Raw genomic sequence first — 56,847 nt, 5'->3', positions numbered from 1 at the left:
TTTCGGCGACCTTCATTTCCAGCGTGGTCTGGGCCAGCCTGTCCTCGATGCGGCGGGCACGCCCCGAAAGCATCAGCGCCAGCGGCAGCCCAAGCATGGCCAGCGTGCGGTAGGTCTCGATATCGATCAGCCGCTGCGACAGCGCCCCGGTGCGCGCCGGTGTCAGCCCGCGATCGAGCACCAGCATGCGGGTCAAGCCGTCGCCATCCTGGCGGAAATCGGTGACGATGGCCGCGTTGCCGCGCTCGACCAGCGAATAGCACAGGCTGGTCGGGTCGAAGCCGGCGATCAGCCGCTCGTTCGCCGGTGTCCATTTGCGGATTTCGAGCCTGATGCCGGAAATCACCGTGCCCGGCGGCGAAAACCCGTTGCCGAAGGGGGTATCTTCTTGCCCCCTGCCGTTTTCGGCGAGCGGCCCTTCCCAGAGATAGGTCGAGAACTCCGTGTGCCGTTCCCAGCGCAGCGAGCCCTTGCCCCACTTCATCGCGTGATGGCGGGCATGGCGGTCGGGCGCGGCAATACCAAGGCGCTGCGACAGTTCCGAAAGCACTGCCAGATCGACGCTCGAGCCGCCTTCGGTCATGAAGGAAAGCTGCACCAGCACGCGCGGCTTTTCGACCAGCGGATGCGGTCGGGCGTGGACCTCGCCGAGCGCGCCGGGCCGACCTTCATGCGCCGGAAAGCCCATGACGCTGCCGCCCATGGCTTTGGCGCGCAGCTGGAATTCGAGATTGGACGGGTCGGCGTCTGGCACGGCTGGTCCCCCGGGCTTCTCTGAGCCCTTTGGCAATGATGTCCCTCTAGAGCGGTTTTATCGTTTTACGGAAACGCCGAACCGCTCTATCCCTTTGATTCTGCGCAATTCCGGACGGAAAACCGTTTCACACTTTTCCTGGAATTGCTCTAGAGGCAATCGCCAGGGGACGCAAACAGCCAGTTTAGCAGAAGGTGATATGAAGCCGCGGCTGTGAAACCGACCCGGCCGGGCGAATTGGATAAATAATTTGACCAGTTGGCGACGCTGGCTTTATCTTGCGCGACATCGGTTCAACCCCCAGGCACCCCGTTTGAGCGACATTTTCTCCCGGATCGAGCATTCGCGCACCGCCGACGAGGTGGTGCAGCAGATCGAGAACCTGATCCTCGAAGGCGTGCTGCGCACCGGCGACCGGCTGCCGGGCGAGCGCGAGCTGGCGCGCCAGTTCGAGGTGTCGCGGCCGATCCTGCGCGATGCCTTGAAAGCCTTGGAAGGGCGCGGGCTATTGACGACACGGCCAGGCGGCGGCACCCATGTCGCCGACGTCATCGGCCAGCTGTTCACGAAGCCGGTGGCCGACCTGATCTCGATGCATCGCAAGGCGGTGACCGACTATCTGGAGTACCGCCGCGAGATCGAGGCGGTGGCGGCGGAATATGCGGCGCGGCGCGCCACATCGGACGATCTGGCGCTGCTCGACCGCATCATGGCACGGATGGACGAGGCGCACCGGACCGGCAATTTCGACGACGAGGCGGAAATCGACGTTGAGTTCCATCACGCGATCTGCGAATGCGCGCACAACATCATCCTGCTGCACACGCTGCGCGCCTGTTACCGGCTGCTGTCGGAAGGCGTGTTCCAGAACCGGCGGCTGGTGTTCAGCGTGCCGGGTGCGCGCGAGGCGCTGCTTTCGCAGCACCGGGCAATCTACACCGCGGTCAAGGCCGGCGATCCGGCCGCGGCGCGGCAGGCGGCGATGGACCACATCTCCTATGTCGAACGGTCGATGGCCGAGGCCGAGCGCAGCGGCGACTGGCAGCGCGTGTCGCGGCTGAGGCTCAGGCAGCGCTCCGAGCCCGGTGATGGCGAGCCGGCAAGAAAACAGCCGTAGGCCGCGGCCAGAAAATTCAACGACGAACCAGCGAAGAACCAGCGGAAAAAGATCCATGAGCAGCATCCTCACCATCGCCGACCTCAAGGACCTGGCGCGCCGCCGTGTGCCGAAGATGTTCTTCGACTACGCCGATTCCGGCGCCTGGACCGAAAGCACCTACCGAGCCAACGAAGAGGATTTCCAAAAGCTCAAGTTCCGCCAGCGCGTGCTGGTCGACATGGACAACCGCTCGCTGGAATCGACCATGATCGGCGAGAAGGTGGCGATGCCGGTGGCGCTGGCGCCGACCGGCATGACCGGCATGCAGCATCCGGACGGCGAGATGCTGGCGGCGCAGGCGGCGGAAGAATTCGGCGTGCCGTTCACGCTGTCTACGATGAGCATCTGCTCGATCGAGGATGTCGCGTCGGTGACCAGGAAGCCGTTCTGGTTCCAGCTCTATGTGCTGCGCGACAAGGATTTCGTCTTCGATTTGATCGACCGGGCAAAGGCGGCGAAATGTTCGGCGCTGGTGCTGACGCTCGACCTGCAGATCCTGGGCCAGCGCCACAAGGATATCCGCAACGGGCTTTCGGCGCCGCCGCGGATGACGCCGAAGCACCTCTGGCAGATGGCGACAAGGCCGCGCTGGTGCGTCGGCATGGCCGGGACCAAACGCCGGAGCTTCCGCAACATCGTCGGCCATGCCAAGGGCGTCGGCGACCTCGCCTCGCTTTCGTCGTGGACGAAGGAGCAGTTCGATCCGCATCTGTCGTGGAAGGACGTCGCCTGGATCAGGGAGCGCTGGGGCGGCAAGCTGATCCTGAAAGGCATTCTCGACAAGGAAGATGCGATGATGGCGGCCAGGTCGGGTGCCGATGCGATCATCGTTTCCAACCATGGCGGCCGCCAGCTCGACGGCGCCTCGTCATCGATCATGGCGCTCGAAGAGATCGCCGATGCCGTCGGCGACACGATCGAGGTGCATATGGACGGCGGCATCCGTTCCGGCCAGGACGTGCTCAAAGCACTGTGCCTCGGCGCCAAAGGCACCTATATCGGCCGGCCTTTCCTGTACGGCCTCGGCGCACTCGGCAAGGAAGGGGTTACCAAGGCGCTGGAAATCATCCGCAAGGAGATGGACATAACGCTGGCACTGTGCGGAAAGCGTCTGGTCACCGACATGGGCAAGGATCAGCTTCGGCGCTAAAGTCCCGTGACAGCATGATCACGGAGGCGACGCAGGCATTGACGGAGCCCGGCATCAATTTTTACGAGGCGCGCGGACCGCAAGGCATGCGCCTTTATGCGATCGGCGATGTGCACGGCCGGCTCGACCTGCTGGCCGCCATGCACCGGCGGATCGAGGCGGAGCTCGGTCAAAGGCCGTCGGCCGATTGGCGCGTGATCCATCTCGGCGACTATGTCGACCGCGGCCCGGACTCCAAAGGCGTCATCGATTTCCTGATCGACGCGCAAAAACGCGATCCGCGTCACCTGATGCTGGCCGGGAATCATGATCTCGGCTTTCTCGATTTTCTCGATGTCCCCGATCAGGACGGGCTGTTCATGCGCTATGGCGGCATCCAGACGGCGCTGTCGTATGGTGTGTCACTTGGTGGGAGCAGCGCCTGGTTTGGCCGCGCCGATGCGGCATTGCGGCAAGGGCACGCCGCACTGGTCGAGGCGGTGCCGCAGAACCATGTCGAATTCCTGCGCTCGCTGCCCTTTTCAGTGACGTTCGGCGATTTCTTCTTCTGCCATGCCGGCATCCGGCCCGGCATTGCGCTGGAAAGCCAGAGCCCGCAGGACCTGATCTGGATCCGCGAGGTCTTCCACGATCACACCGGTCTTCATCCCAAGATCGTGGTGCACGGCCATACGCCGGTGCCCAAGCCCGAGATCACAGGCAACCGCGTCAATGTCGACACCCTCGCCTGGCAGTCGGGAAACCTCACCGCGCTCGTCGTGGACGGCGCGGACAAGCATATCCTGACAGTCACGGGTGAGCGGGCTTAGGGAAGGCGTGGGGTTATGAGCAGAGGGTCTAGCGAAGCGCGGCGGTGACGCCGTAGCCGTCGACGGCATTGTGGTTGTTGGCTGCGTCGGCGGAATAAATGCCGAGGCCGCACAAGACAATGGCCGACAACATGGCAAAGGACAAAAAGGCTGCTTTCACGGACGTCATCTCTTGTTGAGCTTCCTGCATCTATGCACGAGCGGGTTACCAATGCGTTGAAACGCAAAATTCGTCGCAAATGTCTGACGGTTTCGCGCTTCTAGGCATGTTCTGTATCGGCGGTGTGTCGCGCGGGTCACAGGATAGGTTCACCGCGGTTGCACGGAAGATGCAGAGCGGCGCCTTTTAGGCTAGCGGATTGACACAGGCCAAGGATGAAACGCGTTATCCCCGGCGGATTTGGCGCCGCGTGCCAAATATGCAACGTCGCCAAATAGGCAACGTTGGCTGTATGAGTCGTCAGATCGTCGCCACCCAGGCGCGGGCGATGGCCAGGCCGGCGGCATCGGCTTGCGGTCCGTTGCGGGCCATTTCATCGTCGAGCCGACCTGCCCATTCAGGATGCCGCTCGGCAATCAGCGGTGCGAAGGAGGTGCTCCAGTCGCGAACCATCGGCCGGTCGGCCTCGAAATGGAACTGGAAGCCATAGACGGCGCGGCCGATGCGGAACGCCTGGTTCTCGGCGACGGCGTTGCCGGCCAGCCGCACGGCCCTCTCAGGCAAGACAAAGGTGTCGTCGTGCCATTCGAAGATCGGGAATTTTTCGGGCAAGGCGGCGAGCACCGGATCGGCGTTCGCGGCCGCGGTGAGCGCGACCTCGTGCCAGCCGAACTCCGAAGCACCGCCGATCTGGTTCTCGCCGCCAAAGGCGCGCGCGACCAACTGGCCGCCAAGGCAGATGCCGAGCACCGCGCGATCCCTCTCGGCAAAATCGCGCGTCAGGTCGAGCAGGCCCGGAAAATAAGGACAGAGCTCGTCGTCCAGTGCATTCTGGGCGCCGCCGAGCACCACCATGGCGTCATGCCCGCCGCTATCTTGCGGCAGCGCGTCGCCGCGATAGGGCCGGCGCAGGTCGATATCGGCGCCGGCCTCGACAAGCGCCGCGCCGATCTGGCCAAGGCCCTCATTGTCGAAGTTCTGGACGACCAAGACCCGCATCGAAACCTGCTGACATGAAATAGATGCAGCGAGCGATATCATGGCGCCAGCATCGCAGCCAACAAGGAACGCCTATGCCACTGCAAAACCGGGTCGATCCGTTCGGCGCCATCCATGCCGTGCCGGAGCGCGGCCTGTTCATGGGCAATCGCGGCATCATTCACGACGCCGAGACGAGAACGCTGTTGAAGAAGCGCTGGGCGCTGCAAGCCTGGATCATCTGCGTCTGCGAATTCCGCAATGTGCGGCGCGAGCCGATGGGGCGCAACCGGCAAAGCGACGACCAATTGGGCGGCAAGGCCGGCTGGACCGAACTGTTTTTCCTCGACGAGGTGACGGCGCTGGCGGCCGGGCACCGGCCGTGCTTTTTCTGCCGGCGCGAGCGAGCCAGGGATTTTGTCCAGCGCTTCGGCGACGCCTTCGGGATTGCCGAGCCGCGCGCGCCGCAACTCGACAAGCGCCTGCACAAGGAGCGCCTGGCATCGGGCGGACCGGCGCCGAGACTGGAACCGGAGGCGCTTGCGGACTTGCCGGACGGCACGATGATCTCGTCAGGAAACAGGGCGTACGCCCTGTTTGACGGCGCCGCGCTGTCCTGGAGTTTCGGCGGCTATCGCGAACCGGTGGGGTTCGGCGGTTTTACCGACGGTCCAATCCACATGCTCACGCCGGCGACAACTGTTTCGGTGCTGCAGCAAGGCTACGAGCCTGTCTGGCATCCTTCGGCCGAGGCTTGACGCCGAGGGTGACGTTGCCGCATTCCTCCGCGATGCGCGCCAATTACAAGATGCAGCGGCTGTTCGTACCGGACGAGCTTGGACCGGATACCGAGTTCGACGTCGGCCCGCAGCAGAGCCATTATCTCTCGCATGTGCTGCGGCTCGGCGAAGGCGCCGAAATTCTGGTGTTCAACGGCCGCGACGGCGAATGGTCGGCGGCGATCGCCGCGAAATCGAAGAAGGCGTTGCGCCTGAAGGTGCTGGAATTGCAGCGGCCGCAGCCGCCGCTGCCCGATCTCGTCTATTGCTTCGCGCCGCTGAAGCAAGGACGCCTCGACTACCTCGTGCAGAAGGTGGTGGAGATGGGCGCCGGCATCCTGCAGCCGGTCATCACCCAGCACACGCAAGTGGCAAGACCCGGCATCGAGCGCCTGCGCGCCAATGTCGTCGAGGCGGCCGAACAATGCGGCATACTGGCGGTGCCGGAGGTGCGCGAAGCGGAAAGGTTCGAGCGTCTGCTGGCAGGCTGGGACAAGGGGCGGCGGTTGATCTTCTGCGACGAGGATGCCGCCACCAACAATCCGCTGCCGGCATTGCAGGCGGTGCGGGAGAACAAGCTCGCGCTGCTGGTCGGGCCGGAGGGCGGCTTTTCCGACGAGGAACGCAGGATGCTGAGAGCGCTGCCCTTCGTTACCGCCATTCCGCTCGGGCCGCGCATCCTGCGAGCGGATACGGCGGCGGTGGCGGCACTGGCGCTGATCCAGGCGACAATCGGCGATTGGTGATCAATTCCCGTTACCCTCTGGCTCAGGATTTTTCGCTTGATCGGCTACTGACATTTCGTCCATCTAGCGCCGGCGGTCGTGCGACTGCTCTGCAGCGCAGCGCGTCCTTTCGGGCGCGCAAAGGACGCTGTAGCATATTGATTGGGCACATGATCCTTTCCGAAAATCGAAGCCGATTTTCGGGGTCGTGTGCGGAGGGCTATTATGGCGCGCGATACTACCGATTTCCGGCCGATAGAAAGCGTCGACGAACTCGTCGAGCATCTGGCCGAAGGCAACAAGCCGCGCGACAAATGGCGGATCGGCACCGAGCACGAGAAATTCCCGTTCTATATCGACGGCAATGCGCCGGTGCCCTATGGCGGCGAGCGCGGCATCCGCGCCATCCTCGAAGGCATGCAGGACAAACTCGGCTGGGACCCGATCATGGATGCCGGCCGCATCATCGGCCTGGTCGAGCCGACCGGCCAGGGCGCGATCTCGCTGGAGCCCGGCGGCCAGTTCGAACTGTCCGGCGCCCCACTGGAGACGATCCACCAGACCTGCCGCGAAGGCAATGCGCATCTGGCGCAGGTACGCGAGATCGCCGAACCCATGGGCATTCGCTTCCTCGGCCTTGGCGGCAGCCCGAAATGGTCGCTGGCCGAGACGCCGAAAATGCCGAAATCGCGCTACGAGATCATGACCCGCTACATGCCCAAGGTCGGCACCAAGGGTCTCGACATGATGTACCGGACCTGCACCATCCAGGTGAATCTCGACTTCGAGAGCGAAGCCGATATGCGCCGCAAGATGCAGGTGTCACTGAAGCTGCAGCCACTGTCGACGGCGCTGTTTGCCAACTCGCCCTTCACCGAAAGCCGGCCGAACGGCCTGCAGAGCTGGCGCGGCGAGATCTGGCGCGACACCGACAACCAGCGCTCCGGGCTGCTCGAATTCTGCTTCTCGCCCGATTTTGGCTTTGCCGATTATGTCGAATGGGCGCTCGACGTGCCGATGTATTTCGTCATCCGCGACGGCCAGTACCACGACATGACGCACGTCACCTTCCGCCAGTTCATGGCGGGTGCTGCCGGTAACGAACTGCCGGACGGGCTGCCGACGATGGGCGACTGGGCGAACCATCTGTCGACGCTGTTCCCTGACGTGCGGCTGAAGCGCTTTCTCGAAATGCGCGGCGCCGATGGCGGGCCGTGGCGGCGCATCTGCGCGCTGCCGGCCTTCTGGGTCGGGCTGCTCTACGATGCGGCGGCGCTCGACGCGGCCGAGGCGCTGACCTCGAGCTGGAGCTATGACGAAGTGCTGGCAATGCGCAACGCAGTGCCAGAACAGGGCATTTCGGCGCCCTTCCGCAACACGACGTTGCGCGAGATCGCACGCGACGTGCTCGTCATCTCGCGCATGGGACTGAAGAACCGGGGCCGCAAGAACCGCGACGGCTATGACGAGACCTCGTTTCTCAACACGCTGGACGAGGTCGTCGCGCGCGGCACGACCAGCGCCGAAGAGATGCTGTCGGCCTACCACACACGCTGGGGCGGCTCGATCGAGCCGGTGTTCATGGAATACGCGTATTAACGCTTCGCTATCCGCATGAGCCACGGTCCGGCAAATTCGCTTCAATCAATGATGGAAACGAACTAGGCTTCTCCAACGAGGATTTTCCCGGAGGAGAAAACAATGCCTTCCTTGTTCGATATTCTGGCACAGGCCCAGAACGGCAACGGCATGCAGGCGCTGGCCCAGCAGTTCGGGCTGTCGCAGCAGCAGACGCAGGCGGCGGTCGCGGCGCTGCTGCCGGCCTTTTCGCAGGGGCTGAAGCGCAACACAGCGGACCCTTATGGACTCGGCTCCTTCATGACGGCGATGGCCAGCGGCCAGCACCCCAAATATTTCGAGGATGCAAGCCGGGCCTTCTCGCCGCAGGGCCTCGATGAAGGCAACGGAATTCTGGGGCATTTGTTCGGCTCGAAGGATCTGTCACGCGCCGTCGCCAGCCAGGCCGCGCAGGCGAGCGGTGTCAGCCAGCAGGTGTTGCAGCAGATGCTGCCGGCAATTGCCTCGATGATGATGGGCGGGCTGTTCAAGCAGACCACCAACCAGTTAGGCGGGCAGATGCATGCGGCAGGGGGTGGGCCCGGCGGCGGCAATCCGCTCGGCGAGCTCATCGAGCAGATGATGCGGCAGGCGGGCGGCGGCAGCCAGGCGCCGGCCCCTCAGCCTGCAGGCCCGGCGGACAATCCGCTCGGCAAGGTCCTGCAGGATATGTTCGGCGGCGCACAGCAGCCGCAACAGACGCAGAGCCCTTACGGCGACAACCCGCTCGGCAAGCTGTTGCAGGACATGTTCGGCGGCGGGCAGCAGCCGCAAACCCAGCCGCAGCAGACACAGAACCCTTATGGTGACAATCCGCTCGGCAAAGTACTGCAGGACATGTTCGGCGGTGGTGCGCAACAACCGCAGCCGCAGGCGCGTCAGGCGCCCCAGCAGCCCCAGGCGCCGCAGCCGCAGGCCAATCCGAGCGGCAGGCCGAGAAATCCGTTCGACGACCTGTTCGGCAAGATGTTCGAGACGGGTGCCCAGCAGCGCGACGACTACCAGAAAGGCATGGAGTCGATCTTCGACCAGTTCAAGCAGGGTATGGGCCGGCGGTAGACTAGACACCGGCATCCAATCATCAGTGCCGCCCAAAAAAGAAAGCCCGGTCCTGGGAGGACCGGGCAGCGCGCAGGCTGGCCGGGGGGATCCGGCAGGGAGTGGGGAGCCTGCGTAACTTGGTGGCGTCGTGCCTCAAAAGGTTCAATGCAACCAAAATCGCGACTTTGTGCGATCAGGCCACCTTGCGGGCAATATCCTCGATCGTTTCGGCGCGCTCGACCGCGATAACGCGAAGCCTCTCGGTCGGATCGCGGCCAAAGGGCACACCGACAGCGACGTGCAGGTCGGCTCGGGTCAGGCCGATGTCGGCGAGTTCGGCATCCGACATCTCGCCGAGGCGATAAAAGGCGCGGCGGTTTTTCCAGGCGCGGTAAACATTGGCAGCGGCATTGGCCACGCGCGTCGCAACGGCCGGACGCGAGGTGATGCGCGAGGTCTCGGTAGCGAAATCAAACGTAGCCATGTCGGTCTCCTTCACATTCGAACGAGCGAAACCAGTCGATCGGGCGCTGGCGACAGCGGCCGTTCCGGCTTCGATTCACATGCCTTCATGTGGACAGTCGGAATTTGCCACGGCGCGATTGATTAATCCAACGAATGTTTCTAATCTTTAGCATCAACATCAATGATGGATTAGACCGATGAAAGCGCCGCTCGATCTCGATCAGTTGCAGACCTTCATCTCGATTGTCGACACCGGCAGCTTTACCCGCGCGGCGGAAGCCGTGCATCGCACCCAGTCTGCGGTGTCGATGCAGATGCGGCGGCTCGAAGAGCGGATCGGCAAGCCGCTGTTCGAAAAAGACGGCCGCACCAACCGGCTGACCGAGGAGGGCGACAGACTGCTCTCCTACGCAAGGCGGCTGCTCTATCTCAACAAGGAAACACTGGCCGCCTTCGACGACCGCCGGCTCGAAGGCACCATCCGCATCGGCACGCCGGACGACTATGCCGATCGCTTCCTGCCCGAGATCATGGCGCGGTTTGCCCGTTCCAACCCGCATGTCGAACTGACCGTTATCTGCGAACCGACGCCGGGACTGGTCGAACACATCAAGCGCGGCAATCTCGACCTGGCGCTGGTGACGCACAATGACGCGCGCGGCCAATCGGAAGTGGTGCGGCGCGAACCGCTGCTGTGGGTTACTTCGGCCAATCATGCGACGCATGAGCAGCCGATCCTGCCGATGGCCTTCGGCCGGCCGAACTGCATCTGGCGGCGGGCCGCCGCCGACGTGCTCGACCAGCAGAACCGCGACTACCGCATCCTGTTCACCAGCTTCTCGGCCACCGTTATCGCCGCGGCGGTGCTTTCCGGCCTGGCGATCTCGGTGCTGCCGGAATGCGCGCTGCGGCCCGGCATGCGGGTGCTGGGCGAGGCCGACGGTTTCGGCGCCCTGCCCGATTGCCGCATCGGCATCATGCGCGGCCAGACCTCGCGGCCGGAGATCGTCGACGCGCTCGCCCGCCATATTTCGGAAAGCCTCGACAATATTTCCGTGCCGCTCGGCGAGGAGACCGGCACGTTCGATTTCGCCGCCCTCGCCTTCGCGCAGATGAAGCGGACCAAGCCGAACCAGATCCTGCCGGGCTGGTAGGGCTTCGTGTCTCATAGCGCCATGGGGCCTGCCACCGCGGAGCCGATGCAAGTTAGGGCTCAATGACGACGGAAATTCAGTGCGACGAGGATCATCGCCGCGGTACCGGCAGCGGCGAGATAGACGGCCATCCGCACACCCTCAGCGGTAGCGACGCGCAGCGCTTCTCCTGTCAAACCGCCGGTGCCGGCGTTTGCAACGGCTACCAGGACAGCCAGCCCCACTGCGCTACCGACCTGCTGACCCGTGGATGCAATGCCTGAGGCGATGCCTTGCTCATGCGCGGCAACGCCCTTGGCTGCGGCTGCGAACATTGTTGGAAAGGTGATGCCGCCGCCGAGGCTGAAGACAATCAGTCCGGGGACCAGGTCGGCATAAGTGCTGTCCGCCGACATGGCCATGCCCAGGCCCGCCGTACCAATCGCGCCGATCGCAAGGCTGACGACGAGTGTGTTTCGTGTACCCAGACGGGTCGCCATCCGACCGCTCAGCGCATTGCCCGACAAGACGGCCAACATCGGGACCATGAAGGCGAAACCAGTCTGCAGAACGCCGAAGCCCTGCACTGTCTGGAAGTAGAAAGACAGGAAATAGAGCAAAGAACCGAACGTGGCGGTGAACAGGAATGTGGTGACGACGCCGGTGCTGAGGTTGCGGTTGGCCAGCAGCCGCAGCGGCAGCAACGGGTCGCGGCTATGCGCCTCTATGGCCACGAAGAGCGCCAGCAACAGGATCCCAACGGCAGCGCTGACCAGAATACCCTGTGAGGCCCAGCCGTACTCTGGACCCTGGACGAGCGTGAAAACGAGCAGGGTGGTACCGACCGTCGCCGTCAATGCGCCCGGCAGATCGAACTTGCCGCCTGACTGGTACCCGCTGTCTCCTAGAATCACCGGAAAGGCCGCCACGATCGCGATGCCGGCCAAAGGCACGTTGACGAAGAACACCGCCTCCCAGCCGAATGCCTGGGTCAGCACGCCGCCAAGCAACGAGCCCAGAACCATGCCCCCGGCACCAGAGCCGGCCCATACGGACAAAGCGATATTGCGTTCGCGACCTTCGCTGAAGGTGGTGTTGACCAGCGACAGGGTGGCCGGGAAAAGAAAAGCGCCGCCCAAGCCCTGCACGGCGCGCGCGGCAATCAGGATCTGAGGCGTCGTGGCGAAACCGCCGACCAGCGAAGACACTGCGTAGAGGACAAGCCCGAAAACGAACATTCGCCGACGCCCAAGCAGGTCGGATGCCCTGCCTCCAAGCAAGAGGAAGCCGCCAAACGCAACCGCATACGCACTCACGACCCATTGCAGGGTCTGCGCCGAGAAGCCGAGGCCCAGGCCGATCTCGGGCAAAGCGACAAAAACGATATTGTAGTCGATCGAAATAATAAGCTGGGCAAAAGCCAGCAATGTCAAAACCAGACCAAACCGTGGTCGGGCCGATACGTCAGCCACGCTCGAGTGGTGGCTCATATTCAACTGGTCGGTCATGCCGATTCCTTTTTCCAAATGGAGCCCAGCACCCGCTGATCAGCGCGGCAATTGGCAAGGTAATATCTGGACGAAACAGCCAAAATGGCATAGAATTGGAAGCATCGTCCTCTATTGGCAACGATGTGCGACTGTGCTGGATCTGAACGATCTTTATTATTTTGCGAAGGTGGTCGAGAAACAGAGCTTCACTGCCGCAAGCCACGCGCTTGGACGATCAAAGTCCAACATCAGCCGGCGCATCATCGAGCTCGAGAAGCAGCTGGGCGTCTGTCTTATCCAGCGAACCTCCCGCAGCTTCGCCGTCACTGATATCGGCCAGGAGGTCTATCAGTTTGCTGTGGGAATGCTGGTCGAGGCGGAATCGGCCGAAGGCGCCGCGGCGCGACGACTGGCCGAGCCCAGCGGTACGGTCCGCTTCACCTGCTCGATCGGCATGGCGCAGTCGTTCCTGGCGGAATTGCTACCCCGGTTCCTTTTGAAGTTTCCCAAGGTAAACATCATCCAGCACGCGACCAACAGGTATGTGGATCTTGTCGACGAGGGGTTTGACCTTGCGCTTCGCGGCCATGTCGAGCCGCTGCCCGATTCCAGCCTGATCCAGCGTCGGTTCGCGCCGACGCCCTGGCATCTTTTCGCCGCACCCATCTATCTTGCCGGCGCAGGCACACCGACAAGCCCACAGGACCTTGCCGACCATGGCGGCCTCGCACTGAACGGGCCGACCGGCGGGGCGGTCTGGAATCTGCGCAATATCGGCGGCGAGACTGTCCTGATGCCGCTCACGGCGCGCTTGCGCAGCGACGATCTGGGAACACTGAAACAGGCTGCCATTGCGGGCTTGGGGATCGTGGCGCTGCCGGCCTATTTCTGCCAGGCCGAAACAGGCAATGGCACATTGCAACGCATCCTGCCGCAATGGACGGCGGGAGAAGCTGGGATCACTTTGCTGTCGCCTTCGGGGCGCAGCCTGTTGCCGGCGGTTCGAGCGTTCAGCGATTATCTGGCTGCCGAATTTTTGGCCGTAGCGAGATGATGGGATCGCGTTATGACACCCGGCCGGATACAGGCGCCTTGACGGCGGCCAACAACCGTCCCCCAATCGGCCGATGAGCGACGCAGCATCCGAATCACGCACCAACGCCACCGAATATACGGTGAGCGAGATTTCCGGCGCGCTGAAGCGCACGGTCGAGGACGTCTTCGGCAATGTACGGGTGCGCGGCGAGATTTCCGGCTATCGCGGGCCGCATTCCTCCGGCCATGCCTATTTCTGCCTGAAGGACGATCGCGCGCGGCTCGACGCCGTGGTGTGGAAGACCACGATGAGCCGGCTGAAATTCCGTCCAGAGGAAGGCATGGAGGTGATCGCCACCGGCAGGCTGACCACCTATCCCGGAAAGTCCAACTACCAGATCGTCATCGATAATCTCGAGCCGGCCGGTGCCGGTGCGCTGATGGCGCTGCTTGAAGAGCGCAAGCGCCGGCTGCAGGCCGAAGGCCTGTTCGACGCCGGCCGCAAGCGCCGGCTGCCCTTCATGCCGGGCGTCATCGGCGTCGTCACCTCGCCGACAGGCGCCGTCATCCGCGACATCATCCACCGCATCAAGGACCGCTTTCCGCTGCATGTGCTCGTCTGGCCGGTTCGGGTGCAGGGCGAAACGGCGGGAGCGGAAGTGACCGCTGCCGTCAACGGCTTCAACGCACTGCCATCGGACGGCGCCATCCCGCGGCCCGACCTGTTGATCGTGGCACGCGGCGGCGGCAGCCTGGAGGATCTGTGGGGCTTCAACGACGAAGCGCTCGCCCGGGCCGTCGCCGCTTCGGGCATTCCGTTGATTTCCGCCGTCGGCCACGAGACCGACTGGACGCTGGTCGATCTGGCGGCGGATGTGCGGGCGCCGACGCCGACGGGCGCCGCCGAAATCGCCGTGCCGGTCAAGGTCGACCTCGAAGCGACGCTTGCCGGTCTCAGCGCACGGTTGAAGACCGCGGTGTCGCGCAATTTCGAACGCAAGCGGCAAGCGGCGCGCGCGGCCGCCCGTGCGCTGCCCTCGCCCGACCAGTTGCTGGCGCTGCCGCGGCGGCGCTTCGACGAGGCGACGAGCCGGCTTGGCCGGGCGCTGTCGGTCAGCGTCGAGCGCAAGCGGGCCAGACTTCTGGGGCAGCGGCTGACGCCGGCCACCTTGTCGCGGCGCATGAACGAAGCCCGCACGCTGACCCGCCGCGACCTCGCCCGTGCGCAAGCGGCGTTCCTTGCCATCGTGCGCGAGCGTCGGGCGCGGTTTTCGCGCACGGCGGCCAGACTGTCACCGGCGCCGATCGCGAGGCGGCAGAAACTGCAAGGCGATGCCCTGCTGGCCCTGACGCGACGGCAGGACCACGCGATTTCGAGACGACTGGACCGTCTGCGTGGAAAACTGACGCAGGCCGATCGGTTGCTGGCGACGCTCTCGCACAAGGCCGTGCTGGCGCGGGGCTTCGCACTGGTCAAGGATGTGGACGGCGCGGTGGTCAAGCATGCGGCGGACGTGGTGTCGGGAATGGCGCTTTCGCTGGAGTTCGCCGACGGCACCGCGGATGCAGTCGCCATCAGTGGCACGGCGCGGCCGAAGACGGTTGCCAAGCCCGCGGCCAAGCTCAAGGCGCCGGGCGGCCAAGGTTCGCTTTTCTGAGGAAGAAATGACCGACCCTCATCTTGCGACGCCCTCGGGCAAACCGCGCGCCCGCGCCTTTGCGATCCCATTCGATGGCACGCCGGGCCGCTTCAACGCCATCACCGATGTGCCTGGCGTGACGGTCGGCTATACCACGCTGATCTCAGGGGACGGGCCGCTCGTTGTCGGCAAGGGTCCAGTACGCACCGGCGTGACCGCGATCCTGCCACGGCCCAGGGGCGAACTGGCCGTACCGGCGTTCGCCGGCGTGTTCAGCGCCAATGGCAATGGCGAACTGACCGGCTCGCATCTGATAGAGGAACTCGGAGCGTTCAATCTTCCCATCACCATCACCAACACGCATTCTTGCGGCGTCAGCCGCGACGCAACGCTGCGCTGGATGCAGAAGGTGCTGCCGCAATCGCTCGACAGCGCCTGGGCACTGCCGGTAGCGGGCGAGACTTATGACGGCTTTCTAAACGACATCAACGGCCACCATGTGAGCTTCGAGCATGTATTTTCGGCGCTCGAGACGGCTGAAAGCGGGCCGATCGAAGAGGGCAGCGTCGGCGGCGGCACCGGCATGATCACCTTTGGCTTCAAGGCGGGATCGGGCACATCCTCGCGCAGCGTCGACTGGAACGGAGAGCGTTTCACGATCGGCTGCTTCGTCCAGTCGAATTTCGGTGCGCGGCGGAACCTTGTCGTGCGTGGCGTCAGGGCCGGAGCGGAACTCGCCGAACCGGCGATCCGGGACAACACGCCGCGAGCGGAAAAGAGCTCGATCATCGCGATCGTCGCCACCGATGCGCCATTCATGCCGCATCAGTTGAAAAGACTGGCGAAACGCGTGCCGCTCGGCGTCGCGCTGACCGGCGGCTATGGATACAATTCATCCGGCGATATTTTTCTCGCCGTCAGCACGGCCAATGCCGATGCGGCGCGCGGCGCCGCCGGCAAGCTGGTCAGCGCCGGCTACATACCGGATGCCGACATCAACCCGTTCTTCGACGCCGTCGTTCAGAGCGTGGAGGAAGCCATCCTCAACGCGCTGGTCGCCAATGATGACATGACCGGGCGCGACGGCAATTTCGTACCGGCGTTGCCGAAAGCATGGCTCGAGGAGAGATTTGGCAAGGCTGCGCGGCGATAAGACCGCGCAACTGCATCAGACAGGCAATAATCGCCCGGCAGGTTTTGCCGGGGGCGATCCGTCAGCCGGCAGGCTTGTTGGAATTCTGCTCGTCCTGATCGGCCTCGGCCGCCTCTTCGAGCCTCGAAGCAATGAGCTCCTGAATGTCGCCGACCTCTTCCTGGATATCCTCCAGGGGTATGCCGGCTTCGGCAGCTTTGGCCGCACATTCCCTGGCGAGGGTCTCGGCCTGCTTCTCGATTCTGGCTGGCGAGGGCTGGCAATGGACTTTTTCGCCAATCCACCCGCGCAAGAACTCGATCGCGTGTTCACTCATACTGCTGTTTCCCTAGCGGCTATGCCGATTGGTAATCATAAACGTCGGCATCTTCGAAAAGATGCGTGCTGCCATTCGAGCCGAGTCGGCTTCGCCCGGCAAGCCGAACTTGTCCGAGGTCCACAGAGATGAAGGGAATGGTGGGTTCAAGGAGCACGTTCTGGTTCTTGAGGACTGATTCTCTCGACGAAACTCGTTTGACCCGCGCTATTGTTTCTATTTGCTTTTTTTCGGTTTTCAAGCCGTTTTAGATCACAATAGATAACACAATAGCTAGCACATTTACCGCGCACTCGCCGGCACCACGTAAAAGGCGAGCCGTCAAAGCCGCCGCTATATAGTGACAACCATTTGCAATGTCGACTCTGCCCGCGATCCTGCTTCTATCCGCCGCGCTTGCCGGGAGATATGTGGTGTGGCGGGCCTTGTGGTGCAAACTGCCGAGCGCCTCATGCAAGGCATGCAATAGCGTCTTGTGGAACCCTGAATTGCTTGTCTCAGGGTGGCTCTCTACCGCTGGCGATAAAGGATCATGCCGGCATGATAGAGAACGCCTTCGACGAACTCTCCGTCCGCGGTGAAGCCCGTATCGTCCCAGTATTCTATGTGGTTTCCCTGCACTTCATAGCGTCCCCGATAGGCGCTCTCGCGGTCACCGCGCGCTTCGTCATAACGGCCGTTCGGCAGGAGTTCGTGCCTGATATGGCGATCCTCGGTGACCCACATTCCGACATAGGGGTGATCTTGGCGCGTCATTGATTCCTCCGCAAGGATTGGAGTTGAAGGAAGGGTCAGGCCGGTTGGGGCTACAGCAACGGCAATACCCGTAAGCATTGCGGCCAAAGTGGATCGCATCAATGCGCCGCCTTCGTCGGACGCACGACGATCTCGTTGACGTCGACATCGTCGGGCTGTTCGATTGCGTAGCGCACTGCCCTGGCGATGGCATCGGGTTGCAGGGCAATAGCACGCCAGGTTTTCATGGCGGCGGCAGCGGCTTCGTCGGAGATCGTGTTGGCCAGCTCGCTTTCCACCACGCCAGGATGAATGCAGGTTACGCGGATATCGTCACTCTCCTGGCGGAGCCCATCGGAAATCCCGCGGACAGCGTATTTCGTTGCGCAATAAACGGCAGCCGTGGGCGAGACGGCCAGTGCGCCGATGGAACCGATATTGATGATATGCCCGGAGCCGCGTGCCGTCATCTCCGGCAGGACCGCCGCGATGCCGTACAGAACACCTTTGATGTTGACGTCCACCATCAGCTCCCACTCGTCGACCTTCATGGCTGCCATGGCCGAGAGCGGCATGACGCCCGCATTGTTGACGATGACGTCGACCTGGCCCCATTCGGCCCGCGCAGCATCGGCGAATGCTGCGACATCCGCCCTTTTGGTGACGTCGAGCGCTCGTACGCGAACGATTCCACCAGCTGCCTCGATTTCGGCTGCGAGGACTTCAAGGCGGTCGGTGCGCCGTGCGCCAAGCATCAGCTTTGCACCTGCCGCGCCAAGTTCGCGGGCGATGCCAGCACCGATGCCGCTGGAGGCACCGGTGATCAGAACAACTTTGTTCATGGTCATCGAGATAATCCTTTTGGTTCAGCGGTTATTTTCACGATGTGAAGGATGGCGTGCGGGTGAGCTCCCGCAGTGCGCCAGCCTTATTTGGGGTCACTGGGCGGTGTAGCCGCCATCGACCAGAAGCAGGGACCCGGTGATGAAGCTGGACGCCGGCGAGGCAAGAAAGGCGATGGCCTCGGCAACTTCCTGCGGCTGGCCGATCCGGCCGATCGGATGCGCATCGCCGAAGCTGCGCAGCATCTCCCGGCCATTCTCCACCACGCCTTCCATGATGTCGGTTTCGATCACGCCAGGGGCAACGGCGTTGCAGCGAATGCCCATGCGCCCGTATTCGATCGCTATCACCTTGGTCAGCTGTGCGACTGCCGCCTTGGAGGATGCATAGGCCGCCTGCGTCTCGAAGGCCGCGACGGCCGAGATCGACGAGACATTGACGATCGCGCCACCACCGCCGGCGGCCATCAACTCCACCGCAGCCCGGGCGGTGACAAAACTGCCGCGCGCATTGATCTGCAGGATGCGGTCATAGTCGTCGACCGAGGTCTCCGTCAGACGTTTGTTGAGCGTGCGACCGGCATTGTTCACGACGATGTCCAGTCGTCCGAAGCGCTTCGCCGCGAGTTCGACCGAGCGTCTGGCCAGAGCCTCGTCAGCGACATCACCGACCAGGGTTGCCACATCCTCGGCTTCCAATTCACGTACAGTGTCGCTGAGATCGCTTGCCACGATCCGGGCACCCCTGGCACGCAGCAGCTCCGCCGTGCAGCGGCCGATGCCGCGTGCCGCGCCCGTCACGAGGGCGACTTTTCCATCCAGGTTCCAGGAGGAAGGCAGTGATGTCATGGGTTATCTCCTTGGTCATCCGGCATCGGCTTGATCGGGAGGATCAAGCCTTTCTTGCCATTGCGACAGAGATAGAGCCATGGCATTGTCGCGATAACCCGCCCGCTGGTAACCTCGATGGTAAGTTTAGCTAACCAATGGACATCGATCTCAATGCAATTGCCGTCTTCGTCACAGTGGCCGAGGAACGCAATTTCCGCGCTGCGGCAGACCGGCTGGGCGTGACGCGCTCGGCGGTCAGCCAGAGCGTCCTCAGGCTTGAACAGCGCCTTGGCATCGCATTGCTGCAGCGCACGACACGCAGCGTAAATCTGACCGAGGCGGGCGAGCGCCTGCTGGCGAGCGTCGCACCGGCGATCGCCGACGTGAACGCGGCAATCGAAGCCACCACGGAGTTTCTGGACCGCCCACGCGGCCGGCTGCGGATCGCGGTTTCGTCGATCGCGGAGACGTTTCTGTCAGGGCCGTTGCTGGCGTCCTTTGCAGAAAGATTTCCCGAGGTGCATCTGGATATCGTGGTCACCGACGAGGAATTCGACATCGTTGCCGAAGGTTATGATGCGGGCGTGAGGCTCGGCGAAGTGATCGAGCAGGACATGATTGCCGTGCCGGTATCGGGCGATCAGCGACAGATGGCCGTCTGCGCCCCGCGCTATCTCGAAAAGTTCGGAGCACCCGCCCATCCGCGCGAGCTTGTGGCTCATCGTTGTATCGGCTGGCGGCCGGCGCCGGGAGTTTCGCCCTATCGGTGGGAGTTTGGCGAGGACGGGCGCGAGTTCGACGTGGCGGTTGCGCCCGAGATCACCACTAACGACATGTGGCTGATGATCCGGCTGGCCGTTGCAGGCGCCGGAATCACGTTCGGCATGGCGGACACATTCCGCCCCTGGATCGACCGCGGCGAGCTTGTGCGAATCCTCGACGACTATTTTCCGCCGTTTGCGGGCTTCTATCTTTTTTTTCCCAGCCGACGGAATATCGCGCCGAAGCTGAGAGCCCTTGTGGATCACCTGCGCGGTGCGCGTCAGGCGGGATCGCAGGTGACCGCGCCAGGGTCGTAGAGATCGCTTGGCGCTATTGGTCAGAAACCTGGCTGAAAGCTGAATGGTACCGTTGGCTGGGATCGAACCAGCGACCTCCGGATCCACAATCCGGCGCTCTAACCATCTGAGCTACAACGGCACGCTTGCCCGAGCGATATCCAGACGGAACGTTCATTCTCCGGGACCCGCTCTGTCGTTCGGCGATGCGTCCATACGGGCTATCGGAGTTTAATTCAAGGCTTTTGGCAAAGCAAAAGATCGCTCCGGCATAGCGTCATTTTTCGCCGGACAAAGAAAAGGCCGGCGGGAGGAGGTGCCGGCCTTTTCCTGTTACGAGCCAGCGGGAGGAGGTGCTGGCTGGTTATCCCGGTGAGCAGAGGGAGGAGGTTCCACCCGCCGGGTATTCGCTTAAACCACTATATCGCACATCTATTTGTCTGACGAAATGCGACCTTTTGATGCATCGTCAAACTGTGTGCAAATATTAGGCGATCTTAATTTCTTTCACGGCCTTCTCGAAGGCGGTCTTGATCGGCTTAGATACGTCCTCGGCCGCCTTGGCAGCAACCGCCTGGAAGTCCTTGGCCTGCTCAACGGTCATTTCGACGCGCTTGCGCAGGAACGCAGTCTGCAGCTCGACGACTTCCGACAGCGACTTGGCGCCAATCAGGGCTTCGAAATGCGAGAAGCCGGCCTCGGCATTGGCGCGCAGGGCGGCGATGGTCTTGAGCGACAGGTCGCTGGAAACGGTCTTGGCGGTCTCGTAGGTCGACTCCAGAGCCTTCTGGGTCTCCTCGGCGCCGGTCTTCAGCTTGGCATAGGCCTCTTTCGACTGCTCGACGCCCTTTTCGGCGAAGGCGCGGATCTGATCGGTGGCCTTGGAAGCGTCGAAGCTTGGGAATTCAACGTTTTCGATCGTGTCGGCGGTCTTGGTCCTGGACATTTTCCATCCTTTTCAGCGGCAGCGGCTTTGACAGAAAGCCGTCTCGTTCATCTATCGTGGCAATATAAAGGCAAATTTTGTGCATTGCAACATGTTTGTTGCATCGCACCATTGATTATTTGTTTCGCGACGTTAACCACGCGCCTAGAGATTCCGCTGGTTGCACGCTATGACTTGTGGACCTTCGCGCCGTCGGCTTTTATTAACAAAGCGTTAACCGCAAATTGCCCGCTCTGTGAGGGTCGCCAAGCGCATGCCGGCTGAAAACTACTCCTTCCTCGATGTTGCCGTGCTCGACGCGGTCCGCCTGCGGTTCGCCGCCGGCGACGCGATCGCCATTCTGTCGGCAGATCTCGAGCAGGTGATATGGGCCAACGGCCCCGGCGCAGCGGTATTCGGCTATCCGGACATCGGAGCCATCATCGGCGCTTCGGCAGGATTGCCGCTGATCGCCAGGCGCCAGATCATGGCAACCAGCGGTTTTCCGCGGATCGGCCGCGACCGTGCCATCACGGTCCGCCTGGCTACCGGGCTGACCAGCCGCGCGGTTGGTTTCCTGGCCAGCGCGGTGACCATGCCCGATGGCGAGGAAGCAATCATGCTGGCGTTGCCGGCGGCGCAGACCGGCTCGCGCAGCGCGGCCGAGATCGCCGATCGCGCCATCAGCGGCTTTACCGAAGACGGCCACTACATCGCCTTTGTCGATGCCAAGGGCAATATCGACGCCGCGTCGGACGGCTTTTCGTCGCTCGGCATCCGGCCTGAGACGCTGGCCGCGCTTGTCGCCGACGTGGCGAACGACAGCGACCGCATCGTCAAGCGCCTGGTTCCGGGCGGATCCAGCTCCTATCCGGCAGGCCTTGCCCGTCTGACAGACGAGCGGCACCTGCTGGTGGTGATCGACGAGGACCGGCTTGACGGCGGGGCCCCTGTTGGCGAGCGCGCCGTCGCGGGACCCGGCAGCGAGGCAGCAGCGGCGCCGAGCGGTCTTCCCCAACCAACGGACCAGGACAACGAGCAGCCAATCGCCGAGCCGCCAATCACCACCACCGGCGCGGCGGAGATCGACCTTGCGGCGATCGAAGGCAGCTCCGCATCGGCGGAGCACGAGCCTGCCGACACAGCCAAGCAGGTTTCGGGGGCCGACAATCAGCACACGGCTGGCGAAACGCCGACGCAGCATGACCATTGGTACTTCAATGCGGGCGACGACACGCAGGTCCCGCCCGGGGCAGGTGTGCCCGGCGAAGTCGAGACACCAGCCAGCCCCGCCGCTTCGCCGGCCGGTCTGGACGCCCCGCAGGAAAGCGCCACACAAGCGATCAAAGCCGCTTCCCCGCCCCAGGGCCGCGGCCGCGTGATCGATCGTACGGCCGCGCCCATGCGTTTCGTCTGGCGTACCGACGCAGAGGGCCGGTTCAGTGCCCTGTCGCCGGAATTTGCCGAACTCGTCGGCAAGCCCGCCGCCGACGTGATCGGCCGCCGCTTCGGCGACGTTTCGGCCGCCTACGGCCTCGATGCTTCAGGCGAGATCGCCGGCCTGCTCGAACGGCGCGACACCTGGTCCGGCCGCTCCGTGCTGTGGCCGGTCGCCGGCACCGATCTGAAGATACCCGTCGATCTGGCGGCACTCCCGGTCTACAGCCGCAGCCGCGTTTTCGAAGGTTTTCGCGGTTTCGGCGTCGCCCGCGGCGGCGATGCGGTGGTCGATCCGGACGCGGCCGGCATGGCCCTTGCCGCCGAGGAGGAACCTGCCGCGAGCGTCAGGCCGGAAGCCGTTGAACCTATCCCCGAGACACCGAAAGCCGCCGATCCGTTCCGAGGCGAAGTGCCGGCACTGACCATCGTGCCAAAGCCCGAGCGGCGCTTTGCCGACAAGGTGATCCGGCTGGCCGAGCACCGGCAGCCGGCCAACGACAAGGGCCTGTCGACGCTGGAACGCAGCGCGTTTCGCGAGATTGGCGAGCGTCTCAAGAAGGACAGCACCCCGGCCGAAAAGCCGGTAGACGAACAGCCCAGCGTCGGAAAGCCGAAGCCGGCTGCGGAGACCGCGACCAAAGTCGACGCAGCCGGCAAGACCGGCGAGCCAAAGCTGAAAAAAGCCGGTCCGACGGACAAGGGTGAAATGCCGGCGCCAGGTCCGGAAAGCGAGGCGGCCGAACCGCCCGAGGCCGATGCCGAGGACCAGAAGGACCTCGCCCGGCTCGACGGCGAGCAGCGCGACGAGACGGCAGAAGAGACGCAAGCCGGCGAACCCGTCGCACGCCCTGCCTCCGGGTCGCTGCTCGACTATGCCGACCGCGAACCCAGCGACGAAGCCCAGGAAGGCATCGAGCCCAGCACGAACCGTCGAACGATCGGCGCCGAAGCGCCGCGGGATGGCGAAGACGACGACAGCATGACAGCGGAGGATTTCCGCGACGCCGAGGACAGCGAAGATTGGTCCGATGACAGCGAAGCCGCAGCCGGCAATGCCGGCTCGGCGCCGCCCATCGGGCGGCCGCAGGCACCACCGCTCAAACTAAACGGCTTCGTGCCGTCGGCGTTTGCCGGAGAGGGCAACAAGGGTCCGGACACCTCGATCCTCGGCAAGCTGCCAGTGCCGGTGCTTATCCATTCCGGCGACCAGCTGCACTACGCGAACGAGGAATTCCTCGGCCTGACCGGCTATGCGACGCTCAATGCCTTGGACGAGGCCGGCGGGCTCGGCGCGCTGTTTGCCGACCCTTATGCCGACGACGGCAGTTCCGACGGCAGCGACCGCGCTCTACGGCTGAAGACGCGCGACGGTCAGGAGTTTCCGATCGACGCGATTTTACGCTCCGTCCCCTGGGGAAACGGCAAGGCGCTGATGCTGGTCGTACGCCGTTCCGGCGACGAAGCAGTAGCCATTCCACATGGCGCCGCCGACGACCAAACGCAGCCGGATGTTTCCGAGCTCAAGGCACGCATTGCCGAAATGCGCACCATCATCGACACCGCCACCGACGGCGTCGTGCTGATCGGCCGTAACGGAACGATCCGTTCAATTAGCCGTCCGGCGGAAGCGCTGTTCGGCTTCGACAGCGACGAGGTGACCGGCAAACCGTTCATCTCGCTGTTTGCGATCGAAAGCCAGCGCGCGGCGCGTGACTATCTCGAGGGGCTGTCGGAGCCCGGCGTTGCAAGCGTGATGAACGATGGCCGCGAGGTGATCGGACGCGAGGCGCAGGGGCGCTTCATCCCACTGTTCATGACCATCGGCAGACTGCCCAACGACAGCGGCTTCTGCGCGGTGGTGCGCGACATTACCCAGTGGAAGCGCGCCGAAGAGGACCTGACCCAGGCGCGCGCGGTCGCCGAACGCGCCTCGTCGCAGAAGACGGATTTCCTGGCCCGCATCAGCCACGAGATCCGCACGCCGCTCAACGCCATCATCGGCTTTTCCGAGCTGATGGTGGACGAGAAATTCGGGCCGGTGGCCAATGACCGCTATCGCGACTATCTGCGCGACATCAACCGTTCGGGCAACCACGTGCTCGATCTGGTCAACGACCTGCTCGACATTTCGAAAATCGAGGCCGGTCAGCAGGAGATGGCTTATGAGGCGGTGTCGCTCAACGACACGCTGGCCGAGACCGTGGCGATGATGCAGCCGCAAGCCAACCGGGAACGCGTCATCATCCGCTCCAGCTTCGCCTCGCGACTGCCGGAAGTGGTGGCCGATCTGCGCAGCGTGCGGCAGATCGCGCTCAACATCTTGTCGAACGCCGTCCGCTACACGCAGGCCGGCGGCCAGGTGATCGTGTCGACGGCCTATGAGCTCTCCGGCGACGTCGTCATGCGCGTGCGCGATACCGGCATCGGCATGAGCCAGTCCGAGATCGAGCAGGCGCTGAAGCCGTTCAAGCAGATCAACGCGCTGAAGCGCGGCCGCGGCGACGGCACCGGTCTCGGGCTGCCGCTGACGAAGGCGATGGTCGAAGCGAACCGTGCCCGGTTCACCATCAACTCGACGCCCGGCGAGGGAACCCTGGTCGAAGTCGCCTTCCCCTCGACCCGCGTGCTGGCCGGTTAGGTCTATGGCTGCGCAAAGAAAAAAGGCGTCCAATGGGACGCCTTGAATGATAGAATTGCTGTCACAACGGGGGCTTGAGCGAATCAGATCCTCTGGGGGCTAAGAGGAACGGGATTTCTCCCTCAAGTTACGCACGACTATCGATGCCGGGCCTTAACAAATCCTTACCGGCACGCCGGAAAATTTACCAATGTGTACCACTCATGAAATCTAGGTAAATTCCGCGGAGACATTTCGTTAACCATGACCCCGGTTCCCAGCCCGGGCTCCATGCTCAGTCGGCAAGCTGCGGCAGGTTGCGGAACAGCTCGAGCGCTTCGGGATTGGCGAGCGCTTCCTTGTTCTTGATGGCGCGGCCATGCACCATGTCGCGGACCGCGAGCTCGGTAATCTTGCCCGATTTGGTGCGCGGTATATCGCCGACGGCGACGATCTTGGCCGGCACGTGGCGCGGGCTCGCCCCGGTGCGGATTTTCGCGCGGATGCGTTTTTCCAGCTCGGCATCGAGTTCGACGCCGGCCGCCACCCGTACGAACAGCACGACACGCACGTCATTGTCGAAATCCTGGCCGATGCATAGCGCTTCGAGGATTTCCGGCATCTGCTCGACCTGATTGTAGATCTCCGCCGTGCCGATCCTAACACCGCCCGGATTGAGCGTGGCGTCGGAACGGCCATGGATGATCAGCCCGCCATGGGCGGTCCATTCGGCGAAATCGCCGTGGCACCAGACATTGTCGAAGCGCTCGAAATAGGCGGCCTCGTATTTCTTGCCGTCAGGGTCGTTCCAGAAGCCGATCGGCATTGCCGGAAACGGCTTGGTGCAGACGAGCTCCCCCTTCTCCTTGCGAAGCGGACGGCCATCATCGTCCCAGACGTCGACGGCAAGGCCGAGGCCGGGTCCCTGGATCTCGCCGGGCCATACCGGTTCGATCGGCACGCCGAGCACGAAGCAGGAGACGATATCGGTGCCGCCGGAGATCGAGGCGAGATGCACGTCCTTCTTGATGCCTTCATAGACGAAACGGAAATCTTCCGGCGACAGCGGCGAGCCGGTCGAGGAGATGGTGCGCACACTGGAAAGATCATGCGTGTGGATCGGCTTGAGGCCGGCCTTGCGCACGGAATCGATGAATTTGGCCGAGGTGCCGAAATAGGTCATCTTCTCGGCATCGGCGAAGTCGAACAGCGCATTGCCGTCCGGGTAGAAAGGCGAGCCGTCATAGAGCAGCAAGGTGGCGCCCGACGCCAGGCCCGACACCAGCCAGTTCCACATCATCCAGCCGCAGGTGGTGAAATAGAAGAAGCGATCGCCGTCGAGCAGGCCGGCATGCAGCCGCTCTTCCTTGACGTGCTGGATCAGCGTTCCGCCGGCTGAATGGACGATGCATTTGGGGATGCCGGTCGTGCCTGACGAAAACAGGATGTAGAGCGGATGCGAAAACGGCAGCCTTTCGTAACTGACAGGCCTGGCGGCAAAGGGTGACAGCGCCTCCTCCAGCGCAGCCGCCTTGCCGATGGTTGCCGCGACGTCGGTCGACGTGCCGAGATAATCGACGATCAGGACTTTGCGCACGGTGGCGAGCTTCGCCACCACAGCCGCGATCTTGTCGGCGACTTCGATCGCCTTGCCATTGTACCAGTAGCCGTCCGGCGCGATGAAGACGACAGGCTCGATCTGGCCGAACCGGTCGAGAACACCCTGCTCGCCGAAATCTGGGGAGCAGGACGACCAGACGGCGCCGATCGAGGCGGCAGCCAGCATCGCCGCAACGGTCTCCGGCATGTTCGGCATCATCGCGGCGATGCGGTCGCCCTTCTTCACCTTGAGCGACAGGAAGAGCTGTTGCAGGCGCGAGGTCAGCGCATGCAGCTCGTTCCAGGACAGCCGCCGCTCGACCTTGTCCTCGCCGCGAAAGACGACTGCGTCGCCAAGCCCGGTTTTCTTCAGAAGATTCTCGGCGAAGTTCAGCTTCGCGTCAGGGAAGAAGGTCGCGCCGGGCATCTTGTCGCCATCGACCAGCACGCGTTCGCCCTTGTCGCCGACGATGCCGCAAAAGTCCCAGACCAGGCTCCAGAAGGTCTCGCGGTCATCGATCGACCAGCGATGCAGGTCGGCATAGGAGGAGAAAGCCTTGCCGGCCCTGCTCGCCGCGGCGTTCATGAAGGCGGTCATCGGCGCTGCGTCGATCTGCTCTTGCGTCGGCATCCAGAGCGGTGCGTCGTCGGCCATCATTGTTCCTCCGCAGGCTGCATCGCTTATGCATATCGCGATGCAGCAGAGCAAGATTTTGTTGGACCGCGCCGGTCAGGGTGTGCGCAAATGCCATCGCCGGGCCATAAAGACTTGAAATGCGTCAGCCGTCGGTTACACCCGTCGGGCGATTTTGTCGGAATGGAAGCATACGGGGCGATATGCCATCACCTTTGATCCGACGCGGAATATGGGCGATCGGCGCAGCCGTCACCGTCGTCGCGCTGGTCGTTGCAGCCTTGCCGTTGATCGCCTCGACCCGTATCGTGCGTGACCGCATCGCGTGGGAAATGAGCGCCTGGAGCGGTTTCAGGGTCACCATCGACGGCGCGCCGCGCATCGAGGTCTGGCCGAATTTCCGGGCGATCCTGAGCGACGTGACGCTGTCGCAATGGACAGAGACGGATGCACCGCCTGTGATCGAGGCCGAACGGGTCGAGGTCGACCTCTCGGCCATGGCGGCGCTGCGTGGCGACGTGGTGTTTTCGACGGCGCGGCTGGTGCGACCGACGATCAGGGTTCAGCGTACCGCGAGCGGGTTTTTCCTGCCTGCGATTCCGAGCGGCGGGCGCATTACGCGTTCGATCGATGCTGCCCGCGCGGTGATCAACACAAATCCCGCCAAGCCGGATCTCGGCAAGCTGCCGGCAGATCCGTTCGGCACAGTCGAGTTCAGGGATGGCCGCGTGGTCGCCGCCATCGGCGGCAAGGACCAGGAGATATTGAGCAGCCTGAGCGGCCAGGCGAATTGGGCCGCGATGAACAGCAATGCGACGCTGTCGGCGACCGGGATATGGCGCGGCGAAAGCGTTTCCGTCGACGCCGCATCGCCGAACCCGCTTGTGCTGTTTGGCGGCGGCGCAGCACCGGTCACGCTTTCCTTCAAGGCGGCGCCGGCCAGCTTTTCCTTCGACGGGCTGGCCAGCATGTCGGAGAACGGCTATTTCGACGGCCAGGCAAAATTTGCCGCACCTTCGCTGCGACGCGTGCTCGAATGGTCGCAGGCCGGCATCGCGCCCGGTGCGGCAATCGGCTCGATCTCGGTTTCAAGCAAGATCACGGCGACGGCCGGGCGCATCAAATTCGAAAATACGGCCCTGACCCTCGACAACAACCCCGGAATGGGCGCGCTGGACTTCACCTACGGCGAGGCACTGCCGGTGATCTCCGGCACACTTGCCTTCGATACGCTCGACCTCAGATCGTTTCTCTCCGCCTTTACCCCCGTACCATCCGCCGGCGCCGCCGGCCCGGGCGAGATCGACACAAGCTTCGCCGACCGGATCAATCTCGATCTCAGGCTGTCCGCCGCGCATGCCACGGCAGGTGCAATCCAGCTTGCCGACGTCGCCGCCACCGCCCAGGTCAAGAACGGCCTCGCCGTCTTCGACATCTCCGATGCATCCGCCTTTGGCGGCAACGTCCAAAGCAGCGTCCGTTTCGACCGCAAGCCCGCCGGCACGGAAGTCGAGATCCGGCTGCTTGCTTCCGACATCGACGGCGGCGCTTTCGGCACCGCGGCCGGGATGACGCGGCTGGTGCCGATCGGCACCGGAACCGTTTCGGTCATCCTCAAGGGGCCGGGCAGAACCTGGGACTCCATTTTCGAAAACGCCAATGGCTCGCTGTCCGCGACCTTCGGCGCGGGTGCGCTGAGCCGGCTTAACCTGCCGGCGTTCCTCAAGCACACCGAACAGGGTGGATTCTTTGCGCTTGACGACGTCTCGGACGGAACGCTGCCGATCGACGGGGCCGAGCTCAAGGCGAGCGTTTCGAACGGCGTGGCGCGCATCGACAAGGCCGAGGTGAATTCCGCGCAATACAAGATCTGGCTTTCCGGCATCGCATCCTATGCCGGACGCGGGCTGGCGCTGTCCGGCGGCATCGTCCAGCCGAGCCCGGCTGCCACGCAGACGAACGGCCAAGCGCCCAAGCAGTCGTCGTTCTTCGTCGGCGGCACCTGGAGCACGCCGTTCATCTCGCCGATAAGTCGCGGTGTTTCAGGCGAGTAAGCAGCAGGAACTCAACCTCGCTGCGCCGCCTGCCCGTCGCGCTGGCGCTGCACCTCGCGGCGTTTGTTTGCGAGCGAAGCGATGATCACGCCAACTGCGACGATCGCGATCAGAATGGTGCACGCCGCGTTGATTTCCGGCGTCACGCCAAGGCGGACCTGGCTGTAGATCTTCATCGGCAGCGTCGTGGCGCCGGGCCCCGAGGTGAAGCTGGCAATAACCAGGTCGTCGAGCGAGAGCGTGAAGGCCAGCATCCAGCCAGAGACGATCGCCGGCATGATGACCGGCAGCGTGATCCGGAAGAAGGTCCTTACCGGCGGCGCACCGAGATCCATCGCGGCTTCTTCCAGCGAACGATCGAACGTGATCAGGCGCGATTGGACCACCACAGCGACGAAGCACATGGTCAGCGTGGTGTGGGCAAGCGTCACCGTGAGAAAGCCGCGGTCGAAGCCGACAGCGACGAAGAGCAGCAATAGCGACAGGCCGGTGATGACTTCCGGCATGACCAGCGGCGCAAACACCATGCCGGAAAACAGCAGCCGGCCGCGAAAGCGCGTGTAGCGCGTCAGGGTGAGCGCCGCCAGAGTGCCGAGCACGGTCGCCACGGTGGCCGAGATGACGCCGACGCGCGCCGTCACCCAGGTGGCGTCCATCAGACCCTGATTGTGGAACAGCGACACGTACCATTTCGTCGAGAAGCCGCCCCAGACGGTGACCAGCTTCGACTCGTTGAAAGAGAACACGACGAGCAGGACGATCGGCAGGTAGAGAAAGGCAAAGCCGAGCACGATCGAAACGATGTTGAAGCGGCTCCAGGTAGCGTTCATAGGTCCTGCTCCTGGGCACGCGCCTGGGCTCGCTGGAAGAGCATGATCGGCACGATCAGCAGCAGCAGCAAGATGACGGCAACGGCAGACGACACCGGCCAGTCGCGGTTGCCGAAGAATTCGCTCCACAGCGTCCTGCCGATCATCAGTGTCTGCGAGCCGCCGAGCAGATCGGGGATGACGAACTCGCCGACGGCGGGAATGAACACCAGCAGGCAGCCGGCGATGACGCCGGGCAGCGACAGCGGGAAGGTGATCTTCCAGAAGGCGCTGGTCGGCGGGCAGCCGAGATCCTTGGCGGCCTCGATCAGCGAATTGTCCATCTTCTCCAATGCCGAATAGAGCGGCAGGACCATGAACGGCAGATAGGAGTAGACGATGCCAATGAAGATCGCCGTGTAGGTGTTGAGGATGATCAGCCGATGGCTGATGATGCCAGTGGCGAGCAGCAACTCGTTGAGCAGGCCCTCGGGCTTGAGAATGCCGATCCAGGCGTAGACACGGATCAGGAACGAGGTCCAGAACGGCAGGATCACCAGCATCAGCAAGGTCGGGCGGATCGTCGCCGGAGCGCGTGCCATGCCATAGGCGATGGGATAGCCGATCACCAACGTCAGGACCGTCGAGATGGCGGCGACGATGACGCTCGTCACATAGGCGTTGAAGTAGAGCGCGTCCTGCGTCAGCCAGATGTAGTTGTCAAAATTGAGCGCGCCAAACCACGCGACAACCCCGGAAACGCCGTCGCGGAAATCGAGCACCGGCGTGTAGGGCGGCATGGCTATCGCGGTCTGCGACAGCGAAATCTTAAAGACGATGATAAAGGGGACGAGAAAGAAGAACAGCAGCCAAAGGTAGGGGATGATGATGACGAGACGGCTAAGCAAAGCCGCTCCCAGCCTGGCCAAGGCGGATTTGCCGGCAGCGCTTGCCGAGGAGCTTGTTGCGGCAGTGACAGCGGACATGATCAGTCCCTACCGTGTCAGCACGACGCCGGCGTCGGGTCGGAAGGAAACCCAGGCGCGGTCGTTCCAGGTCAGCGGATCCTCGGTGATGCGTGCCGCGTTCATGGTACTCGCCCGCACCACCTGACCGTCATCCAGCCTGACGTGATAGATGGTCATGTCACCGAGATAGGCGATGTCGTAGACCTCGCCCTCGATGGCGTTGACGGCACCAGCCGGTTTCGTGGAGGAAACCTTGATCTTCTCCGGCCTGATAGCAAAGGTAACGGACGTTCCGGCGGCGGCACGGCCGGCATTTTCGGTGCGGATGGTGATGCCGTTGCCGGCGTCGATGCTTGCGCTGCCGGCCTCGCCAGCCGCGATCTTGCCGTCGAACATATTCACATTGCCGACGAAGCCGGCGACGAAGCGGGAACCCGGCGCCTCGTAGACCTCGGCCGGCGTCGCCACCTGCATCACCTCGCCCTTGTCGATGATGGCGATGCGGTCGGCCATCGTCATCGCCTCTTCCTGGTCATGGGTGACGACGACGAAGGTGAGGCCAAGGTTCTGCTGCAGGTCCATCAGCTCGAACTGCGTTTCCTCGCGCAGCTTCTTGTCCAGCGCGCCAAGCGGCTCATCGAGCAGCAGGACTTTCGGCCGCTTGGCCACCGAGCGGGCCAGTGCGACACGCTGGCGCTGGCCGCCCGACAATTGGTGCGGCTTGCGTTTGGCGAACTGCTCGAGCTTGACCAGCTTCAGCATGTCGGCGACGCGCTTGTCGATATCGGCCTTGGCCATGCCTTCCTGCTTGAGGCCGAACGCGATGTTGTTCTCGACCGTCATGTGCGGAAACAAGGCGTAGGACTGGAACATCATGTTGACCGGCCGCCGATATGGCGGGATGCCGCGCAGATCCTGGCCATCGAGCAGGATACGGCCGGCGGTCGGTTCCTCAAAGCCGGCAAGCATCCTGAGCAGCGTCGATTTCCCGCAGCCCGAGGCCCCGAGCAGGGCAAAGAATTCGCGTTCGAAGATGGTCAGCGACAGATTGTTGACGGCAGTGAAGTCGCCGAACTTCTTGGTGACGTTGTCGAACTGGATGTATGGCTTGGCATTCGGATCGTTCCATGGCGCGAAATCCCTGCGGATGCTGCCAAGCGATTTCATGTCCCACTCCGTGCCTGATTCTGCCCCTGAAAAACGACCCCGGCAGTCAGCCACCGGGGTCGCGTCAGATCACTATTGTCCCGTGATGACCTTGGTCCACGATCTGGTGACGAGACGTTGCGTCTTGGGGTCATATGGACCGACAGTGAACAGCTTGGCCAGCGTCGAGTCATCCGGATAAATGCCCGGGTCATCAAGGATCTCCTTGCTGACGAGCGGCTGAGAGGCCTTGTTGCCATTGGCGTAGAAGACAAAGTTGGTGGATTTGGCAATAACTTCTGGTCTCATCATGTAGTTCAGAAATTCGTGTGCCTCGGCGACATGCGGTGCATCGGCCGGGATCGCCATTTCGTCGAACCACATTTCCGCACCTTCCTTTGGAATCGTGTAGGCGATGTCGACCCCCTTTTTCGCTTCCGCCGCACGGTCGCGGGCCTGGAAGAGATCCCCCGAAAATCCGACAGCCACGCAGATGTCGCCATTGGCGAGCGCGTTGATGTATTCCGACGAATGGAATTTGCGGATAGAAGGCCGGATGCTCAGCATGAGTTCTGTGGCCTTGGCAAGGTCGTCAGGAGAGGTCGAGTCAGGCTTGAGGCCAAGATAGTTCAGCACAGTCGGAAAAATGTCTGTAGGCGAATCCAGGAAGTACACGCCACAATTGGCGAGCTTGGCGATATTCTCCGGCTTCAGGACCGCATCCCAGCTGTCGATCTTGTCGACGCCGAGGGCTTCCTTCACTTTCTCGGTGTTGTAGCCAATGCCTGTGGTCCCCCACATGTAGTTGACCGAGTATTCGTTGCCGGGGTCGAACTTCGCAACCCGCTCCATCACCACGTTCCACATATTGGAAAGGTTGGGCAGCTTCGACTTGTCCAGCTTCTGATATACCCCGGCCTGGATTTGACGGGCCAGGAAAGGGCTTGCCGTCGGCACCACGACATCGTAGCCGCTACCACCGGCAAGCAGCTTGGTTTCGAGAATTTCGTTGGAATCATAGGTGTCGTAGACGACCTTGATGCCGGTTTCCTTGGTGAAGTCGTCGATGATCGAACTGTCGATATAGTCCGACCAGTTGAAGACATTGACGACACGGTCCTCGGCATGCGCGCCCAAGGTAAAAACTGCCAGAAACGCCGAAGTCGCCGAAAGCCAGAGCGCTTTGCGGGTCATGCTATTCTCCTTTGATGAGTGTTCCGTCCGTCGCCAGCTCGTCGCGGCGTGCGCCCGGCTGGGCATTTGCTTCAGGGTATTGAGCTTGCAGGCAGGCGACAAGCGCGAATTGCCGGCGCCATTATGGTTCGGCGACGAGGCGACAGTGAAGACTTGGCGTGGCGCTGGTGGTGTTGCGGCGCCGTCAGAAGCTTTCGCTACGGCGCGCGCAGGGAGACGACGATGTTGTCCGGCCTCGATGCAGCCGGCATGGAGACTTGGCAAGATACGCCTGTCTTGTTGTTGCCGTGATCGCAGCCTGCCCGCGCGGCTGCGACATTGTCAATGGTCCATCTCGCTTTGGCGCGCGCGCTGCATCAATTAGGCGAAGGCACACCGGTGACGCCCGCCCGCTGCGGCCGCGTCTGGCGCTTGAATTCGAGCCCGATATGGACGAGGAGCGCCGTGATGACGACCGCACCGCCGACGATGGTGCGCGCCGACGGCACCTCGGAATGAATGAGCCAAACCCAGATCGGGCCTAGGATCGGCTCGAACGTGCCGAGTAGCGCCGCCACGGCGGCCGGAACAAGCCGGGCGCCGGTGGCGAAGAAGGCGAGGCCGAGCCCCAGATTGACCACGCCGAAGGCAAAAAGGAAGCCCATATCGTGGCTGGAAACGCCCAGTGCCGACGCCTGCGATGCCGCGAAGGCGGCCGCCAGCATCGTCCCGAGGCACGTCGCCGGAGTCATGCGCACATGGGCAAAGCGGCGCGTGATGACGGTTGCGATCGAGAACATAACGGCAATGAGCAGCGCCAGCCCATCGCCGATCGGCGATACGGCGCCATCGAGCGATTCCGAGACCATGACGGCGACGCCAGCAATGACGGCGGCGATCGCCAGCCAGGTCGCCACGGCCACCCGCTCGCGAAACAGCGCCCAGGCAAACAACGCCGCCAGAAGCGGCACACCGGCCTGCATCAACAGGATGTTGGCGACGGTGGTATATGCAAGCGCCACGACGAAAGAGGTCGACGCCGTGGCGAAACAAAACGCCACCGCAAGGCCGGCCAGGCCCATGCCGCGAAACAGCTTCAGCGTGCCACGCCAGCCGTCGCGCCAGACCATGAAGCAGAGCAGGAAGGCGGCGGCCCAGACCGAGCGCCAGAACACCACCGTCCAGCTGTCGCCGGCATCGATGAAACGGGCAATGGTACCGCCGAGGCTCCACATCAGCGCCGACAGGAACACCAGCAGGAAACCGATACGCTCCTCATTTCGCGGAGGCGAAACGGCGATCTGCGGTGATGATATGTCGGTCATGATTACGACTGTCGGCGGTTTCGAGGCGGCACGATGCAAAGCGGACGACAGAAACGTGCCTTAATCGCGTAACGCAAAGACGGGGATGGGGAGTGATCCAGCATCGTGTTCCATTTGGCGCACCGACAGGTGCACAGAGATGCCCGATCATCGACAGACGCCCCATGCTCGACGTACGGTGCAAATGTATAGGGCGCCCCCATGGATGAGCCATTCTACAAAACGGCGGCGATTGGCTATGACGAGTTGTTCGCCCGTGCGACGAACTCGTTTATCCCGTCCTTGCTGAAGGCAGCACGGATTGCGCCTGGCCATCGCGTGCTCGACGTCGCAACGGGCACCGGAGCGGCAGCGCAAGCCGCTGCCATCATTGTAGGCCCTTCCGGCGCCGTGATTGGCGGCGACATCTCGCCGGCCATGCTCGAATCCGCCAAACGCAATTTGAAAGACCAGCCAATCACCCTCGCTACGTTCGACGCTCACGCGCTTCCTTATGAGGACCGTCGGTTCGACACAGTGACCTGTCAGCTTGGGCTCATGTTCTTCTCGGACCAGCTTGGAGCGCTTTCGGAATTTCGCCGGGTTCTGCGCCCCAACGGCTGGACTGCAGTTAGCGTGACAACGACGCCAGAGCGTTCGTTGTTCGCCAGAATAGGTGCGGTAATCGCCCGCTATGCCCCTGAGAAAGCTGAAAAGCTAAATCGCTTCTTTTCCATCCCCGACGCGACGTGCTTGCATGATTTGCTCTATCGCGCCGGGTTTCGAAAGATTGACGTCCAGCTCGAAACGCGGCCCATCAAGTTCTCGTCCTTCGACGACTATTTCAGCGGCATTGCCAAGGGCGCAACATTGAGCGGTCAGGAGTATGTCCAACTGCCTCCGGATATGAAGCACATCGTGCGCGAGGAGGTCTGGCGCGGGCTAGCGTCGCCGAGCCCTGGAGAGCCGCTGACGATTGAAATGGACGTTCTGATAGGCAGCGGTAGCCGATAGAATGCGCCCGCGGCACGATCCCCGGCAACTCTGATTTGCCGTCACTGAAAATCGAACGCCGACAGTCCCGTCACCATTTCGTCGAGGCCGAGCGGGCGTGTCACCGGTGGCTCGGCGCGGGCGAGGCAGCCGATGCGTTCACACAGCCGGCAGGCAGCGCCGACCGGCGTAGCCGACACAGCGGCGTTCTGTCCGGCCTTGCCGATGGCGGCCGGCCCCGGCAACGCTGCTCCATAGACGATCTCATCGCGAAAACCGATGTCGCAGCCGAGCAGCAGCGCGGTGCGGCGCGGTCGCTCGGCAAACGAGCCCTGCGGGCCTTCGAGCGTGCGGGCGATGCAGAGGAACGCCGCACCATCTGGCATTTCCAGGGCCTCGACCAGGATCTGGCCGGGTTGGCCGAAGGTGGTATGGACCGGCAGCTTCGGACAGCCGCCGCCGAAGCGGCTTTGCGGAAAGCCGTGGCTGCCCGCCTTGCGGAAGCGATTGCCGGCACTGTCGACCTCGAGCATGAAGAATGGCACGCCCGACGCACCCGGCCGCTGCAGCGTGGTCAGCCGGTTCGCCGCTTGCTCGAAGGAAACGCCGAAGCGCGACCGCAACATGTCGATGTCATAGCGGGCGCGGACCGCAGCGGCGTGAAAAGGCTGATAGGGCATCATCAGCGCGTGCGCGGCATAGCGGCCGAGTTCGAAACGGGCGAGCCGGCGGGCTTCGTCTGTGGTCAGCTTCAGCGCCTGGATTTCGGCAGCGACAGCAACGCTCATGCGGATCAGGCAGGCCTCCATCGCCACCTCGCGCAACTGATCGAATGGCGACAGGCGCTCGGACAGGAACAGGCGCTGCGAGTGACGGTCATAGCGACGGCGCCAGTTGGGCATGGTGGCGACCGGCAGTACCTTGACGACGACGCCGAATTCACGCCGCAGCCAAGCCTTCAACGCACTGAACAGATCGTCGCCGGGATCGAGCACCGACGTGAATGCCTCGGCTTCCTCTTCGAGCGCGGTAAAATGGTTCGGCCGGCGTTCGAAAATCTCATGCACCTCGTCGATCGGCAGCCGGGCGCCGGAGAGTGCGGTGGCTTTGCCCTCACGCGCGAGCAGCTCGTTGAGATCGGATAGCCGCGCGGCCTGCTCGCGATAGGCGCGAAACAGCTTTATCACAGCGGCGGAAGCGTTGGGCGCCGCCTCGGCAAGCTCGATGAGTTCCTGGTCGCCTGGCAGTTCGCCGGCCAGCAACGGATCTGAAAACACTTCCTTCAAATCGGCGACCGAACCCCTCGCCTCGCCCTGCAATTCATGTGGGTCGACCTTGTAGACGGACGCCAGTCTCAGGATCAGTTGCACCGTCAACGGCCGTTGGTTGCGCTCGATGAGATTGAGATAGGACGGCGAGATGCCGAGCCCTTCGGCCATCGCCGTCTGGGTCAGGCCCTTGGCGTTGCGGATGCGACGAATGCGCGGCCCGGCAAAGATTTTATGGTCGGCCAATCGACTGTCCTTGACAAAAATTTACATCCGCTGATGGCATGGCAGCGTTTACAATCATGACAAATTTACAGCTCTCATCAGTCAAATACAACACAGGTTTTCTCTTATTTCATGGCCAATTTCGGAGTTTGTCTCGCTTGCCTAGTGCCGACATGTAAATGATGTCACGCACACGGCGCACATATTCCTTCTGTACGGCGTTTCCGAAACCGGCATTAAAGCCAGCCTGGAGTGACCAATGACCGATTTTTACAACCTTGTCCCGTCGGCGCCCCAAGGGCGCTTCGATGGCATCGAACGGCCGTATTCGCCAGAGGACGTGAGACGGCTGCGCGGCTCGGTGCAGATTCGGCAGAGCCTCGCCGAAATGGGGGCAAACCGGCTGTGGCAGCTCATCCATGAAGAGGATTTCGTCAACGCGCTCGGTGCCATGTCGGGCAACCAGGCAATGCAGCAGGTGCGGGCCGGGCTGAAAGCGATCTATCTGTCGGGATGGCAGGTCGCCGCCGATGCCAACACCGCTTCCGCCATGTACCCGGACCAGTCGCTTTATCCCGCAAATGCGGCGCCCGAACTGGTCAAGCGCATAAACCGCACCTTGCAGCGCGCCGACCAGATCGAGACTTCCGAAGGCAAGGGGCTGTCGGTCGACACCTGGTTCGCGCCGATCGTCGCCGATGCCGAAGCCGGCTTCGGCGGGCCGCTCAACGCCTTCGAGATCATGAAGGCATTCATCGAGGCGGGTGCGGCCGGCGTCCATTACGAGGACCAGCTGGCTTCGGAGAAGAAATGCGGCCACCTCGGCGGCAAGGTGCTGATCCCGACCGCTGCACACATCCGCAACCTCAACGCTGCGCGGCTTGCCGCCGACGTCATGGGCACGCCGACGCTGGTCGTGGCCCGCACCGATGCGGAAGCGGCACAGCTCTTGACCTCCGACATCGATGAGCGCGACCAGCCCTTCGTCGATTATGGCGCCGGCCGCACCGCGGAGGGCTTCTATCGTGTCAGCAATGGCATCGAGCCCTGCATCGCCCGCGCCGTCGCCTACGCGCCCTATGCGGACCTGATCTGGTGCGAGACTTCCAAGCCCGATCTGGCGCAGGCCAGGACGTTTGCCGAGGGTGTGCGCAAGCACCATCCCGGCAAGCTGCTTGCCTATAATTGCTCGCCGTCTTTCAACTGGAAGAAGAATCTCGACGACGCGACGATTGCGAAGTTCCAGAAGGAACTCGGCGCCATGGGTTACAAGTTCCAGTTCATTACGCTGGCCGGTTTCCACCAGCTCAACTTCGGCATGTTCGAGCTCGCCCGCGGCTACAAGGAGCGGCAGATGGCTGCCTATTCGGAACTGCAGCAGGCGGAATTCGCCGCGGAAGCCAATGGCTACACTGCCACCAAGCACCAACGCGAGGTCGGCACCGGCTATTTCGACGCCGTCTCGATGGCGATCACCGGTGGCCAGTCTTCGACAACGGCCATGCATGGATCGACCGAGCACGCCCAATTCAGGCCGGCAGCGGAATAGCGGAATAGCAGACAAACAGAGGGAACGCCCAAACGGGCATGACAACACAAGGAGAAGACCAATGGCATCGATAAGCCGCGTCAAGGAACGGGCCGAAGAGCAAGCCACCAGCATGAATGTCGACCAGCAGGCGACCATTCGCATGTTGGCGAACGATCTGCACAGGCTCAATCAGTCGGTGATGAAGGCGGTCGAGGCCGGCGTCTCGGTCGAACTGGTGCGCTCGGCACGTCACCATGGCGGCGATGGCAACTGGGGCGATCTGCTGATCCCGGTCATCGTCACACAGCGGAGCCACGACTAATGAATTCTACCGCACCGCGCCTTTTTGAACGCATGCTATCGCACCTCGCAGGCTGCGGCTCTGCCTAGTCCGGCAGAGCTGCTAATGCAACGATTTCAATGACAAGATCAGACTGAGCAAGCGCTGCAACTCAATAACTTCCGAGGGCGGCGGGTTGTTGTAGCTGCAGTGCTTCGGGCAGTGCACCGCAAAGAATTCGTCCAAGACGTCCAAGCGGAAATTGGGGGAGCTCAGAACGCCGCCATCGGGAAATGGCCCCTTAACAAAGAAGGTCAGCCGGATGAGATGCTCGAGCGCGCTGCCAAGCTCCTCCAGATCTGATTTGATGTTGGTGAGAACTGCGCGCCACTGTGCTGCCGCGTCGCCAATGGCGCCGCCGCCGCTTTTGCCGATCGGATCGTAGTCCTCGGCCGTCGCGGTATTTCCGGAAAGGTAGACAAACCCCTTTGCGCCGGTAACGACCGTACCCTTTCCCCATGGCATCAACCGGCCGTTTTTAAATTTCTTATGAGTCACGAGTTCCATTGTCATCTCCCGTCGCTCAAAGAGACGTGCTTAGCCAACGAGGAAGGATAGTCCAGCGAGGCGATGCGACAAGCTCGCGACAGACTTGCCTCGCCTTCATCCAACCTGCTTCAATCCGGCTACGGCTGCGAGTTGATGCGTTCGCGCTGCACAGCCAAACTTCGCTGAAGCCTGCCCAGTTGTAATGGCGACTTCTCCTTTCGAGCGGCGGCAAAGAAAAGCACTTAATTTGAATTTTAATGTTTCTTGCGATATTCTCCTGATATGCCATTTCAGCTTGACATGAGCAGCGATCTCACGCCAATTACCTCTCAAGTTTCAACCCTGCATTGAAACACTGAACAACGGCCTGCCCCGCCATGTGCCCAGCGAATCGCGAAATCGAGACTGCAAAGCAGGCGGCGTTCGTTAGCCGGGGCGTGGAGACGCGGATGCTCCCAGATTTCTCGCGGGTGCTGGTGGTCGGAAAATCACCGATCAACCGGGTCGTGGTTTCAAAGATCGTTGAGCGGTCCGGCCTCAAACCGATCTCGGAAACTCCCGAAACCGCGGCAAAGGCCTTGCACGCGCTGATTCCCGGCACTGTCGTTCTCGACGGCGGAGCGGAGAACGGTGACTGCGACGCCTTGCTGTCGGGCATCGATGCGCTGCGAAGGGCGTCAGGCAAATCGCTTCCGTTGGTGATCCTGCTCTCAGTCAAGACCGGCACTCCGGAGACCCTGGGCCTGTCGAGCGTCATCGATGCGGTGGTCGTCAAGCCGATCACCACCGAACGGCTGCAGCCGGTGATCGACCGGCTGGTCGGGCTCGGCCGCAACTGACCTCTATCGCGACGCGTCGACTGCAGGACCTGATCAATCAATCTCGCCGATACGCTCGATCAGGCCCGGCAGTTCACCGAGATTGGCTATCTGGCGAAAGCGCGGTGCTGAGACCGGCGGCTCGACATGCTCCAGCACCCAGGTCAGTTCATGCGGCACGTGGATGCCCCAACTGCCGGCTTCGATTGCCGGCACGACGTCCGATTTGAGCGAGTTGCCGACCATCATGCCCTTTTCCGGGCCATCGCCGTAACGGCTGAAGATCCGGCTATAGGTGGCAGCGCTCTTGTCGCTGACGATTTCGACCGCATGGAACAGCTCGCCCAGTCCGGATTGCGCGAGCTTGCGTTCCTGGTCGAAGAGGTCGCCCTTGGTGATCAGCACCAGGCGGTAGGCGCCGGCCAGCTTTTCCACGGTCTCGCGCGCATAGGGAAGCGGCTCGATCGGATGGCTGAGCATCTCGCGGCCCGCGGCGAGAATTTCGGCAATGGTTGAGGCAGGCACGTGGCCTTCGGTGACCTCGATCGCCGTCTCGATCATTGACAGCGTAAATCCCTTGATGCCGAAGCCGTAGACCGCGAGGTTGCGCTTCTCGACCTCCAGCAATCTTGCCGAAATCCAGTCCTCCTCGGCGTGGTCGGCGAGCAGCGCGGCAAAGCGCTTCTCGGTCATGCGGAAGAACTGTTCGTTCTGCCACAGCGTGTCGTCGGCGTCGAAGCCGATCGTCGTCAGTTTGCGGCTGTGTTGCATTCGGCGTCTTCAATTGCGGCGTTGCGGGACGCCGACCCTAGACCAGGATGTTTTTATCCGGAAGTCGTTGTGTTCCCCCGGTAATCGAGGCGCACGCCAGCCGGCTCCCCTTCCCTTTGGTCGCCGGCAACGGCTATACTCCACAATCTGCAACAAATCTGGTGATTGATGCCGCCTGCAAAAAAGGAAGTCCGTCCGTCGAGCCGCGGAGGACGCGCCCGCACGCCTGCCTTCGTGAAAAACCAACGTGGCGTCAAGAACTGGAAGGAAGTCAGCGCCTGGCTGGAATGGCGCGGCATCGAAGACATCGAATGCATCACGCCCGACCAGGCCGGGGTTGCGCGCGGCAAAATGATGCCGTCGAAGAAGTTCACCTCCAACACCTCGCTTGCCCTGCCTTCGGCGGTGTTCATGACGACGATCTCGGGTGGTTATCCGGAGGACGGCAACGGCTTCCACTATCCGGAGGACGATGGCGACCTCAAGCTGATGCCTGACCTCTCGACGCTGACGGTGGTGCCGTGGGAGGAGGACCCGACGGCGGCGGTCATCTGCGACCTCGTCCACCAGGACGGCCGCTCGGTCGAGTTCACACCGCGCAACGTTCTGAAGCGCGTGCTTGCCGCCTATGACAGACGCGGGCTGAGACCTGTGGTGGCGCCCGAGATCGAGTTCTACCTGGTGCGCAAGAACCCCGATCCGGACTACCCGCTGACCCCGCCAGTCGGGCGCTCCGGACGGCCGATCGGCGGCGGCGCCGGCTATTCGATCGCCGGGGTCAACGAATTCGACGAACTGATCGACGACATCTATCATTTCTCCGAAAGCCAGGGCCTGGAGATCGACACGCTGATCCACGAAGAGGGCGCCGGCCAACTCGAAATCAATCTGCGTCACGGCGATCCGATCGAGCTCGCCGACCAGGTGTTCATGTTCAAGCGAACCATCCGCGAGGCGGCGCTGAAGCACGAGATCTATGCCACGTTCATGGCCAAGCCGATCCAGGGGCAGCCCGGTTCGGCCATGCATATCCATCAGTCAATCATCGACAAGAAGACCGGCAAGAACGTCTTTTCCGCGGAGGACGGCTCGGAGACCGAGGCCTTCTTCCACTTCATCGGCGGCATGCAGAAACATGTGCCGAACGCGCTGGTGATGTTTGCGCCCTACGTCAATTCCTACCGGCGGCTGACGCAGGCGGCCTCGGCGCCGGTCAACAACAAATGGGGCTACGACAACCGCACCACGGCCTTTCGCGTGCCACGCTCCGACCCGGCAGCGCGGCGCGTCGAAAACCGCATTCCTTCCTCCGACGCCAATCCCTATCTGGCGCTGGCCGCATCGCTCGCCTGCGGGCTGATCGGCATGACCAATAAGATCAAGGCCGATCCGCCGGTACTGACGACCGCCAATGAGGATGAGATCGACCTGCCGCGCGGCCTGCTCGAAGCCGTCGACCTGTTCGAGGCCGACGAGGAACTCTGCGCCCTACTCGGCAAATCCTTCGCAGCGACTTATGCGGCGATCAAGCGGGCGGAATTCGAGACCTTCATGGAAGTGATCAGCCCATGGGAGCGGGAGTATTTGCTGCTGAATGTGTAGTAGGAGAGTAGGGCAATATGGCAGTAGGGCAGTTAGGGCAGTAGGGCAGTAGGGCAAGGATGACGGACAAGATCGCATCGTACAGGGATCTGATCGTCTGGCAGCAAGCCATGGACCTAACGGTTGCAATCTCCCAAGTCACAAGGACCTGGCCGAAGGACGAGCTCTACGGGCTGACGGGTCAGGTGCGTCGGGCAGCAACGTCTGTGCCAGCCAACATCGCCGAGGGTTACGGCCGAGAAAGCCGAGCTTCCTACCAGCAGTTTCTCAGGATCCCCCAGGGATCACTCAAGGAACTGGAGACACACCTTCTAATCGCGCAACGGGTTGGAATTACCTCTCGCGAGGCAGTCGAATCATTGATGCCTCACAGCGAGAGCGTAGGAAAGCTCTTGCGGCTTCTCATCCGCAAGCTGTCGGCTGAATAGACACCTACTGCCCTACTGCCCTACTGCCCTACTGCCCTACTGCCCTACTGCCCTACTCCCCTACTCCCCTAGCCGAGCATCATGACTTACCAATCCCCAATCTCCCCCGGCCGCTCCTGGTACGAGGACACGGCCGGACCAAGGCCCGAATATCCGGCGCTCGACGGCGACCGGACATGCGACGTGGTGATCGTCGGCGGCGGCTTTACCGGCCTGTCGGCTGCGGCTCATCTCGCCAAGTCAGGCGCGGATGTCGTGCTTATCGAAACGCATCGTTTCGGTGACGGCGCATCGGGCCGCAATGGCGGCCAGCTCGGCACCGGACAGCGGGCCTGGGCAGAGGAGCTGGAAGCGGAATACGGCTTTTCCTGCGCCAAGGCGCTGTTCGACCTGGCCGAAGAGGCCAAGGCGCATCTCCTCGACTTCGCCGCGGTGCACCAGATCGAGATCGACTATATGCCCGGCCAAATGTCGGTGGCGCACAAAAAGCGCTATGTCGACGACTACAAGGCACATGCCGAGATCATGGCAAGCCGGTTCGGCTATCCGCACATCTCATTCATGGATGCCGCGGAGACAGCCGAGCGGCTCGGCTCGACGCATTATTTCGGCGGCACCCGCGACACGGGCACCGGCCACATCCATCCGCTGAAGCTGGTGATCGGCACCGCAAAAGTCGCGGCACAGGCCGGCGCAAAGCTTTTCGAGCAGACACCGTCGACCGGCATCACCTCCGGCGGCGGCAAAGTGAGGGTGACGACGCCGAAGGGCACGATCATCGCCGGGAAGTGCTTGATCGGGGTCAACGCCTATGGCGGCACGCTCGAGCCGGTGAGTGCTTCGCATATCATGCCGATCGGCTCATTCATCGGCGCAACGGTACCGCTGGGCGCCGATTCCAAAGTGTTGCCGGGTGGCGAGGCGGTCGACGATTCGCGCTTCGTCGTGCGCTATTTCCGCAAATCGAAGGATGGGCGGCTGCTGTTTGGCGGGCGCGAGATCTACGCAGTCAACGATCCCAAGGACATTCACATCCACATCCGCCGGCAGATCGCCGAGATCTATCCGGCACTGAAGGACATTGAGATCACCCATGGCTGGGGCGGCTATGTCGGCATCACCGTACCGAGAAAGCCGTTCGTGCGCGAAGTCATGCCCAATGTGATCTCGGTCGGTGGTTATTCCGGCCACGGCGTCATGCTGTCCAATTTTTTCGGCAAGCTTTATGCCGAGACGGTCGCCGGCAACCGCGACCGGCTGAAGCTGATCGAGGATCTGAAGATTCCGCCTTTCCCCGGCGGCCGGCGTTTCCGCGCGCCACTGCTCTTTCTTGCGCTCAACTGGTACGCGTTGCGGGACAGGATTTAACCAGGCGTTGCAGAATCCTTAACCAGGGCGCAGAATCCCCGCCAAGGGCGCAGTGATGCCACAATCGCGGGCGAAAGATGATGCTCGTGGGCAGCTGAACGGGGAATTTTTGCGGGCCTGCCCGCTTTTGGTTTGGGAACGATGCCGATCGAAATGCCGGCTCTCCGGCATCGGTCGTGAGAACATCGGCCCGCAAATGGAGGTGGCAAGTGTGAGAGAGCCCTTCAGTTTCGGTGCGCCGGAACGACGGCGCCTTGCGATGCAATTCGGTTACGATATGCGGCCGACGTTCTGGCACGGGGTCCGGTCGAACGCGCATCTCGTGATCGCTGCGCTTGGCACGGCAGCACTGCTCGGCGTTGCCGCAGTGGCGCTGTGGCTGGCCTTGCCGGCCAATGAACGACAGGCGGCGGCGAGCCCTGAGCAGACCGTTCCGACCATTCCGGTCAAGACGACGAAGATCATGCCTTCCAAGGTCGCTGCGGCGCCGCGGACGACGGGCAAGGCCGACGCGGTTTCCCCGGCGGTGGCCGCGGCGGAAGCCGACATACCGGCGCTGGCTCCCAACGATCCCCGCTGGACGGGACCAAAGACGGCATCGGCCGCCGCCACAGCAGCATCCGACCAACTGGCAAGCCAGACCGATCAGGCGGCCGATAAATCGTCTGCTTCGGTGGCATTCGCCGATCCGGCAGCGAAACCCGACGCTGCGGCATTGTTTGCCAAGGTGGCGGCTCCCGGCAGCTCGACGAAAAACACAGGGCCCGACGGTGCGCAGACCGCTGCCATCCCCACACCCAAGCCGCAACTGCCGACGCAGTCCGCGAGCGAAGACGACAACAGCACCAAGGCAAAATCCGGAAAAACCAATACTGCCGGTACCGGACGCATCCTGAGATCCGTCACCATGCGCACCGGCCCAAAGAAGAATGCGGCCGCCATTCTCACCGTGCCGGCCAAGACCTCGGTGCAAGTGATGAGTTGCAAGCAGTGGTGCCAGATCGTCTACAACGGCAAGCGCGGCTGGGTCTACAAGAGCTACGTCAAAACCGGGGCGTAGGACAGACAGAGCGATCGCGGCTCGGATCGCTCGCCATCAGCCGCCTGTCGCCGGATGGCCTAGGGGTTCAAATGCAACGGCCGCCGTCGACTTCCAGCGCCACGCCGGTGATGAAAGCTGCTTCATCCGATGCGAGCCAAAGCGCGGCATTGGCCACGTCAAGCGGCGTCGAAAGCCGGCCGAGCGGGATCGATGCGCGGAACTTCTCGCGGATCTCGGGTGTGTCGGCGCCCATGAATTTCTCAAGCATGCCGGTCTCGCCGGCGACCGGGCACAGGCAGTTGACACGGATGTTCTTTGGCGCGAGTTCCACGGCCATCGATTTGGTCGCGGTGATCGCCCAGCCCTTCGATGCGTTGTACCAGGTGAGACCAGGCCGCGGCCTGATACCGGCCGTGGAAGCCGTCGTCAGGATGACGCCGCCGCCTTGCCGCTCCATGGCCGGCACCACGGCAAGTGCTGCGTTGTAGATTGCCTTCATGTTGACTGACGTGATCAGGTCGAAGGTCGCTTCGTCGACTTCCAGCATGTCACCGTTGCGATGGGTGTAACCGGCATTGTTGACCATGATGTCGATGCGACCGAAGACGCTCATTGCAGCATGGACCATGTCGTCGAATTCGGACCGCAGCGAGACGTCGGTCTGGGTCCAGATCGCCTTTTCGCCGATCTCGCCGGCGACGCGCTCTGCGTCCTTGGCGTTCAGATCGGCGACAACGACCCGCGCGCCCTCCTCGGCAAAGCGCCTGGCCATGCCCTCGCCAAAACCCGAGGCAGCGCCGGTGATGATGGCGACCTTGTTTTGGAGGCGCATGCCTTTCTCACTCATCGTTGAAGACGATCGACGACGCGTTTGGCCATGGCCATCGAAAGATGTGTGTCCATTGCCGATTTCTCCTTTGGCTTTCGCCTTGATCCCGCTCTATGCTGCACCTGCGAACGCTCCCGGAAGCATCGCTTGCCGACAAGCCTCCGGCCAGAGCCGGTGTCAAGAGCACACGCGGATGTGACGCAATGACACTGGCAAGTTTAAATCGATTAGATTATATCAGCCGCGTTATCGCGACCGGCGTCAGAGCGGACAGACCATGACCAGCCAGATCATCCCCGTCGACCCTTTCGACTTTATCATTTTCGGCGGCACCGGCGATCTGTCGGAACGCAAGCTTCTGCCGTCACTGTACCACCGGCAGCGCGACCACCAGTTTTCCGAGCCGACGCGCATAATCGGCACATCACGTTCGAAGATGACCGATGAGGAATTCCAGTCTTTCGCCAGGCAGGCGATTGCCGATCATGTGAAACCGGAAGATATCGACGCCACGGAACTGAAAACGTTCCTCGCACGGCTCTCCTATGTCCCGGCCGACGCAACCACAGGTGCCGGCTTCGACAGGCTGAAGAAGGCGATCGGCGACAGCGAACACATCCGCGCTTTCTATCTGGCGGTGGCGCCGGCGCTATTCGGCGACATCTCGCACAAGCTGAAGGAGCACGGGCTGATCACGCCGAATTCGCGGATCGTGCTGGAAAAGCCGATCGGCCGCGATCTCGCTTCGGCGCGCGCGCTCAACGACCTGGTCGGCGACGACTTCCATGAAAGCCAGATTTTCCGCATCGACCACTATCTCGGCAAGGAGACGGTGCAGAATTTGATGGCGCTGCGCTTCGCCAACGCGCTCTACGAGCCGTTGTGGAATTCCGCCAATGTCGATCATGTGCAGATCACCGTGGCCGAGACGGTCGGCCTGGAAGACCGCGTCACCTATTACGACAAGGCTGGCGCGTTGCGCGACATGGTACAGAACCACATGCTGCAGCTGCTCTGCCTCGTCGCCATGGAGGCGCCGTCGTCGATGGACGCCGATGCCGTCCGTGACGAAAAACTGAAAGTGCTGCGGGCGCTGAAACGCATCAACGGCAACGAAGCGCCCAAGCACACGGTGCGTGGGCAATACCGTGCCGGCGCCTCGGCCGGCGGGCCGGTGAAGGGCTATGTCGAGGAACTCGGCAAGAACAGCAACACCGAGACCTTCGTTGCGCTCAAGGCCGAGATCGGCAACTGGCGCTGGGCCAGCGTGCCGTTCTACCTCCGCACCGGCAAGCGGCTGGCGACCCGCGTTTCGGAGATCGTTATCGAATTCAAGCCAATCCCGCATTCGATCTTCGGCGAGAGCGCCGGGCCGGTCTCCGCCAACCAACTGGTCATCAGGCTGCAGCCCGACGAAGGCGTCAAGCAGTTCATCATGATCAAGGATCCGGGCCCGGGCGGCATGCGGCTGCGCCAGATCCCGCTCGACATGAGTTTTGCGCAATCCTTCGACGGCCGCGCGCCCGATGCCTATGAGCGGCTGATCATGGACGTCATCCGTGGCAACCAGACGCTGTTCATGCGCCGCGACGAGGTCGAGGCTGCGTGGAAATGGATCGACCCGATCCAGGACGCCTGGGAAAGCGGAAGGCAAGAGGCGCAAGGCTACACCGCAGGCACATGGGGCCCCTCGGCCTCGATTGCGCTGATCGAACGCGATGGGCGGACATGGCACGAGAGCAATTAGGCGGCGCCTACAACTGGCACGAATTTGCCGGACGCCAGGAGTTGGCGACAGCGCTTGCCGGCCACGTCGCCGGCCGCCTGTCAAAGGCGATCGCCGAGCGCGGCACGGCACTGCTTGCAGTCTCGGGCGGCACGACGCCGGCGAAATTCTTCGCGGCGCTTTCGACCGTTCCTATCGCCTGGGAAAAGGTGACGATAACATTGGTCGACGAGCGCTTCGTGCCGCCCTCGTCGCCGCGCTCCAATGCCGGTCTGGTTGCCGCCAACCTGCTGCAGAACGCGGCCGCCGCCGCGAATTTCGTGCCGCTCTACCACGCTGCGGCAACTATCGCGGGCGCAGCGGTCTCCGACAGTGAGGCGCTGCAAGTGCTGCCCTGGCCCCTCGATGTTGTTGTGCTCGGCATGGGAACTGATGGCCACACCGCCTCGTTCTTTCCGGATGCCGACAACCTGGCAAGATTGCTCGATCCGTCGTCGCAAAGGATCGTGCTTCCGGTTCACGCGGCAAGCGCCGGCGAGCCGCGGCTGACGCTGTCACTGGCGCGGATCATCAATGCCGGCTTCATCGCGCTGCATATCGAGGGCGCGGAAAAACGCACCGCATTCGAGGCCGCGCTTGGAGTTGGAACACGAAAGCCCATTCGCGCCGTGCTCGATGCAACTCAAAAGCCCGTAGAGGTTTTCTGGGCACCCTGATCTCAACTTGGCTGCAGGTCCCGGCAACAGCCGGAAGGTGTTTGCGGGACCTCGCCTGAAAGGACCGACCGCCATGACCGCAAGACGCGACATCGAAGCCATCACCCAGCGCATCCGTGAGCGCTCCAGGCCCGGTCGCGAGGCTTATCTCGGCCGCATCGCCGAAGCCTCGAACCGCACCGCCAACCGGGCCGTGCTGTCCTGCGGCAACCTGGCCCATGGCTTTGCCGTGTGCAGTCCTTCCGAAAAGGTGGCGCTTGGCGGCGACCGGGTGCCGAACCTCGGCATTATCACCTCCTATAACGACATGCTGTCGGCGCATCAGCCTTTCGAGACGTTTCCGGCACTGATCAAGGACGCGGCCCGCGAGGCCGGCGGCATCGCCCAGGTGGCCGGCGGCGTGCCCGCGATGTGCGACGGCGTAACCCAGGGCCAGCCCGGAATGGAGCTGTCGCTGTTCTCGCGCGACGTGATCGCCATGGCCGCGGCGATCGGCCTGTCGCACAACATGTTCGATGCCGCCGTCTATCTCGGCGTCTGCGACAAGATCGTGCCGGGGCTGGTGATCGCGGCGCTGACCTTCGGTCATCTGCCGGCGGTCTTCATCCCGGCCGGGCCGATGACGACCGGCATTCCGAACGACGAAAAGGCCAAGATCCGCCAGCTCTATGCCGAGGGCAAGGCGGGGCGGGCCGAACTGCTCGAAGCCGAATCCAAATCCTATCACGGGCCGGGAACCTGCACTTTCTACGGCACCGCCAATTCCAACCAGATGCTGATGGAGATCATGGGCCTGCACACGCCTGGCGCCTCGTTCGTCAATCCGGGCACGCCGCTGCGCGACGCGCTGACCAGGGAAGCGACCAAGCGGGCGCTGGCGATCACAGCGCTCGGCAACGCCTACACGCCAGCCGGGCGGATGATCGATGAGCGCTCGATCGTCAACGGTATCGTCGGCCTGCACGCCACCGGCGGTTCGACCAACCACACCATCCATTTGATCGCCATGGCGGCGGCGGCCGGCATCGCCATTACCTGGCAGGATATTTCCGACATCTCGGAAGCGGTGCCGCTGCTGGCGCGGGTCTATCCGAACGGCCTTGCCGATGTGAACCACTTCCACGCCGCCGGCGGGCTCGGCTTCCTGATCCGCGAACTGCTCGACGCAGGCATTTTACATGAGGATGTGCAGACGGTGTGGGGCGAAGGGCTGCGCCCCTACGCGGTCGAGGCCAAGCTCGGCGCCGATGGCGGCGTCGTGCGCGAGGCCTCGCCGCGCCAGAGCGGCGACGAGAAGGTGCTGGCGCCGTTCAAGAAGGCGTTCCAGCCGAGCGGCGGGCTGAAAGTGCTTTCAGGCAATCTCGGCCACGCCGTCATCAAGACATCGGCGGTCAAGCCGGAGCGGCGCATCATCGAGGCACCGGCCAAGGTGTTCGACAGCCAGCAAGGGCTGAACGAGGCGTTCAAGGCGGGGTCGCTGACCGGCGACTTCATCGCCGTCATTCGGTTCCAGGGCCCGAAGGCCAACGGCATGCCGGAATTGCACCGGCTGACCACCGTGCTCGGCATCCTGCAGGACCGCGGCCAGCATGTGGCGCTGGTTACCGACGGGCGCATGTCGGGTGCCTCCGGCAAGGTGCCGGCGGCGATCCACGTGACGCCGGAAGCGGCGGAGGACGGGCCGATCGCCAGGATTCATGACGGCGATATTATCAGGCTCGACGCCGAGGCCGGAACGCTCGAGGTGCTGGTGCCGGCCGGCGATTTCGCACTGCGCCGGCCCGCGGACAGCGACCTCATAGGCAATGAATTCGGCTTCGGCCGGGAGCTCTTCGCCGGGTTCCGGCAGATGGTGGGCCGCGCCGACCATGGCGCGAGCGCCTTCGGCGTGGCGTGACTTTTTCGGCCATGAGGAAGAGCGGCTGGTGGCCGCTCTCCCTTGGATCTATTGAACCGTCAGCTCGGCTCGCGCGCCGGCCCTGACCGTTACCGCGCCTTCCTTCGAGCTGCTGTCCGACTTCTCCGAAACCACCGCGTAGTCGCCAACCGACAAGGTGGCCTGATACTTCTGGTCATAGGCGTAGCCGACCGACTTGCGGGTTCCATCGATGTTCTTCTTGGCCTCGAATATCTCGATCTTCGAGGCCCCTGGCGCGGTGATCGCCAGCACGCCGGCGTTCATGGCGATCTTCAGATCCTGATGTTCGCCAATTTTGACACTGAACGGCTGCTCGGCCACCGCGAGATCGACGGTCGCGACCATTACATAATCGTCGGGCGGCAGATCGAACTTGCTGTCGGGGCCGTAGGCATAGGTCACCTCCTGCCTGGTCCCGCCGATGTCCTTTTTCGCCTGGAACACCTTGAAGCCGACGCCAGAACCCTCGGCCTTGTCGCCACCGGCAGCATAGTAGGCGTTGGCGACGACATGCCCGACGCCGACGATGATATCCTTGTCGATGACCCTGCCGGCGGCAAGCGGGACCGTCTCGGTAACCACGCCCTGGCCGATCGTGACGGTCACCTTCTCGTCGCCGGCCGGCAGCACGACTTTCGTGTCGCCATAGTAGGTCGGCAGGGTGTCGACGCCTGGATAGGCGATCACGACCGCCGCGCCGCCGTCAACGTCCGCCCCTTCGCTTGGCCGCGGGTGGATAACCAGCGTGCCGGCATTCAACGTGAAGAGCGGCTTGGCGACCTGGCCAGGCTCGATCTTGATCTTCTGTTCGGCTTTGGCCTCGCCGGCGCGCGCGACGACGATATAGTCGCCCGCCTCCAGATTGCCCTTGTAGGCACCGTACTCGGTGGCGACGGGATCGCCGCGCGTGCCGTCGGAATTCGCCTTATAGATCTCCCAGGCATTGCCGTCGGTGACGGGATCGCCACCTTCGGCAAGCACGACGGTGGGCACGAAATTGGACTCCGCCGGCTGGGCAGGCGCCGGCTGGGGAGCAGGCTCCGGGGCGGCAGCCGGTTCAGGAGCGGATGGCGGCGGCGCAACGGTCTCGACGAGGGCGTCCTGCAATGCCTTTTCATCCGATGCTTCGATATATTTGCCGCCGGTGTTATCGGCCAGGCAGGCGACCTGCTTGCCTTCGGCAGCCGTCAGGCCAAAGCCGACGACATCGACGGTGAAGTCGATGCCGGCAGCCTCAAGCTCCTTGCCGAGCGCACAGGGATCGCCGCTGCATGTCTCGATGCCATCGGTGATGAGAACGACCGTCGCCTTGTCCTCGGTGTATTTCAATGCTTCCGCCGCTTGCTTGACAGCGGCGGTCAGCGGCGTCTTGCCCTGAAATTTCAAGCTGTCGGCCGCGGCTGAGATCGCACTTGCCGAGCCTGCCTGCGGCGGCACGATGAGTTCGATGTCGTCGCAACTGGCCTTGTCGCGATGGCCATAGGCCATGAGGCCGATTTCCTCATCGGCCGGGACCGATTGCAGCACGTTCCGCAGCGATTGACGGGCGATTTCGAGCTTGGGCTTGCCGTCGATCTGCGCCCACATCGAGCCGGAGGCATCGAGAATGACGATGACGCGATCGGCGGCGAAACCGAACCCCGTCGTCCAGAGCAACAGGGCCGCCGCAGCGACGCTCCGCACAAATCCCGCCATCAAAAATCTCCCCCGTCAGTCGCCGCCGCTCGGCGCCGGAACGCTATTTGACGCCGCGTCGCGACACAAGCCCGGACGGAGTACGAAGCTGCGTCGCCTCTCTGCCAAACCCTCAATAGGTCGTGCGGCGTTCCTCGGAAGGCGGCCGGCCGAATTGCAGCCGGTAGCTCTGGGCAAAATAGGAATGCGAGGTGAAGCCGGTGGCGATTGCCACGTCGAGGATCGGCATGTTGGTCTGGCGCAGCAATTCGCGCGCCCGCTCGAGCCTGAGCCGCATGTAATAGCGCCCGGGCGTCACACTGAGATGGCGCAGGAACAGGCGCTCGACCTGGCGCACCGACAGGCCCGCCGACTTGGCGAGCTGCACCGCCGACAGCGGCTCGTCGAGATGGTCGGCCATCAGCTCGACGATGCGGCGCAGCTTCTCCGACTTGCCGGTCAGGTCGCGTTCCGGGCCGACGCGCTGGCGGTCCCCGGCCGAGCGGATGCGCTCATGCTGGAACTGGTTGGCGACGCCATTGGCGAGACTCGAGCCGAAATCGCCGCGCACGATTTCCAGCATCAGGTCGATCGAGGTGGTGCCGCCGGCGCAGGTGTAGCGCTTGCGGTCGATCTCGAAGACGTTGCCGGTGCAGTTGATGTCCGGAAAGCGTTCGAGGAACCCGGCGCGGTTTTCCCAATGGATGGTGCAGCGATAGCCATCGAGCTGGCCTGCTTCGGCAAGCAAATAGGAGCCGACCGAAAGCGCGCCGAGCGCATTGCCGCGCCGGCCCCAGCTGCGCAGCGCCGCCAGCACCTTGCTCTTGCCGGGAAATTCCGTCGTCAGCCCGACCGAGACGAAAAGGATATCGACCGGCGGCAGATCGACAACGGCGTAGTCGATCTTGAGCGGCAGGCCGTTGGAAGCCATGACGGCATCGCCGTCGGCCGACACCGTCGTCCAGCCATAGAAATCGCGGCCGAGCAGCCGGTTCGCCGACCGGAACGTGTCGATTGCCGCGGCCAGCGAGAACATGGAGAACTTGTCGACCAGCAGAAACCCGAACTGCCGGCCGCCCTGAACGGGATCATTGGTGACCGGCCGTTCTAAGGGAACAGTGAGGTTCGGCAAGGACGCTGCTCTCTGGTCAGAAGGAAGGCCGTTTCAACCCGGCTGCGAGGTAGGCGGAAGCTAGCGTGTTGGCCATCAGCATGGCAATGGTCATCGGCCCGACGCCGCCAGGCACCGGCGTGATGGCGCCGGCCGCCTTCGCTGCTTCGGCAAAGGCGACATCGCCGACGAGGCGGGTCTTGCCTTCGCCCTTTTCAGGTGCGGCGATACGGTTGATGCCGACGTCGATGACGGTGGCGCCAGGCTTGACCCAGTCGCCGCGGACCATTTCAGGCCGGCCGACGGCTGCGACCAGAATATCGGCGGTGCGGGCAAGCGCCGGCAGGTCCCTGGTGCGGCTGTGTGCGATGGTGACCGTGCAGTTGGCGGCAAGCAGTAGATTCGCCATCGGTTTGCCGACGATGTTCGAGCGCCCGACGACGACCGCATTGAGGCCGGACAGATCCTTGCCGCGCACCCGTTCGATCAGCAGCATCGAGCCGGCCGGCGTGCAAGGCACGAAGGCGGTCTCGAGCTCGCCGGTGCCGAGCTTGCCGACATTGATGAAGTGGAAGCCGTCGACATCCTTCTCCGGCGCGATGGTCTGGATGACTTTGCCGGCATCGATATGGCCGGGAAGCGGAAGCTGCACCAGGATGCCGTTGATGGCCGGATCGGCGTTGAGCTGGCCGATGATCTTCAACAGGTCCGGCTCGGAGGTCTCGGCCGGCAGCGTGTGCTGAACCGAATGGAAGCCGCATTCCTTGGCGGTGCGGGATTTGGAGGCGACATAGACCTGGCTCGCCGGATCCTCGCCGACGATGACCACCGCGAGGCCGGGCTGCCGTCCGCCCTTTTCCGCCAGTTCGGCGACCAGGGCCTTGACCCGCCGCACCACGTCTTCGGCGACGCTTTTTCCGTCAATCAACTCAGCCATGAACCACCCTCGACGCCGATCGCCTAAGCCTGCCGCGTTAAAGCATCCCGCGGCGTACTCCAGATACCTTTTATGCATGTCGTTGCCCAGAACCATGCGCAGCCGGGCGGACATGCAGCGCGGCATTTTCACGAAAATCGAGCCGGGCAATCCCGTCAATGCGCCGTCCCATGCCGCTAACTCGAAACCGGCATGTTTTATTCGACGCTTAGAAATAGCGGCGCGTGCGGTTTTCGGTGAGCTCGCGAACCGCTTCGCGGAATTCACGCAGGCTGGCACGGATTTCCTCGATCTGGCTTTGCTGATCGGCGGCTTCCGAAACCTGATTTGCCTCCTTCGACCAGGCCTGAGTATAGGCCGAATGCTGCGGCGTGGGTTGCTGCGGATAAGGTGGCTGTCCGGCATAGAGCGGCTGTAGATCGAAGGCAGGCGGCATCGCTGCGCCGGAATTTGTCGCGGCGGAAGTCTCGCCGGACGCCATCTCCTCCGGCGCTCTGCCGGGCATGAGCCTGCGCAGCGCCGACAACACGGTACCGATCGGACCCCGACGCGCTGCCCGGTACGCTTTGTCCTCAGCGGGACCGGCATCGCGGCCGCCAACGGAGCCAGCGGGGTCGAACAATACATCGGCAGCTGCAGGCTCTTCCGTCAGTATGGTGGCGGCCTCCGGCCCATCAGGATGGAGCTGGCTTGTGCCGGCGGCTGCCAACAGGATCGGACTGGCACGCGCCTCGCGGCGCGACCGGGCGAGACGATGCCGTGTGGCGGCATCCTCGCGCCATGACGCGCCTGCACGGTCCTCTAGCGAAACCAGCGATGCTTCGTCCTCGTCGCGCACTGCCTCGACGAGCGACAGCAAGGACAGCTCGTTCCTCCGGTGTTGACGATTATCCCTGTAAGCCATGGTTCCTGGAGCTTTCCCCTAGGGCTGGGACGTAGCGACCGTCCACTGGTTAAGCGATGCTAAACAGGCATAGGAAATAAAAGGTTAATTTGGTCGGCTGAGAGACCTCGTTTCCCGCCTTAAGACAATGCCATCGAGTTCGTCGCCCGCGATTGGTCGATCACTCGAAAAATGGCGGGATGTCGGTTAGGGTTGGAGGCAGACGTTCCATTGTTCATGAAGTCGCCATCTTGAACACCGTCAGAATTCGGGGGAGGCTATCCGTATGATAACGCCAGACACTCCGTTTGCGCTGATGCTGGAGATGCACGCTGTGCTCTTCGGAGTTCCGGTGCTTAGTCTGCTGGCAGGGACCGCAATCCTTGCTTTGATACGCCCATGGCGCTTTCTTCAGGGGCCGTGGCGACTTGCAAGATGGCTATGGGAGTCGGCGTCGTTGCCGTGGCAGTTGTGCTTGGTTGGGGAGGATTTCTTGTCGGCTTTGGTGCGCTGTTGGAGAATCCAGGCTATCGCTCCCACCTCGTCTGCAATCCCTGTTTTTAGTCTGGGATGGGCCGAACCTGGCCGTCCAGAGTGATCGGGTCAGGACTGACCGAGCCCGATCAGGCGGCGAAAGCGGCGACATAACCCGGCCCCTGATAAGGTCCGAGAGGGGCTTCCCCGTCCGCCCATGAACGTCTATGGCAAAGCCAACCTTTCGAATGGAGAGCTTCGATGACGATCAGGCTTGTTCTCGCCGGTTGCGGCAATATGGGCTACGCCATGCTCTCGGGCTGGCTGAAAGCCGGCAAGCTCGCTCCGGCTGCGGTGTTCGTGGTCGAGCCCAATGCCGAGTTGCGCAAGCGTGCCGAAGCACTGGGCTGCGCTGCTGCCGCGGATGCCGGCGTCATCCCGGCGGACGCCGTGCCGGCCCTCGTCGTCCTTGCGGTCAAGCCACAGGTGATCCGCGACGTGACGGCTGGCTACATCCGCTTCAACGATGGCCGAACCACTTTCCTCAGCATCGCCGCCGGGACGCCGGTCGCCACGTTCGAAGGCATTCTCGGCGACCGCGCGCCGATCGTGCGCTGCATGCCCAACACGCCGGCGGCTATCGGCAAGGGCATGATGGTGGTGTTTTCCAACAGGCTGGTTTCCGAGGACACCAAACACCTTGTCGCCGATCTGCTTTCGGCGAGCGGGCAAGTGGCCGACATTGACGACGAGGGCCTGATGGACGCGGTGACGGCAGTCTCCGGATCCGGTCCAGCCTATATCTTCCATTTCATCGAAGCGCTGACGGTGGCCGCCGAGAAGGCTGGCCTGCCGGCCGGGACTGCCAAGCTCTTGGCAATGCAGACGGTCTACGGCGCCGCATCGCTGGCCGCCGAAAGCGGCGAGGAGCCCGGCGTGCTCAGGCAGCAGGTGACCAGCCCCAACGGCACCACGGCTGCGGCCCTTGCAGTACTGATGGGCGAGGACCGGCTGACACGCCTGCTCACCGAGGCGGTGGAAGCGGCGCGGCTGCGGTCGGTAGAGCTGGGGAAGTAACAGCTGTCGAGGCGTGGGTCGGCCGTGCGTTTCAGGGGCAATAGCAAACGCTCTGTAGCGATCCTTCGCGCCCCCCTCTGTCCTGCCG

The 56,847-nt window shown here is 63.0% G+C and carries 50 protein-coding genes and 1 tRNA gene (1 of these 51 only partly in view); 26 read left to right on the top strand and 25 right to left on the bottom strand.

Going from position 1 to position 56,847, the window contains the following annotated elements; translation table 11 throughout:
- Positions 1-703 carry the 5' portion of a DUF3422 family protein gene (locus NKJ93_RS28945; protein WP_023716470.1) on the bottom strand. Its footprint begins 581 nt before the window's first position, so 703 of the gene's 1,284 nt are visible here — the first part of the coding sequence; the start codon lies at positions 701-703; its stop codon lies beyond the left edge, outside the window.
- Between the two features lie 364 nt (positions 704-1,067).
- On the opposite strand from NKJ93_RS28945, the gene NKJ93_RS28940 reads away from it, so the two are divergent.
- Genes NKJ93_RS28940 through NKJ93_RS28930 form a run of 3 tightly spaced genes read left to right on the top strand, consistent with a single transcriptional unit; the run spans position 1,068 to position 3,872 of the window.
- Positions 1,068-1,871: a FadR/GntR family transcriptional regulator gene (locus tag NKJ93_RS28940; protein WP_352592576.1), complete on the top strand. Its 804-nt coding sequence runs from the start codon at positions 1,068-1,070 to the stop codon at positions 1,869-1,871.
- A 55-nt stretch (positions 1,872-1,926) separates the two neighbouring features.
- A complete protein-coding gene (locus tag NKJ93_RS28935) occupies positions 1,927-3,063 on the top strand; it encodes an alpha-hydroxy acid oxidase (protein ID WP_352592573.1) in 1,137 nt (378 codons plus the stop codon).
- A gap of 38 nt (positions 3,064-3,101) precedes the next feature.
- A complete protein-coding gene (locus NKJ93_RS28930; RefSeq protein WP_023716467.1) occupies positions 3,102-3,872 on the top strand; it encodes a metallophosphoesterase family protein in 771 nt (256 codons plus the stop codon).
- A gap of 28 nt (positions 3,873-3,900) precedes the next feature.
- Here NKJ93_RS28930 and NKJ93_RS28925 read toward each other — a convergent pair whose 3' ends face one another.
- Both NKJ93_RS28925 and NKJ93_RS28920 read right to left on the bottom strand, forming a co-directional pair.
- Complete coding sequence (locus NKJ93_RS28925; RefSeq protein ID WP_023716466.1) at positions 3,901-4,041, bottom strand: hypothetical protein; 141 nt, start codon at positions 4,039-4,041, stop codon at positions 3,901-3,903.
- A 291-nt stretch (positions 4,042-4,332) separates the two neighbouring features.
- Positions 4,333-5,031 carry a type 1 glutamine amidotransferase gene (locus tag NKJ93_RS28920; RefSeq protein ID WP_023716464.1) on the bottom strand — a complete coding sequence of 233 codons (699 nt, stop codon included), beginning with the start codon at positions 5,029-5,031 and terminating at the stop codon, positions 4,333-4,335.
- Between the two features lie 74 nt (positions 5,032-5,105).
- On the opposite strand from NKJ93_RS28920, the gene NKJ93_RS28915 reads away from it, so the two are divergent.
- The 4 genes from NKJ93_RS28915 to NKJ93_RS28900 all read left to right on the top strand — a co-directional run bounded on the left by NKJ93_RS28915 (position 5,106) and on the right by NKJ93_RS28900 (position 9,190).
- The gene (locus NKJ93_RS28915; protein WP_352482363.1) at positions 5,106-5,768 is read left to right on the top strand and encodes a hypothetical protein; all 663 of its coding nucleotides are present in this window, start codon (positions 5,106-5,108) and stop codon (positions 5,766-5,768) included.
- A gap of 32 nt (positions 5,769-5,800) precedes the next feature.
- Positions 5,801-6,535: a 16S rRNA (uracil(1498)-N(3))-methyltransferase gene (locus NKJ93_RS28910; RefSeq protein ID WP_352592621.1), complete on the top strand. Its 735-nt coding sequence runs from the start codon at positions 5,801-5,803 to the stop codon at positions 6,533-6,535.
- A 204-nt stretch (positions 6,536-6,739) separates the two neighbouring features.
- Entirely contained in the window at positions 6,740-8,113 is a 1,374-nt protein-coding gene (locus tag NKJ93_RS28905; protein WP_352493847.1) for a glutamate--cysteine ligase, read from the top strand.
- 102 nt (positions 8,114-8,215) lie between these two features.
- A complete protein-coding gene (locus NKJ93_RS28900; RefSeq protein WP_352592570.1) occupies positions 8,216-9,190 on the top strand; it encodes a DUF937 domain-containing protein in 975 nt (324 codons plus the stop codon).
- 175 nt (positions 9,191-9,365) lie between these two features.
- Here the strand turns inward: NKJ93_RS28900 and NKJ93_RS28895 are convergent, their stop codons facing one another.
- Positions 9,366-9,656 carry a DUF1127 domain-containing protein gene (locus NKJ93_RS28895; protein ID WP_023716459.1) on the bottom strand — a complete coding sequence of 97 codons (291 nt, stop codon included), beginning with the start codon at positions 9,654-9,656 and terminating at the stop codon, positions 9,366-9,368.
- Positions 9,657-9,834: 178 nt separating this feature from the next.
- Between NKJ93_RS28895 and NKJ93_RS28890 the strand changes: the two genes are divergently transcribed.
- Positions 9,835-10,791: a LysR substrate-binding domain-containing protein gene (locus NKJ93_RS28890; RefSeq protein ID WP_352592567.1), complete on the top strand. Its 957-nt coding sequence runs from the start codon at positions 9,835-9,837 to the stop codon at positions 10,789-10,791.
- Between the two features lie 59 nt (positions 10,792-10,850).
- Here the strand turns inward: NKJ93_RS28890 and NKJ93_RS28885 are convergent, their stop codons facing one another.
- Positions 10,851-12,278 carry an MFS transporter gene (locus NKJ93_RS28885; RefSeq protein WP_198030444.1) on the bottom strand — a complete coding sequence of 476 codons (1,428 nt, stop codon included), beginning with the start codon at positions 12,276-12,278 and terminating at the stop codon, positions 10,851-10,853.
- Positions 12,279-12,411: 133 nt separating this feature from the next.
- Here NKJ93_RS28885 and NKJ93_RS28880 point away from each other — a divergent pair, with 133 nt between their 5' ends.
- The 3 genes from NKJ93_RS28880 (at position 12,412) to NKJ93_RS28870 (ending at position 16,088) form a co-directional block, all read left to right on the top strand.
- On the top strand, positions 12,412-13,314 hold the full coding sequence (locus NKJ93_RS28880) for a LysR substrate-binding domain-containing protein (protein ID WP_352592564.1): 903 nt from the start codon (positions 12,412-12,414) through the stop codon (positions 13,312-13,314).
- A 73-nt stretch (positions 13,315-13,387) separates the two neighbouring features.
- Positions 13,388-14,953: an exodeoxyribonuclease VII large subunit gene (xseA, locus tag NKJ93_RS28875; RefSeq protein WP_352592561.1), complete on the top strand. Its 1,566-nt coding sequence runs from the start codon at positions 13,388-13,390 to the stop codon at positions 14,951-14,953.
- Positions 14,954-14,960: 7 nt separating this feature from the next.
- A complete protein-coding gene (locus NKJ93_RS28870) occupies positions 14,961-16,088 on the top strand; it encodes a DmpA family aminopeptidase (protein WP_023719383.1) in 1,128 nt (375 codons plus the stop codon).
- A gap of 61 nt (positions 16,089-16,149) precedes the next feature.
- Here NKJ93_RS28870 and NKJ93_RS28865 read toward each other — a convergent pair whose 3' ends face one another.
- The 4 genes from NKJ93_RS28865 to NKJ93_RS28850 all read right to left on the bottom strand — a co-directional run bounded on the left by NKJ93_RS28865 (position 16,150) and on the right by NKJ93_RS28850 (position 18,830).
- Positions 16,150-16,404, bottom strand: a complete 255-nt coding sequence (locus tag NKJ93_RS28865; protein ID WP_023719384.1) for a DUF768 domain-containing protein — start codon at positions 16,402-16,404, stop codon at positions 16,150-16,152.
- Positions 16,405-16,914: 510 nt separating this feature from the next.
- Positions 16,915-17,259, bottom strand: coding sequence for an Atu4866 domain-containing protein (locus NKJ93_RS28860; protein ID WP_502895967.1), 345 nt, complete (start codon positions 17,257-17,259; stop codon positions 16,915-16,917).
- Entirely contained in the window at positions 17,259-17,987 is a 729-nt protein-coding gene (locus tag NKJ93_RS28855) for an SDR family oxidoreductase (RefSeq protein ID WP_352592558.1), read from the bottom strand. Before NKJ93_RS28855 ends, NKJ93_RS28860 begins: the two co-directional genes overlap by 1 nt.
- 90 nt (positions 17,988-18,077) lie before the next feature.
- Positions 18,078-18,830, bottom strand: a complete 753-nt coding sequence (locus NKJ93_RS28850; RefSeq protein ID WP_352592555.1) for an SDR family NAD(P)-dependent oxidoreductase — start codon at positions 18,828-18,830, stop codon at positions 18,078-18,080.
- Positions 18,831-18,967: 137 nt separating this feature from the next.
- Between NKJ93_RS28850 and NKJ93_RS28845 the strand changes: the two genes are divergently transcribed.
- Positions 18,968-19,891, top strand: a complete 924-nt coding sequence (locus tag NKJ93_RS28845; RefSeq protein WP_352493842.1) for a LysR family transcriptional regulator — start codon at positions 18,968-18,970, stop codon at positions 19,889-19,891.
- Positions 19,892-19,935: 44 nt separating this feature from the next.
- Here the strand turns inward: NKJ93_RS28845 and NKJ93_RS28840 are convergent.
- Together NKJ93_RS28840 and NKJ93_RS28835 are read right to left on the bottom strand one after the other, a co-directional pair.
- Positions 19,936-20,012: transfer RNA gene (locus NKJ93_RS28840), tRNA-His, on the bottom strand.
- 345 nt (positions 20,013-20,357) lie between these two features.
- Positions 20,358-20,816, bottom strand: coding sequence for a phasin (locus tag NKJ93_RS28835; protein WP_352482378.1), 459 nt, complete (start codon positions 20,814-20,816; stop codon positions 20,358-20,360).
- A gap of 253 nt (positions 20,817-21,069) precedes the next feature.
- Here NKJ93_RS28835 and NKJ93_RS28830 point away from each other — a divergent pair, with 253 nt between their 5' ends.
- On the top strand, positions 21,070-24,873 hold the full coding sequence (locus tag NKJ93_RS28830; RefSeq protein WP_352592552.1) for a PAS domain S-box protein: 3,804 nt from the start codon (positions 21,070-21,072) through the stop codon (positions 24,871-24,873).
- 274 nt (positions 24,874-25,147) lie between these two features.
- Here the strand turns inward: NKJ93_RS28830 and NKJ93_RS28825 are convergent, their stop codons facing one another.
- Positions 25,148-27,106: an acetoacetate--CoA ligase gene (locus NKJ93_RS28825; RefSeq protein WP_352493839.1), complete on the bottom strand. Its 1,959-nt coding sequence runs from the start codon at positions 27,104-27,106 to the stop codon at positions 25,148-25,150.
- A 182-nt stretch (positions 27,107-27,288) separates the two neighbouring features.
- Here NKJ93_RS28825 and NKJ93_RS28820 point away from each other — a divergent pair, with 182 nt between their 5' ends.
- The gene (locus NKJ93_RS28820; RefSeq protein ID WP_352547846.1) at positions 27,289-29,139 is read left to right on the top strand and encodes an AsmA family protein; all 1,851 of its coding nucleotides are present in this window, start codon (positions 27,289-27,291) and stop codon (positions 29,137-29,139) included.
- Between the two features lie 11 nt (positions 29,140-29,150).
- Here NKJ93_RS28820 and NKJ93_RS28815 read toward each other — a convergent pair whose 3' ends face one another.
- The 5 genes from NKJ93_RS28815 to NKJ93_RS28795 form a co-directional block, all read right to left on the bottom strand.
- Positions 29,151-29,969 (bottom strand): ABC transporter permease, encoded by an 819-nt coding sequence (locus NKJ93_RS28815; RefSeq protein ID WP_352592549.1) that lies wholly within the window; start codon positions 29,967-29,969, stop codon positions 29,151-29,153.
- Positions 29,966-30,934, bottom strand: a complete 969-nt coding sequence (locus tag NKJ93_RS28810) for an ABC transporter permease subunit (protein WP_352547847.1) — start codon at positions 30,932-30,934, stop codon at positions 29,966-29,968. Before NKJ93_RS28810 ends, NKJ93_RS28815 begins: the two co-directional genes overlap by 4 nt.
- A 9-nt stretch (positions 30,935-30,943) precedes the next feature.
- Positions 30,944-32,083, bottom strand: a complete 1,140-nt coding sequence (locus tag NKJ93_RS28805; RefSeq protein WP_023719395.1) for an ABC transporter ATP-binding protein — start codon at positions 32,081-32,083, stop codon at positions 30,944-30,946.
- A 72-nt stretch (positions 32,084-32,155) separates the two neighbouring features.
- Complete coding sequence (locus NKJ93_RS28800; protein WP_023719396.1) at positions 32,156-33,256, bottom strand: polyamine ABC transporter substrate-binding protein; 1,101 nt, start codon at positions 33,254-33,256, stop codon at positions 32,156-32,158.
- Positions 33,257-33,612: 356 nt separating this feature from the next.
- Positions 33,613-34,560: a DMT family transporter gene (locus tag NKJ93_RS28795; protein WP_352482382.1), complete on the bottom strand. Its 948-nt coding sequence runs from the start codon at positions 34,558-34,560 to the stop codon at positions 33,613-33,615.
- Positions 34,561-34,761: 201 nt separating this feature from the next.
- Here NKJ93_RS28795 and NKJ93_RS28790 point away from each other — a divergent pair, with 201 nt between their 5' ends.
- On the top strand, positions 34,762-35,553 hold the full coding sequence (locus NKJ93_RS28790) for a class I SAM-dependent methyltransferase (protein ID WP_352592546.1): 792 nt from the start codon (positions 34,762-34,764) through the stop codon (positions 35,551-35,553).
- Between the two features lie 41 nt (positions 35,554-35,594).
- Here NKJ93_RS28790 and NKJ93_RS28785 read toward each other — a convergent pair whose 3' ends face one another.
- Entirely contained in the window at positions 35,595-37,046 is a 1,452-nt protein-coding gene (locus NKJ93_RS28785; RefSeq protein WP_352592543.1) for a helix-turn-helix domain-containing protein, read from the bottom strand.
- A gap of 238 nt (positions 37,047-37,284) precedes the next feature.
- On the opposite strand from NKJ93_RS28785, the gene aceA reads away from it, so the two are divergent.
- Positions 37,285-38,574: an isocitrate lyase gene (aceA, locus tag NKJ93_RS28780; RefSeq protein WP_023719401.1), complete on the top strand. Its 1,290-nt coding sequence runs from the start codon at positions 37,285-37,287 to the stop codon at positions 38,572-38,574.
- Positions 38,575-38,635: 61 nt separating this feature from the next.
- Positions 38,636-38,878, top strand: coding sequence for an SMc00767 family acetate metabolism repressor (locus tag NKJ93_RS28775; protein WP_023719402.1), 243 nt, complete (start codon positions 38,636-38,638; stop codon positions 38,876-38,878).
- Between the two features lie 81 nt (positions 38,879-38,959).
- Here NKJ93_RS28775 and NKJ93_RS28770 read toward each other — a convergent pair whose 3' ends face one another.
- The gene (locus tag NKJ93_RS28770; protein WP_352592540.1) at positions 38,960-39,403 is read right to left on the bottom strand and encodes a Rid family hydrolase; all 444 of its coding nucleotides are present in this window, start codon (positions 39,401-39,403) and stop codon (positions 38,960-38,962) included.
- Positions 39,404-39,834: 431 nt separating this feature from the next.
- Between NKJ93_RS28770 and NKJ93_RS28765 the strand changes: the two genes are divergently transcribed.
- Positions 39,835-40,224, top strand: coding sequence for an ANTAR domain-containing protein (locus NKJ93_RS28765; protein WP_156948085.1), 390 nt, complete (start codon positions 39,835-39,837; stop codon positions 40,222-40,224).
- A 33-nt stretch (positions 40,225-40,257) separates the two neighbouring features.
- Here NKJ93_RS28765 and NKJ93_RS28760 read toward each other — a convergent pair whose 3' ends face one another.
- Positions 40,258-40,974: an HAD family hydrolase gene (locus NKJ93_RS28760; RefSeq protein WP_352493833.1), complete on the bottom strand. Its 717-nt coding sequence runs from the start codon at positions 40,972-40,974 to the stop codon at positions 40,258-40,260.
- A 168-nt stretch (positions 40,975-41,142) separates the two neighbouring features.
- On the opposite strand from NKJ93_RS28760, the gene NKJ93_RS28755 reads away from it, so the two are divergent.
- From NKJ93_RS28755 to NKJ93_RS28740, 4 genes are all read left to right on the top strand, one after another.
- Positions 41,143-42,576, top strand: coding sequence for a glutamine synthetase family protein (locus NKJ93_RS28755; RefSeq protein ID WP_023719406.1), 1,434 nt, complete (start codon positions 41,143-41,145; stop codon positions 42,574-42,576).
- Between the two features lie 59 nt (positions 42,577-42,635).
- The gene (locus NKJ93_RS28750) at positions 42,636-43,004 is read left to right on the top strand and encodes a four helix bundle protein (RefSeq protein WP_352493831.1); all 369 of its coding nucleotides are present in this window, start codon (positions 42,636-42,638) and stop codon (positions 43,002-43,004) included.
- Positions 43,005-43,085: 81 nt separating this feature from the next.
- The gene (locus tag NKJ93_RS28745; protein WP_352493830.1) at positions 43,086-44,372 is read left to right on the top strand and encodes an NAD(P)/FAD-dependent oxidoreductase; all 1,287 of its coding nucleotides are present in this window, start codon (positions 43,086-43,088) and stop codon (positions 44,370-44,372) included.
- A gap of 259 nt (positions 44,373-44,631) precedes the next feature.
- A complete protein-coding gene (locus NKJ93_RS28740; RefSeq protein ID WP_245278604.1) occupies positions 44,632-45,432 on the top strand; it encodes an SH3 domain-containing protein in 801 nt (266 codons plus the stop codon).
- Positions 45,433-45,499: 67 nt separating this feature from the next.
- Here the strand turns inward: NKJ93_RS28740 and NKJ93_RS28735 are convergent, their stop codons facing one another.
- Positions 45,500-46,246: an SDR family oxidoreductase gene (locus NKJ93_RS28735; protein ID WP_352493829.1), complete on the bottom strand. Its 747-nt coding sequence runs from the start codon at positions 46,244-46,246 to the stop codon at positions 45,500-45,502.
- Between the two features lie 274 nt (positions 46,247-46,520).
- On the opposite strand from NKJ93_RS28735, the gene zwf reads away from it, so the two are divergent.
- The 3 genes from zwf (at position 46,521) to edd (ending at position 50,582) form a co-directional block, all read left to right on the top strand.
- A complete protein-coding gene (gene zwf, locus NKJ93_RS28730; protein WP_023719411.1) occupies positions 46,521-47,990 on the top strand; it encodes a glucose-6-phosphate dehydrogenase in 1,470 nt (489 codons plus the stop codon).
- On the top strand, positions 47,972-48,685 hold the full coding sequence (gene pgl / locus NKJ93_RS28725) for a 6-phosphogluconolactonase (RefSeq protein WP_352482394.1): 714 nt from the start codon (positions 47,972-47,974) through the stop codon (positions 48,683-48,685). Before zwf ends, pgl begins: the two co-directional genes overlap by 19 nt.
- A 73-nt stretch (positions 48,686-48,758) precedes the next feature.
- Positions 48,759-50,582: a phosphogluconate dehydratase gene (gene edd, locus NKJ93_RS28720; RefSeq protein WP_352482395.1), complete on the top strand. Its 1,824-nt coding sequence runs from the start codon at positions 48,759-48,761 to the stop codon at positions 50,580-50,582.
- Between the two features lie 48 nt (positions 50,583-50,630).
- Here edd and NKJ93_RS28715 read toward each other — a convergent pair whose 3' ends face one another.
- The 4 genes from NKJ93_RS28715 to NKJ93_RS28700 all read right to left on the bottom strand — a co-directional run bounded on the left by NKJ93_RS28715 (position 50,631) and on the right by NKJ93_RS28700 (position 55,184).
- Positions 50,631-52,298, bottom strand: coding sequence for a vWA domain-containing protein (locus NKJ93_RS28715; RefSeq protein WP_352493827.1), 1,668 nt, complete (start codon positions 52,296-52,298; stop codon positions 50,631-50,633).
- A 112-nt stretch (positions 52,299-52,410) separates the two neighbouring features.
- Entirely contained in the window at positions 52,411-53,409 is a 999-nt protein-coding gene (locus NKJ93_RS28710; RefSeq protein WP_023719415.1) for a GlxA family transcriptional regulator, read from the bottom strand.
- 16 nt (positions 53,410-53,425) lie between these two features.
- Positions 53,426-54,325: a bifunctional methylenetetrahydrofolate dehydrogenase/methenyltetrahydrofolate cyclohydrolase FolD gene (gene folD / locus NKJ93_RS28705; RefSeq protein WP_352592537.1), complete on the bottom strand. Its 900-nt coding sequence runs from the start codon at positions 54,323-54,325 to the stop codon at positions 53,426-53,428.
- Positions 54,326-54,533: 208 nt separating this feature from the next.
- On the bottom strand, positions 54,534-55,184 hold the full coding sequence (locus tag NKJ93_RS28700) for a hypothetical protein (protein WP_352592534.1): 651 nt from the start codon (positions 55,182-55,184) through the stop codon (positions 54,534-54,536).
- Between the two features lie 759 nt (positions 55,185-55,943).
- On the opposite strand from NKJ93_RS28700, the gene proC reads away from it, so the two are divergent.
- On the top strand, positions 55,944-56,759 hold the full coding sequence (gene proC, locus NKJ93_RS28695; protein ID WP_352592533.1) for a pyrroline-5-carboxylate reductase: 816 nt from the start codon (positions 55,944-55,946) through the stop codon (positions 56,757-56,759).
- The last annotated feature ends 88 nt before the right edge of the window (positions 56,760-56,847 follow it).

The sequence above is a fragment of the Mesorhizobium sp. M0028 genome (assembly GCF_040323855.1).
GTDB lineage: Bacteria > Pseudomonadota > Alphaproteobacteria > Rhizobiales > Rhizobiaceae > Mesorhizobium.
The sequence above is the reverse complement of the archived record's forward strand: the minus strand, read 5'-3'. Positions and strand labels throughout refer to the sequence as shown.

Coding starts and splice junctions, on each gene's coding strand:
- NKJ93_RS28790 (WP_352592546.1), top strand. CDS start 34,762: ATGGATGAGCCATTCTACAAAACGGCGGCGATTGGCTATGACGAGTTG.
- pgl (WP_352482394.1), top strand. CDS start 47,972: ATGGCACGAGAGCAATTAGGCGGCGCCTACAACTGGCACGAATTTGCC.
- edd (WP_352482395.1), top strand. CDS start 48,759: ATGACCGCAAGACGCGACATCGAAGCCATCACCCAGCGCATCCGTGAG.
- NKJ93_RS28855 (WP_352592558.1), bottom strand. CDS start 17,987: ATGACCATGAACAAAGTTGTTCTGATCACCGGTGCCTCCAGCGGCATC.
- NKJ93_RS28830 (WP_352592552.1), top strand. CDS start 21,070: ATGCCGGCTGAAAACTACTCCTTCCTCGATGTTGCCGTGCTCGACGCG.
- aceA (WP_023719401.1), top strand. CDS start 37,285: ATGACCGATTTTTACAACCTTGTCCCGTCGGCGCCCCAAGGGCGCTTC.
- NKJ93_RS28775 (WP_023719402.1), top strand. CDS start 38,636: ATGGCATCGATAAGCCGCGTCAAGGAACGGGCCGAAGAGCAAGCCACC.
- NKJ93_RS28890 (WP_352592567.1), top strand. CDS start 9,835: ATGAAAGCGCCGCTCGATCTCGATCAGTTGCAGACCTTCATCTCGATT.
- NKJ93_RS28715 (WP_352493827.1), bottom strand. CDS start 52,298: ATGGCGGGATTTGTGCGGAGCGTCGCTGCGGCGGCCCTGTTGCTCTGG.
- NKJ93_RS28920 (WP_023716464.1), bottom strand. CDS start 5,031: ATGCGGGTCTTGGTCGTCCAGAACTTCGACAATGAGGGCCTTGGCCAG.
- NKJ93_RS28760 (WP_352493833.1), bottom strand. CDS start 40,974: ATGCAACACAGCCGCAAACTGACGACGATCGGCTTCGACGCCGACGAC.
- NKJ93_RS28800 (WP_023719396.1), bottom strand. CDS start 33,256: ATGACCCGCAAAGCGCTCTGGCTTTCGGCGACTTCGGCGTTTCTGGCA.
- NKJ93_RS28735 (WP_352493829.1), bottom strand. CDS start 46,246: ATGCGCCTCCAAAACAAGGTCGCCATCATCACCGGCGCTGCCTCGGGT.
- proC (WP_352592533.1), top strand. CDS start 55,944: ATGACGATCAGGCTTGTTCTCGCCGGTTGCGGCAATATGGGCTACGCC.
- NKJ93_RS28755 (WP_023719406.1), top strand. CDS start 41,143: ATGCCGCCTGCAAAAAAGGAAGTCCGTCCGTCGAGCCGCGGAGGACGC.
- NKJ93_RS28895 (WP_023716459.1), bottom strand. CDS start 9,656: ATGGCTACGTTTGATTTCGCTACCGAGACCTCGCGCATCACCTCGCGT.
- NKJ93_RS28825 (WP_352493839.1), bottom strand. CDS start 27,106: ATGGCCGACGACGCACCGCTCTGGATGCCGACGCAAGAGCAGATCGAC.
- NKJ93_RS28765 (WP_156948085.1), top strand. CDS start 39,835: ATGCTCCCAGATTTCTCGCGGGTGCTGGTGGTCGGAAAATCACCGATC.
- NKJ93_RS28865 (WP_023719384.1), bottom strand. CDS start 16,404: ATGAGTGAACACGCGATCGAGTTCTTGCGCGGGTGGATTGGCGAAAAA.
- NKJ93_RS28850 (WP_352592555.1), bottom strand. CDS start 18,830: ATGACATCACTGCCTTCCTCCTGGAACCTGGATGGAAAAGTCGCCCTC.
- xseA (WP_352592561.1), top strand. CDS start 13,388: ATGAGCGACGCAGCATCCGAATCACGCACCAACGCCACCGAATATACG.
- NKJ93_RS28905 (WP_352493847.1), top strand. CDS start 6,740: ATGGCGCGCGATACTACCGATTTCCGGCCGATAGAAAGCGTCGACGAA.
- NKJ93_RS28835 (WP_352482378.1), bottom strand. CDS start 20,816: ATGTCCAGGACCAAGACCGCCGACACGATCGAAAACGTTGAATTCCCA.
- NKJ93_RS28860 (WP_502895967.1), bottom strand. CDS start 17,259: ATGCGATCCACTTTGGCCGCAATGCTTACGGGTATTGCCGTTGCTGTA.
- NKJ93_RS28885 (WP_198030444.1), bottom strand. CDS start 12,278: ATGACCGACCAGTTGAATATGAGCCACCACTCGAGCGTGGCTGACGTA.
- NKJ93_RS28910 (WP_352592621.1), top strand. CDS start 5,801: ATGCGCGCCAATTACAAGATGCAGCGGCTGTTCGTACCGGACGAGCTT.
- NKJ93_RS28820 (WP_352547846.1), top strand. CDS start 27,289: ATGCCATCACCTTTGATCCGACGCGGAATATGGGCGATCGGCGCAGCC.
- NKJ93_RS28915 (WP_352482363.1), top strand. CDS start 5,106: ATGCCACTGCAAAACCGGGTCGATCCGTTCGGCGCCATCCATGCCGTG.
- NKJ93_RS28925 (WP_023716466.1), bottom strand. CDS start 4,041: ATGACGTCCGTGAAAGCAGCCTTTTTGTCCTTTGCCATGTTGTCGGCC.
- folD (WP_352592537.1), bottom strand. CDS start 54,325: ATGGCTGAGTTGATTGACGGAAAAAGCGTCGCCGAAGACGTGGTGCGG.
- NKJ93_RS28770 (WP_352592540.1), bottom strand. CDS start 39,403: ATGGAACTCGTGACTCATAAGAAATTTAAAAACGGCCGGTTGATGCCA.
- NKJ93_RS28845 (WP_352493842.1), top strand. CDS start 18,968: ATGGACATCGATCTCAATGCAATTGCCGTCTTCGTCACAGTGGCCGAG.
- NKJ93_RS28750 (WP_352493831.1), top strand. CDS start 42,636: ATGACGGACAAGATCGCATCGTACAGGGATCTGATCGTCTGGCAGCAA.
- NKJ93_RS28935 (WP_352592573.1), top strand. CDS start 1,927: ATGAGCAGCATCCTCACCATCGCCGACCTCAAGGACCTGGCGCGCCGC.
- NKJ93_RS28815 (WP_352592549.1), bottom strand. CDS start 29,969: ATGAACGCTACCTGGAGCCGCTTCAACATCGTTTCGATCGTGCTCGGC.
- NKJ93_RS28740 (WP_245278604.1), top strand. CDS start 44,632: ATGCAATTCGGTTACGATATGCGGCCGACGTTCTGGCACGGGGTCCGG.
- NKJ93_RS28745 (WP_352493830.1), top strand. CDS start 43,086: ATGACTTACCAATCCCCAATCTCCCCCGGCCGCTCCTGGTACGAGGAC.
- NKJ93_RS28795 (WP_352482382.1), bottom strand. CDS start 34,560: ATGACCGACATATCATCACCGCAGATCGCCGTTTCGCCTCCGCGAAAT.
- NKJ93_RS28810 (WP_352547847.1), bottom strand. CDS start 30,934: ATGTCCGCTGTCACTGCCGCAACAAGCTCCTCGGCAAGCGCTGCCGGC.
- NKJ93_RS28805 (WP_023719395.1), bottom strand. CDS start 32,083: ATGAAATCGCTTGGCAGCATCCGCAGGGATTTCGCGCCATGGAACGAT.
- zwf (WP_023719411.1), top strand. CDS start 46,521: ATGACCAGCCAGATCATCCCCGTCGACCCTTTCGACTTTATCATTTTC.
- NKJ93_RS28900 (WP_352592570.1), top strand. CDS start 8,216: ATGCCTTCCTTGTTCGATATTCTGGCACAGGCCCAGAACGGCAACGGC.
- NKJ93_RS28870 (WP_023719383.1), top strand. CDS start 14,961: ATGACCGACCCTCATCTTGCGACGCCCTCGGGCAAACCGCGCGCCCGC.